This window comes from Desulfobacter vibrioformis DSM 8776 (assembly GCF_000745975.1).
Classification (GTDB): Bacteria; Desulfobacterota; Desulfobacteria; order Desulfobacterales; family Desulfobacteraceae; genus Desulfobacter; species Desulfobacter vibrioformis.
The window spans coordinates 57,672-115,342 of the sequence record NZ_JQKJ01000015.1 but is presented as its reverse complement, the minus strand read 5'-3'; the positions used below and the strand labels follow the sequence as shown (position 1 = coordinate 115,342).

Genomic DNA, 57,671 nt, shown 5'->3' with positions numbered 1-57,671 from the left:
GAACCAGCCCTTCTTTGTTGAGCAGATAAGCATACCCTGCCTCGCCAATTACTGTTTTTGATATAACGTCAGCAATATATTCCGTTGTAAAAATAATACCGCAAACGCCCAGGAACGCCTTATCCTCAAAAATAGGGGCACAAAACACAATAATGGTTTTATGATCACTATTTCCTTTGGCAAAAATCGGATCAGACACATTGGCCACACCATTTTGGGCTTTAATAAAATAATCCCGGCCCGATAAGTCCAGGCCCTGCTGATGGGGGAAACGTAGGTCAACTTTGGCGATTCCGTTTTTATCTGTCAGAAATATAGTGCTCTGATCCAGTTGGATGCTTTTATATATTGCATTGAGTTCACGCACGGCGCTTTCATAATCACCTGTTTTTGAAGCATAAATTATATCCGGGTTCAGGGCAATGGACTTGGCAAGACGAAGATTGGCATCAAGAAAATTATCAATAACACAAACAATATCACTTGACAGATGAAGGGATTTTTCTTTTGCCATATCTATCAGACTGCCTGACAGTTGAATATAGATAATGGTGCCGGTGATGATAAAAGGAATCATGACCGAAACAATACCGCCGATTATCAGTTTATTTTTAAGGCTCTTACGTCCGGTCATGCTATCTTATCTCACAAGTTTCAAATCATGATAAATCAGCAGTCATAATCTTAAAAATTTAAATTTAGCTGAAAATATCAGAGAGGTAAAATATCATGTCTTCATGCTATAGTCCAATATTCAATATCTCTTGTCCGGAACCGGATGAAAAAATATGGCATTGATAAAAAAAAAATATTAGAATGCTAACACAAATCTAACAAAAGGCTAACGTTTGACAACTACTGGATTTACATAAAGGCGGATTTTCTGATGCAGAAGGCCATTGATTCCATATTTTTTGATCGGCGGGATTACAAACTCATCGAAATTGTAAACTCGGTGTATAACGAACCCAAAACCCTGGGATACACAGGCAAACTGCTCTATCCTTTTTTTCATCCCCTGGGGATCAAGGAGCTTGCCGAATCCAGAGGGCTTCGCACAGCATATTCCATTGTCAATCTCATGGAATCCATTGAAAGCGGTAATATCACAAACCGCCTGCAGGCCTTATCCGGGCTAAAGGACGATCTTGTTGATACGGTTGGCGGCCCCATGCCCAAAAATACATCCCGGGTGCTGCTGCAGATTATGAAAGATCTGGTCCGGGCCAAGGGAAATTCGATTCAGCAGCTCAGGCTTGCCCATGATTTCAGGATGGCTGCATTTGGCAAGCCTAAAATTATCAGGCACCTGCTTGATCAGTATCATCTGCTTGAAATGCCCGAAGAGTGGAATCAGATCACCTTTGATGATCATGTTCATGATGCAAATACCTCGGGCAGAAAAAGCCCCACCCATCTGATCATGGATGCCTGGATCAAAGGCATTCGAAGGCTTAGAGTGATTTATTATCATTATATAGAGCCCAGATGTGCAATTGAGCTCATTGAAGCGGCAAGAATCATGGAGATTGATCTGAGAATCGGCATTGAGTTCTGGTCTCTGCACCGGGACAGGTACATCTCCTTTATCTGGGTGTCCAGGGGACTGCTTAATCTGGAATCGTTTTTATGGTTTTTGGCCTCTGATCCGGTTGTAAAGTTCATGCAGGAAGGAAGAGCCCTGGTCAATTTCCAGAATGACTATCTTCATCTTCTGCTGGACAGATTCAACCAGTCCTGGCGTATTGAACTGTGCCGGGATCTTGATATCACCATGATGCCTGTTGAGGCTGAAGAATTCCAGACATTTGTCGTTCCCGGGCAGCCAAGTTTCCAATACCTTGGTGAATTCATTTACTCAAAAATTATCCAAACCATTCAGGCACAGATCTCTGTGTTGAAGGAAAACGATAATGCCCAGGAAAATAAAGAAGAGATTGTCCGTCTGACAAAAATTTTAAATCATGTTACGGTCAAAGACCTTCTCAGTAAATATCTTGATGCAGACCATTTTTTCAACGGTCTTCGTGATTATGTTAAAGAAAAATCACAGACTGCACCCCAAAGGCTTTGTGTTTCTTTTTGTTCACTTCTGGATCAGATTGACAACCTGCTTGATGATTTTCGCATCACCCTGAACCTTGACAGGCTTCGGCCTGAAGATGTGCTTGAGCTTTTATATAACAGCAGTGGACGGATCTCCAGAATTGAAATGATCAATATGAAAAAATACAACCCGGCGGACAATGAGACCATGTCCCTTGTCAATGAACTTCAGAAAGCCGTGAACCAGGGCAGTATTCTGAAGTTGAAACGGGTCATTTCAAAAATTATTGCCGATGTGAAACAACATGTGACCGATCAGCAGGAAAACAGGCTCAAAGCGCTGTCTGAAATACTCTATGATATTGATGAGTTCAAACATATGTTTGATGCCCGGCCCATCAGGCTGAGAATCGGGTCAGATTCAACTGGAAAACGCGGCCAGGCCTATGGAATGGGATTTGCCGTTCTCGACACCCTGCCCTTCAGGGTCTCACGAAAAGTTAAAAATAAAACCTACGGAAGGATGATTTTACCTGTCAATGTTACGACCTCCCTGTGCACCACGATATCCCGGCCTGAATCCCAATCCGGTTTATTGGCCTGTATTCCGGGTATACGGACCTTGCTGGCCACCAGAAAAAGAGAATGGATAGCAGGCCATTTTTCATTGGACAATATATCAAACGGCAATATTGTGACGCTTGGCAAGACAAGTGTGGGAATGCATCACCCCTGCATCACAATTGATTCTTGTGAAAAAAACGAAACAAAAAGGTCCTGGAAATACCTTGATACAAAGTTGAAAAATTTTTTAAAAATTATTCTGGGATTTATTCCTGCCCAGCTTTGTTTCATGCTGACCAAAGACTGGTGGCTTCTGGCCTATTTTGGTGCGCTGATCTGGTTTGGCATAACCGGCATAAGAAATGTGATACAATCGGTGCTCGGCGGAGGCGGTATTAAAAGGGCATCGCTATTAAAATGGAATGATTATGTCAGCTGGGACAGGCTTGCGGATTCCCTTTTATTCACGGGTTTTTCAGTCCCCCTTCTGGATTACCTGGTTAAAACCCTTCTTTTGGACAACACCTTGGGCATTACCATGAATAACGGTCCTGTGATGCTTTATACCGTCATGGGCCTTGCCAACGGTATCTATCTTTCCACCCATAATTTCTTCAGGGGGCTGCCCAAAGGGGCGGTTACCGGCAATTTTTTCAGAAGCATCCTTTCCATCCCTGTCGCGGTTGTTCTCAGTGCAAGCATAGGCGCGGTCCTGGGTTTTTTCAATGTTCCCAATGTTAACGGGGTGCTTCAAAAATGGGCGGCCATCATTTCAAAAGGTGCGTCTGATATTGTAGCCGGATTCATTGAAGCTGCGGCTGACCGGTCTGTTTACACACGTCTTCGAAAACAAAATATCCGTAAAAAGATAACAGAGCTTTTTGATATTTATTCCAAACTGATTATGCTGTTTCCTGAAACAGAAGAACTGACTATCTTAGAAAATTCAAACATACTTTTAGATAACAAGAACTCGGAAGCCCGGGATCTGGCAACACTTATCATCATCAATGCCCTGGATTTATTTTATTTCTGGATGTACCTGCCCCGGGCCCAGTCCTCATTAATCCATGTGGTTTCAGAAATGACACCGGAAGAAAAGACAATATTTTTCCAGGCCCAGAACATGCTGCGTCATGAGCATCATATCAGCAGATTGTTTGTGGACGGGATTCTGGGTAGAAATTTTTCCCGGCCCCTTTCCTTTTATCTGACCTTATACCCCTCTTATCTTAACAACATTGAAAAGGTAAAGGCATCCATCCTGGACGAAAAATCCGACGAAAGGCCATATTCATAAATCAATATGTTTTTTTTGCCAAGGTCTGAATTATCCTTGAAAATAACAACTAAATTGTCATATAATCTTCTTTTCATAATAATGGCTTATTTATTTTAAGGATAAATCAATGGCAAAAATGTTTTACACCGGGAACAGGGAATCCAAGCTTCTTTCCAAGATTGAGTCTTCCAAGGAGCGGGAAAGAATTAAAACCATCAGCACTATCCGGGAGAACATTGATTCATTCAGTAGCAAAGTTTCCATGAAACTCATTGAGATCGGGCTTATTGAAACCGTGAGCAAATCCAGTGTGGAAAACCAGATTGCTCGTTGCTTAGATAACCTGTGCCGGGCCGAGGATTTTGATATTGACTATGCAGTGGCCCCATTCAGAGCCCTGGTTTCAAACCCTAATATTGCCAGTCTTTACCTGACCGCATTTGTGGTTGAAACATTGATCAATCACAAAGATGTCATTGATATCTACGGCAGCGATGATGATATCTATTTTTGTATTCAAAAAGAACTAACTGCCCTGATGGAGAGTTGCAGCGGGTACTGATTAACCTGCCAGCCAGCTTATTTAAAATTAATACAGACCGCTTTTTCGGAATCGTATCTGGAAAGCGGTCTGTTCTTTTTATTTTTTACTCTTATTTTTTAACCCAGGTACCGGCCTCGTTCTGGTAATAGTGACCGGTTATTCCGTTTGAAAAAAGACTGGCTGCCCTTCTTTTCTGAACAAGCAGGATGGATACGCTCTGCTGTTTTGCAATCTGGGTGTAAATGTCTTTCCGATCCTGATTTTCAGCTGCCACCACATCCTGTTTTTCTTTTTTTGCCGTGACAAATCCCAGATAACCTGTATTTGTTTCACCAACAATTCCTCTGTTTTTTAAATCGACAATCTGGGGCAGCCGCTGTTTCATGCGTTCTTTGATACCAGCGGAAAAGCCCGTGGCGCAAAAAACAAAAGACAATGCAATGGTCATAACAAGCAGTGGTTTAATGGATTTCATTATTCAGTTCCTCCTGTTAGGCTAAGGCGCGCAAATTTTGTAAATTAAACGAAATGACTTGTCCTTTGGCTCAATTTATTTCATTTGCAGTCCTAATTGTTTTCAAGTTTTTCCTGGGCCGCATCAATATCACCGAAAAAATCGTTCAGGGCCTTGTCAACCTTGACGTTTACATCAATTGTAATATGGATGGGTTTAATTTCAACCGGTTTGACTTCAATCTCGTGGCTGGTGCTGCAGCCGGCCAATGCCAGAAAAATAATACCGACGACCACAGCCCTACATCGTTTTAGCATGGCAACCTCATCGTTTAAGGATTCATAATGCGCTTTAGGTTATTACCAAATTGAACAACCTGGTTAAATGGCAGGGTTAAATTAACATCCAGTTTGATTCCCTGGAAATTTGATCCAGGGCTTTGTGCATTAACGCGGACAAAGGAATTCAGGTTTCGGTTATATTCAAAGGGTAAAGCAGATACAGGCTTTCCATCAAGCTGCATGTTTACGGCAAGTGTATCCCCATGGGTATTGAGTTTAAGCTTTATCCAATTGTATTCAAAATTTTTTAACGCCTCTCCTGCAAGATCAAGCTGGGAAAATTCCGGCGTATTTTTAGGAATTCCGGCAAGCATTCTGTCAAGATCCCTGATAAAAATCCGGCCGCCCTCCCCGGCTGTGGAAAAAAGAAAACCGTTATCAAAGCCAATTTCAGTATTTGCCATAACCACTGGAATACGCCCGCTTAAGGTGCCGCCCCCTTCGGCATCAAAGGCGCCAAGCTGATGAAAAAAGTCTTCCATCCCAAGCCGGTCACAGTATAAGGTTATATGCATGGCGTTATCGTCCGAAGGCAGCCTGAACGCTTCTGTTGAAACAATACCATTGCACCAGTTAAATTTCAAATTTTCAATGTTAATTGATTTTCCGTCTTCAAGGCTGAATCTTATTTTTCCATCGTTAAATTTGAAGCGGCCGGCATTAATCGTGTCAATATTTATATACTGCCCGGGAATGGTTTCAGGGACCATAAGGTCATTGAAATGTATGTCCGCAGATATTCCGGCGGCCGAAAAATCGGATTCAACAGAGTTTAGGGTGCCGTTGGCCAACTGAATATCGGCAGATGAATTAATTTTCTGATTTGCGTAGGAAAAATCTGCCCTGGCAGATATGTCAAATTTAAAATCCCCTCTCCCGGATATACCGGGAACAAACGGAATCAGTGTATTTGGGGTAATGGAAAACTGATTGGTGATCATTCGACCTTTTGCAAAAGGATTCATGGCAGAATCAAGACCTGTCTGGGCAAAAAAATCAATGGCCAGGCCCGGGAATCCGGTATGGGTTAGCTTTCCTTGGATATCCATGGCCAGATCTGATGTCTGGATAACTTTGGCAGAAACAGCCGGAAAGATATTATCATGCAGTATAATTTTTTTTGTACCTGCCCTGCCGAAAGCGTTCATATTTTTAAAAGGATAGGTCACGGGCAGTTCAAAATAAACACCTTTGGCCTGAATGCCTTTATCTTTCATGGTTATGTCTGTGTCAGACAAAAAGGGTTTTAATTGAAGGCAGATGTCGGACGATGTTTGTTTTTCAATTTTGCCTTTTATTCCGGCCCTTCTGACAAAGGCCGTGGCTTGTCCGGAAACAATTTTTGTTTTATTGCATACCGCATTCACATCCATATCCAGTATGATTCCCGAATTTGAAAATGTAAACACGGCATCTGATGAAGCATTCAAGGATGCGGTGTTCATTTTTATGTTGTGTTGTTGAAAGGCAATCTTGTCAATCAGGGCATCAAGCTTTATATGCTTTAAAGATTCGGAGTCTCCGAAGTTGCCGTCAAATTCAGTTTTTACCTGTAACCCAGAAATATTAATCAAATTCCTATGGTTGGCTTTATCATTTTTATAGGATTTAAGGGCTGTCCCGGAAAAAGCCAACTTTCCCGCCTGGTGTTCAAGATCTCCTGAAACAAACAAACGGAATTGGGGATCAAAAAATTGAATCTGATCTGGAAAATCGGCCGTTGACAAAGGCAATTCCATAAGTTCAGGTGTAATGTCCCAGGTCTTGGCGATTTCATTTTGAAGCGTCAAAGAAAATTGCGCCACCGTTCCTGACGCGATTTGGGATAAAATTTCAAATTTGAATGGACTCAGAGCGATTCCCGGACTGTTTATCTGTATCCGTCCGTCTGCCTTAAATGCCATTGCTGTTCTATCAAAGGAGAGTATACCTGAAATTTCAGGGAAATTAATGTTCAAACAAGGCTCAGGCCCAAGACCCAAATGATTCAATTCAAAATGAAAGTTTGAAAAATCTTTTGTTTCAATTGTGCAATCAACAGGTCCACAAAATTTGCCCCGGGCAAAGTCACCGCCCGGCACCATGGCTAAAAGCCTTTGTGGATAAAAATCGTCTGCTGAAATTTTCATTTGCACAGGACCTTTTGAAAGATCAGCCGTAACCCCAAGCGTGATCTTCTGATTCATGGGAAGAATGGACAGTTTCATATCCGCAAGGCGCGTATCACGGTCCAGCCGGACATCCCCTTCCACTGGGATGCAAAGCCGGTCTTTTCCGGTATCAATAAAAATGGTGCTGTTTTTTAAAACAATGTGTTCCGGCAGATATGCAAAATAGGAGTCAAAGGCACTGATATCAAATACAGGGCCTGAATGATCCACTTTCTTGTCCCGGGGAAATGAAAGTCCGCTGACCCGGATTCTTTTTTTTTCATCCAGATGAAGGGTGGCATTCAGCCCGGATATAACGATCTTTTCAACGCTGATCATATTTTTTGTATCCGTGCGGAAGGTAAACCGGAGGGTGCCCAGGCGCAGATCCTCACCAAAGGAAAGATTACTGATCTGAGTATAATTGACCCCTATATGGGATACCGTAAAATCAAAGGACGGGTTCCCCGGCAACGGACCAAAGGCAGACCGGACGATATGTTTTGAAATGCCAGGCAGAAAAAGAATAATGCACTGAACACACAGCACAAGTAACAAGCATATCCAAAATAAAATTTTTAAAACGGTTTTAAATGACATTTTTAATGTCTACGCGCAGCAAAAGATCACCTGGGGCCATACCTGGTAAGGATTTTCCCATCCCCTTAAGCCGCAGCATGGATCCATGCCGGGTACCTGCAGGTACCACCACCCGGTAAACGGATTTTCTAAACCCCCAGGGGATGGTGACAAGTTTTTTAGTCCCTGTCAGCGCTTCAAGGGACGTCAGTGCAATGGTGCCGTAAAGGTCAAATCCGCCTGACGGGCCTTCCCCGGGGGTGATGACCTGAAGCCTTGGGCTGCATTTTTTGCGGGTGTATCTGTCAATCCTTTCCCTGAATCCGGTCTTGGGCAGTTTAGTGTTCACGCCAATAAGGGCCATGCCCGAAAGAAAACCGCCAATGTGGGCCCACCAGGCAATGCCGGCACCGGCACCCTGCCCTGTGGCGTTAATAAATTGAATAAAGAACCACATCCCCAGAAAAATAAACGCAGGGATCCTGACGAACAAAGGGAAAATAAGCACAGGGATCAGGGTGAGGATTTTATTTCCCGGATGAAGAAGAAAATAGGCTCCCATTACCCCTGCAATGGCGCCGCTTGCACCAATGGTCGGTACAGCAGATGACGGATTGAGCAAAAAATGGAAAAACGCGGCAAGGAGCCCACAAACCAGATAAAAAACAGTGAACCGAAACGGTCCTAACTCCTGTTCAATGTTGTCACCGAAAATAAACAGAAACCACATATTTCCGATCAAATGCCAGAAACCGCCGTGCAGAAACATATAGGTAAACGGTGAGGACAGTTTATTCAGCCAGGAAAAATAAGCCGCCATCTGCGCCATGGTGTATTTTGCAGGGACAAAGCCGAATGTGTAGGCAACGGCCTGATCATCTGTTCCCATAATCATCTGCCAGACGAAAACCAGACTGGTGATAAAAATAATGGTATAGGTTGCCACTGCAGAGGCTGTTGTTTCCTGTTCGTCTCTTAATGGAATCATGAAGACACCACCCTGAGCTGAAATTTTTTGGACAATCTGGCTTTAAGTTTTTTTAAAAGTTCCATAACCGCATCTTCAGGCGTGTATTCTTTAAGGGTCCTTCCTTTGGAAAGAAATTTGAACATGGTTGAATTTTTTTTATCCAGTTTAAGAGATAACTGCACATATTCAAGAAGGGTAAAGTAGATGCCGGCCATCTGATGCGCTTGACTCCTGGCGATCAGGATCTTTCCCCTAAGCGTCAGGTTTTGTTCAAGGGCATCTATGGCCTGTTTTATACTGGTGCATGATTTTGGAAAATCAAAACCCGGATCAATCATCTGGTCCGCCTGCCATGAATCTTCTTCAGTCTCAAGGAAATTCAGATACAATGCGGCTGACAGAATGGTTTTAACATCGTAATAGATATCAGGGTCATGGCCGGCCCTTGGGCCGGCCACATTAAGGACACGGATGCCTTGGTCCAGGATAAAGGCGTGAAGGATCAATGCCGCCTCAAAAATATCCTGTTCCAGCAGATTTATTCTGCAGATCCATTTGCCTGTTTTCCGTGCAAGCGCATAGGTCAGGGATGAGCCGCCTGTTAAGGGCCCCCTGGCAATAATCACCGTGCCGTCGGAATCAAGTATGTTTTGCCGGGTCCGGGCAGGATAATCCCTGGTATCCATCTCCTTTAAATTGTAAAAATCGGGCAATGGTCCGGATTCCGTTCTCCGGCCTTTGGTAATCCATCCGCCATGGGGAATATTGAATTTTATGGCGAAATCCAAGGCAGCACGATCTGCGCCTGTTTGTCCGCCTGACACAATTTTATTCAAAAGACTCATGGCATCATTAATATAATTAAACCCAAACCACGTCAATCAGTCTTTATGCTTTACAATGGTGAAAATCGCATTGCAGAATACCGTCTGCAATATCCCTATTCAGAATTGGATTTGCCGGCATTTCCGATGTCCAGCAGCTCCCCCCAGTTTGTTCTATACCGCATCACCTCTTTTGTTTTTTCGGGAATGAACTCCCGGCCTTTGCGAATTTCCCAGCCACCGCCCAGCGCCTTGTATATTGCAATGAGATTGAGGGCAACGGATCCCTTGATATTACTGAGAGAATCCTCCTGCTCAGACTGAAATCTCAATGTGTCAAGAACCCGTTGATACCCCTCAATACCTTCACGATACTGTGTCTGGGAAATCTCCACGGATCGCTTGGCCGCTCTGACACTTTCGGCCATCAGTGTTTCCGCTTCCTGTGATTTGAAAAAACTGACCAGCGCATCTTCTGTCTCCCGGACAGCAGACAGAACCGTATGCTGATAGTTGACGATCTGCTGCTGGAGTCGCGCATCCTGAACCCGGACCCGATTCTTTATCCGACCATAATTCAGAATATCCCAGCTAAGGGTCGGCCCGACAAAAAACTGGATACTGTCTGCATGGAAAAGATCATCCAGGTGACTGCCTTTAAAGCCTCCGGCATTGGTATTCTCTCCGTTGGTTGAACTCAGTCCAATAGAACCGAACAAGGAAAAATGGGGATACAGATCTGCCTTTTCAATGCCGACCAAGGCGCTCTGGGCTGCCACCTGGAGTTCCGCATGCCTGATATCAGGACGTCTGCGAAGCAGATCCGCCGGTATACCCACTGCGACGGTTGCGGGTGCGGCAGGGATTGATGATGCCGTGTTTCCCAGCAGATCCAGCAGATCATCCGGTAGTGTGCCCAGCAGGATGCACAATGCGTTTTTGGATCTTCGTAAATTAGATTCCAGACGGGGAATCAAGGCCTGGGTATTTTTAAGAAGAGTTCTGGCCTGCATCACATCCAGCTCGGTCACCTCTCCGGCATTGAACCGGACGGTGGCGATGTTGAGGGACCGTTCCTGCGTGGTTACATTTTCCCGTGCAATGGCCATGCGTTGCTCAAAGGTGCGAATCTGAACATAGACCCGGGCCACCTCAGCCGTAAGGGTTACCAAAACATCATCATAACCGGCGACGGAGGCCTTGAGGGCGGCAACATCGGATTCCACGGCCCGACGGAATTTCCCCCAGAAATCCAGCTCCCAGGCGGCATCAAACCCCAGATTCACTTCTCCGTATGACAGGTCGATCCCCATGGTATTTGCACTGTTTTCACTTGCATTGGCGTAGGTATAACCGCCCGTGACCTGCTGTTTCTGGGGAAACCGGTTCCCCAGGGCAATATGCAGCCGGGCACGGGATTCCATGATTCGAATACCCGCCATTCTAAGTGACAGGTTCTGTTGATATGCTTTTTCAATGAGAAGATCCAGTACGGGATCATTAAAGTTTTTCCACCATTGACTGTTGTCATCGGCGGCTTTGCTTTGAAGTCTGCTGTCGTCTTTTTCAAGCCACTGGGTCAGTGGCGGCACGGAGGGCTTGATATAATCTGGGCCAACCGTGATACAACCGTAAAAAGTCATCACACAGGCAGCCAAACAGAAAAGAATTCCCCATTGTGGTATTATATTTACCCTTATTTTTTCAATAACGGAATTTGTGCGCATTATTATCATTCTTTTACCCCGAAAAAGATGGCATAGAGAACCGGCACCAGAACCAGGGCCAATACGGTGGCAAACCCCAGCCCGAATATAATGGTCACGGCCATGCTGACGAAAAAGGCATCCTGAAGCAGGGGAATCATCCCGAGAATAGTGGTGAGTGCCGTCATGGAAACGGGGATCAGGCGGTTGACACCCGAATCCACAATGGCCTGAAAAGGCGCCTTGCCGCTTGCCATCTCCAGATCAATCTGATCAATCAGGACAATGGCGTTTTTGACCAGCATGCCGGAAAGGCTCATGGTCCCCAGAATCGCCATGAATCCCATGGGCAGATCAAACAGCAGCAGTCCTGCCGTGACACCGATGATTGCCATGGGCACGGTGAGCCAGATGATCAGGGTCTTCTTGATGGAATTAAAAAGCAAAATCACCAGTAGAACCATCAGGCCGAAGAAAACCGGCATGGATTCATTAATGCCGTTCATTGCCGCCACAGAGTCTTCGGCCTCCCCGCCCCAGGCAATGGTATACCCTGGCATGTTTTTCAATGGAATCATATCCTGATTCAGCACCGGAATGGTTGAGACGTCCCACTTTTCCGGTTTGACGGATCTGCCCAGTTTCTGTTCTATATCCACACCCAATGCCTTTTCAATCCTGGGCTTCACCCGGGACAGAAGCTCGCTGGGCAGTCCTTCGAGAGGGTCCGCATGTATCCGTAACATCTTGGTCCGGTCCCGCCGCCAGATATGCGGATTTTCAAACTCGACCTTGAACCCGGTGATCAGCTGGCCCAGTGGAATCATTTGCCGGGCCACCGGGCTCCAGACCTGGATGCTGCCCAGGTTATCCATATCCCTTCGTTCGGATTCAGGAGTTCGGGCAATAATGGGGAGCAATTCATCTTTTTCGCGATAAATTCCCGCCTGCGTTCCTTCCACCGCCGCCTCAATGGCCTGGGCCAGATCCGGCCTGCCAATGCCGGCACGGCGGGCCTGGGCCTCCGCCATTTGCGGCCGCAGCACCTTGACCATGGTTCGCCATTCGTTCCGGACACCTTTGGACAGGGGATCCGCCAGTATGATATCCTCGGCTTTTCTTCCGAGTTTTCGCAGCACTTCCGGGTCCGGGCCCTTGATGCGAATCTGGATTTTACCGCCGGTGGACGGCCCCAGCGCAAAGGGCCGGGTATTGATCGTGGCCTGGGGGAACATCTTTTCCAGCGCGTCCTGATCCGCTCTCATCATGGCGGGAATTTTTCTGTAATCATCCACTTTAATGAGAATCTGGGCATAGCTGTCATAGAGGGCCTCGGGCGTATAGGTCAGCAAAAATCGTATTTGACCTCCGCCAATGAATGTGGTGACGTGTTCCACCTCTTCCCGTTTCATGAAATATGTTTCAGCCTGCACCATTTGCCCGGAAGTTTCATTGATGTGGGTCCCTTCCGGAAACCAGAAGTCAATGTAGTACTGGGGGCTGGTTGAATCGGGGAAAAAGCAGGTTTTTATATACCCGAATCCCACAGCGGCAAGTATGAACAGCGCCACGGCAATGCCCACGGTGATCCACCTGAACCGGATGCTGGTTGACAGCAACTTTCGATACACCCGGTAAAATTTACCGGCATAAGGGTCTGCACTGCCGTTGCCGTCCCCGCCGCCGGGGGCTGTTTTATAAAAGGTTTTGCATAACAGCGGGGTGCTGGTGATGGCTGTCATCCAGCTCAGTGTCAGGGAGATCAGAATAACGCTGAACAGGGTGCGGCAGTATTCACCGGTATTGTCCTGGGAAGTGCCGATGGCGGCAAAAGCACATATGGTAATAAACGTTGCAAAAAGAAGGGGCGTTCCCACCTGGCCCACCACCTCCCGGGCGGCCGTGAGTGCGTCAGTTCCCTGGTTCATTTTGACTCGCATGCCATCCGCCACAACAATGGCATTATCCACGAGCATTCCCAGGGCAATGACCAGCGCTCCCAGAGAGACCCTCTCAAGGGTAATGCCTCCCACCTTCATGAACAGGAAGGTTCCCATAATGGTGACACAAAGGATCATGCCGATGATCAGACCGCTCCTGATTCCCATGAAGATCAACAGAACAAGGATGACGATGCCCACGGCCTCGATTAAATTAATCTTAAAGCCGTTGATCGCCGTGTGGACGGCTTCGTTTTGAAGATAAATGACGTTTATTGTCATCCCCAGAGGGGCCATTGCGGCCAGCTCCCTGAACCGTTTTTCCAGTGCTTCGCTCATTGTGATGACGTTGCCGCCCTGAACCGTGGAGATGGCCAGGCCGATGGCCGGTTTGCGATCATAGCGCAAAAGGGGATCCGGCGGATCACTGTAACCGCGCTTGATATTTGCCACATCACGCAGGTACACCATCCTTTGGGCGTTTGGTCCGGTTCCCTTCACAAGGAGATCCCCGAATTCTTTTTCCGACTTGAATTCTCCGGTGGGGTTAACCGCAATGTACTCTTTGCCCAGGGTTAAATTCCCCGAAGCGGCCGGCAGGTTTTTGGCCGCAAGGGTATCGTAAATGTTCTGCTGGGAAATCCCCAGTTCTGCCATTTTCTCCCGCCGCATTTCCACATAGATCACTTCCGTCTGAACACCGTAGAGAACGATTTTTTTGACGTCCTGGGCATGAAGCAGCTCACGTTGCAGGAATTTGGCATATTCATAGATCTCTTTGTGGGTATACTCCTCTCCTGAAATGGCCAGGTATACGCCGAACACATCACCGAAATCGTCGTTTACAATGGATGGACCGGCCCCGGGGGGGAGCTGGCCCTGATAGTCGTTCACCTTGCGCCGCAATTCGTCCCACACCTGGGGCAGTGCTGTTTTGTCAAATTTGTCACGAATGGTGAGTTTTATCTGGGAATACCCCCTGGAAGAGCAGGATTCGACCCAGTCCACCTGTCCCAGTTCCTGGACCGCCTTTTCGATCACGTTGCTGACCTCCTCTTCCACTTCAGCGGCCGAGGCTCCGGGATACGGCGTGGTGACAAGGGCTTCCTTGATGGTGAATTCGGGGTCCTCCAGGCGGGAGAGCTGGGTAAAGGCAATTGCGCCAATAACAACCAGCAGAATCGTCACAAACCAGGTGATAACGCTCTTTTGGATGCTGAATTCTGCTATATTCATCGGTTATGGTTCTCCAGCGCTCTGAGCTCACGAACCAGCATGCCTTCCCGAAGCTGGACAATTCCGCTGACGGCAATTTTTTCACCGGGATTGAGCCCGTTCAGGATCTGGATGTCATGGGTTCCGGCAAAATTCCCTGTGGTGATTTTCCGTTTACTGACGCTCATGGTGCCGGGGTCCACCACCCAGACATGGGAGTTTCCGGTCTCATCGGCAAAAACAGCTATGGCCGGGATAACGCATTGATGTCCATCTGTTTCCCCCAGTGACGCACGCCCCACCACCCTGGCCGTCATTCCCGGCAGAATGTTGATTTCTCCGGGTGCCGGCAGGGTCATCACAACACGGTAGGTCTGGGTATAGGGGTCGGCTTCCTTGGCCACTTCTTTGAGTGTCAGGTCGTATTGTTTTCCCGGGGCTGCGGCAAACTCGGCAAATGCCGTTGCCGAGTCTGCCCTGGCGGTTGCCACAATGGTTTCCGGCAGATCAACGAGAATTTCAAGATGGGTAACATCCTGAAGTTTCAAAATGGGTTGTTTGGCCTGAACCTCCTGGAAATTATTTACATAGCGTTTGGCTATCATGCCGGAAAAAGGGGCACGCAGATAGGTGTAACGCAACTGGTTTTCTGCCTCGTCCACGCCCGCTCTAACTGTATTAAGTTCCGCCTTTGCACTTTCAATGGCCTCGCGTTTTCTGTCAACCATATTCTGGCTTGTTGCACCGGGATCTTCATTCTTTATTCTCAAAATACGATCGTATTCACTCCTGGCGCGATCGTTTGCCGCCTTTGCCTTGGCCAGCTGTCCCTTTGCCTGCCGCAGGCGGGTCTGAAAATCCGTGGGATCAATGCATGCCAGCAGCTCTCCCTTTTTCACTTCCTGTCCCTCCTTGACAGGTAATTCGATCAGCAGCCCCGGTACCTGAAAGGCCATGTCCACCCGCTGTGAAGCCCGCACTTTTCCGGGAAATCTGAATATGGGCAGATCGGTACCTGATGGAATCGTCATCATTTTAACCGGTCTGACGACTCTTCTGGGATTTTCGTCGAAGACGTCACCGTTTTTGCATGCGGCCAATATGAAAACAAATGCTGTGATAAGGAAAAGTGCCATAAAATGCCTCACAGAAAACATTTCATGAACGTAATGATTTTTTGTTCTTTTTTCTGGATACATACATATTCCTTGACGACAACTATTTCAAACCGGTCATCAGGAAAACCATGACAAAGAGGGCAACGGTTTCAATAATGCCAAGCACCATCATATAATTACCAAACCCTTTTTCCGTTTCAGCCAATGCATCTGAAGCCATGGCGCCGGCCCTGCCCTGTAACCAGGCCGAAAGGCCCATTGCAATCCCACCGGCCAGCCCCACAAAGAGCTTTACAACGCCGGACACAGTGGCAGGCGCCGCTATTAAAGCATTCATTAAAATCATACCGTAAATTGTCTGGGACAGGGGCGCTCCCACAAAGGTCACCAGAATAAACGGCGCTGTTTTATTCTGCAGATAACATTTTTTCCATGCACCAAGTGCTCCCATACCCGCGGCCATCGTGCCAAATGCCGAGCCAACGGCAGCAGCAAAAAGAACAAGAACAAAACCGGTGTCACCAAGACTGTTCAGAAATTCCATGTATATTTTCCTTTTAATTTTTATGGTTCCGGTTCCCGGAAAGGGTCATAGGGTACCCCTGACCATTCAATATTCAAATGTTTTGAAAATTCCAGTACATTCAACCGGATGCCATGCACCAGGATGGCCATGGCACCCAGAAGAAGATTCACCGAATGGCCGCCCAGAAGTACGAGAACCGCCGAAAACATCGCCGGCAGCGTGTCAAAACCGATATTGAAAGCCATGTTGTTAAAAGCCACAGCCACCTCTTTTGTGGACATACCCACGGCAAAGAGCCGCACATAGGAGACAAGATCGGAAAGGTTGCCTATCCAGGTAATGATATCCAGGGGCAGCCGGACAACACTCCTTGCCAGCCCTTTGAAAAAACCATCCTCTTTCTGCTGCCCGAAACAGATGATAAGGCAGAGCGCTGCAATAAGACAATAATACCCCAATGGAGAAAAAGGCTGATTGAGCACAAGAACACGGACAATGAAATAAATTGCCCATATTAAAAAGAACCAGCCTGTTTCCGCCAGAAATCTGATATGGGGAAAGGTATTGAGAATGCGCCGGCAATGGGCAAAGGAGAGCTGGACCGCGCCAATGAGAAAGCACAGATGTATGATGAAAGGCTGGCTTGTGTCGGAGAACGTGTCCATGGAAGGAATAATCATGGCTTTAAATAAAGGGAAATTTCTTAAGGCTTCCACTCCGAACCAGCTGCCGGTCAACGCGCCCCAGACCATGGTGGATAAAGAGAGCAGATACAAAAGGGGAATGAGATCCTTGTGAGGCGCAGCAGATCGTTTTGCATGGAAAAACGTGGCAGCCAGTATCATGACCCCATACCCTGCGTCACCTATGATCATCGCGAAAAACAGGGTGAAAAAAAACAGGAAAGGCCCATTGGCATCATATTCCCGGTATCCGGGCAGGACCCCTATGAATGCCATGACCGGCCTGAAAAGATGGGTCAGTTTTGAATACCGGACCAGGGATGGAACTGTTTCTTCCGGTCCTGGATTTTCAATCACAATACCCCATTTTTCGATGTCTGCACGTTCTTTCAGCTTCCCGGTAAAGCAGGTGGGACAATACCCTTGCAGATATATAATGTCTCCTCTTCTGACCATGGCATTCCGCGCATTCTCATAGGCTAAAAGCGCTTTACATTCGTTCAGGGAACGGGCCATATATGGGGCCGCACCATAAAGTTCCAAAATTCTTTTTTGGATGGTTTCAAGTGCTTCTCTTTTTTGTTCAAGCATCCGCGCTAAATGGGAAAGGCTCTGCTCTGGCATACTGATTTCATGGAAAGGAATGGGGCAGAGCGGCTCATGACAGGTCACAACCGCAAAGTATGCCATTGCACCCCGGGTATGGATAACCACACGTGCAATATCAGCGGGAAGCTGCCCCAGCTCTTTTTTACGGGCCTTAAAAAGACGGATGAAAATTGAGTGATCTTTCAACTGCTCAATGTCATGGGGATCAAACTGTCCCCATATCTTTTGGTCCTCATACGCCTTTTCCAGCTCCTGAATCTGTGCTTCCAGGGAGAATGCCTCTTTGGTTTTACTGCATAACTCCCGGGCCAGGACGATTCCGTCTTCATCTCCTTTACAGGGTTTGGCTTTCACTGCCTGGGGGATGAGACCAAGGGCCTCCTGAATCAGCAACATATTATTCCCCAGCCTGTTTTCTACAGTCACGTCCTTTTTTATAGTCACATCAGGGGCGCCGGCATTTTCTGGTAGCCGGATGTGAAAAATCCCTGTTTCTCTCAGGGCATTCAGGATTTCATCTTCCCACGAAGCACCGGCCAGCAGAGTTACTTTTTTCATCGGTTCGATCATTTGCGTTCCTGTGCCTGAATTTTCTTTCTTGCGATGCGCGCCCAGCCCACGGCGGTTGCCATCTGCTCTGCCATGTGGATGGATATTTTTTTTATGGCGTTTTCAGCTTCCGGAATTTTCACCTTTTCAAAAAGATTTACGCGCTGGGAGGTGATTTGAAGTTCCACTGAAAGCAGACGAAACTGGGCCTCAAGGATGATACGCCGGGCAGTCAGGATCACAAGCGCCTGCAATATTTCCAGTGCCTTGTCCACCCACAGGGGATATTCAAAAAGATCATATTCTTCAATATGTATGTGTGCCGCCACAAACACGGGAATATCCACACCTGTGACATTGACCTTTTTTGTCTCAATCCCGTCAATAACCAATAATTGAGAAAGATCTATCCCTTGGGCAAGATAACCGGCCCAAGGGTTTATACTCTCTTTTATCCTGGCGATTTCCCCATTTATCTCTTTGATATCCCTTAATATCCTTCCCATCTCAAGCTGCAGAAGCTGTTTTTTTATCTGCAAGGTGGGCAGATATCTCTGAAATCGTTTCAGGCTGTCCTTTTGCTTTTTCAGCTCAGGTTTTGTCAGTTTAACTTTTTTCATTTTTTAACCCCAGGCCAGAACCGGGTAACCAGTTCGTTTTTAAGGCCTGTTTCATTGGGCGCAAAACAATCGGCCAGAATCTGCCACCCCCTGTCAAGGGCCTCAAACAGATGAATATTCACAGAGAGATCCATTAATTGAGCTTCAAAGGCAGTGCCGTATTTTAAAAGCTTTTCATCCCATGATGACATGCGAAATCCCATGGAACGTTTTTCCAGTGTCTCCTGGTAATCTGCATAGAGCTGCACCATATTGTCCATCAGGGCTCTATGGTCTTCCCGGGTATTTTTGTTGACAAGCTGTTTTAACCGGCTCAAAGAGCCAAAGGGTTCTATGCGGCCGTTGTTCAGGTAATATTGCCCTTCGGTGATGTACCCGGTATTATCGGGCACAGGATGGGTGACATCATTTCCAGGCATGGTGGTTACCGAAAGGATGGTCACGGAACCGGCATCTTTGAAATCCACTGCCTTTTCGTACCGGCATGCCAGCTGGCTGTAAAGATCTCCGGGATATCCCCTGTTGGAGGGCACCTGCTCCATGATAATGGCGATCTCCTTGAGGGAGTCACAGAAGTTTTTCATATCCGTCAACAGGACCAGAACTCTTTTGCCCCCAAGAGCGAACCGTTCTGACACCGCAAGGCACAGGTCCGGCACCGTGAGACATTCAACCGTGGGATCTGCTGCTGTATGCACATAAAGAACAGACCTGTTCAGCGCTCCCTGTTCGGCAAGGGTGTGTCTGAAAAACAGATAGTCGTCAAATCGCAGTCCCATGCCGCCAAGGACAATGATGTCAACCTCCGCCTGCATGGCGATCCTTACCAGCAGTTCGTTGTAGGGCTCTCCCGAGGTGGTGAAAATTGAAATCTTCTGGGACTCCACCAGGGAATTAAAGAGATCAATCATGGGGATCCCGGTATGTATCATCCTGGAGGGCACAATCCGCTTTGACGGATTTACCGTGGGGCCGCCGATGTCCACCGGATTTTCCCTGAGATCAGGACCGTTGTCCCTTGGTTTCCCGATGCCGTTAAAAACCCTCCCAAGAAGATTCTCAGAAAAAGAGGTTCTCATGGGCGCACCTGTGAAACGGACCTCATCATTGGTGGAGATGCCGCTGCTGCCGGCAAATACCTGAAGATATATCCGGTCTCCATCAATCCGTATCACTTCAGCAAGGGATGACTGCTCCCTTGAAGAGATGACTGCCAGCTCTCCGTATGTGATATTCCGGGCATTCAGGACAATGACATTGCCTGATATCTGAATGATTTTATTGTATACTTTCAGCATCTTCCTCCCTATGCACAGGGATTCCGTCATTTAAGTTCTTAAAATTTTTGGCCCGTACAAATGTGGAATCCAGGTGATTTTCCATAAAGGGTTTGTCATGGAGCATGAATCCGTCCGCTCTGTTTTCCCGGCAGTATTCATTCAGGTAATTTGTAATTTGGGAGGCATGGGTTTTCATCTCATCACTTTCCCATTGAGAGGCATTGTACTCTATGAAAAGGGAGCGAAGTCTGCTGAAGACCGATCTGGCTTCGTCCTTATTCTTAAATGTCACCCGGGTGTTTATGATGTGTTCCATCATGCCAAAGCAGTTCAATTGCCGTTCCCGTGATGTTGCACCGTCAATGGGGTCAAAGGCATTCTGCTGCAGATAGACGCTGTCAAAGAATTCCCCCTTTAAGTAAAGTACAAAGTCATCCATGGGAGTGCCTTCTTCTCCCACCACTTTCATCATTTGTGAGACTTCATATGCCCGGTTCAACAGTCTGATCATCTTTGTGCCGGCATCCTTTTCGATCACACCGGTATATTTGCTCCAGCTTTCCAGGGGATCTATGGCCGGATATCTGCGGGCATCCGACCTCTCCCTGGACAGGGCGTGAAAGGCCCCCACAGCCTTCAATGTCGCCTGGGTCACAGGTTCATCAAAATTGCCGCCAGCAGGGCTTACCGTGCCGCCGATGGTGATGGAACCGATACTGCCGTCCTTCATGCGCACCCTGCCTGCACGTTCATAAAAATTTGCCACAATTGATTCAAGATAGGCTGGAAAAGCCTCTTCTCCCGGTATCTCTTCAAGCCGGCCGGATCTTTCCCGCATGGCCTGGGCCCACCGGGATGTGGAATCTGCAAGCAGGATCACATCATATCCCATCTGCCTGTAATACTCTGCCATGGTTACAGCCGTGTAAATTGAGGATTCACGGGCGGCCACCGGCATGGAGCTGGTATTGCCCACAATTATCGTTCTTTCCAGGAGGGATCTCCCTGTCCTGGGATCAATAAGTTTCGGAAACTCATTGATGGTTTCCACGATTTCACCGGCCCGTTCACCACAAGCGGCTATGATCACAATATCGGCTTGGGCGTTCCGGCTTGTTATCTGCTGCAGAACGGTTTTTCCCGCCCCAAAAGGACCCGGCGTACAATAGGTCCCTCCTTTGGCAACCGGAAAAAGGGTGTCTATGATACGAATCTGGGTGATTAAAGGTTCACGCGGTTCCAGGCGCTCTTCATAGATCTCCACAGCCTTTTTGACGGGCCATTGAAACCTCATGGTAATGGGGTGGGAATCTCCTTTCTGATCCTTTAAAACCGCTATGGTATCTTTGATATGATAGGCCATGGGGGCAGAGACAGTTGTAATTTCATATCGCCCCTTCAGATAAAACGGCACCATGATTTTATGGGTGATGATGCCCTCGGGAACGGTTCCAAGCGTATCTCCGGCCTGTACTGTTGCCCCTTTTTTTACAACAGGCGTAAATGGCCACAACCGGTCCTCGTCAAGGGGGGGCAAATATTCCCCCCTTTCAAGAAATTCACCGTATTTGTCGGCAAGCTTTTCCAGGGGATTTTGCATGCCGTCAAAAAACTGCCCCAAAAGGCCGGGCCCAAGTTCTGCCGACAAAAGGCTTCCCGTAAATTCCACAAGATCCCCCTGACGCAGTCCCCGGGTCTCTTCAAAGACCTGAAGATCGGCCCTGTTTCCTTTTATTCTGATGATTTCCGCCTTGAGCCGGATGTGGCTTTCACCTATCCGCGCATAGCCGATCTCGTTCTGCAGGACATTGTCCTCAAACTCGACGGTGATCAGATTCTTGTTTATGCCGTATATGTTGCCGGTACGTTTCATGGTCACCCAGAAGTTACAGGTTAATGTGGCCGGGTAAACAGGCAAGGATCGCTTCCTGTTTCTCCCATCCTTTTTGGGGATCAAGACCTAATATCTTTTCATTTATTTTCAGCTTCAACGCGTAACTGATCAGTTTTTCAAGATCAAAATAATGATTTGATTCCATTTCGCTCAGATAGTTCCATCTTGCCTGGTCCAGGCGCATTTCCGCACCATCCGGTGAATCCATTGAAAAGATATCCCGGGCAAATTTCACAGCAGTTTGCCCATCCTCCCCTTTACGCAAGTATCTGCCGGCATCCCAGCCCAGTTTCCGGGCCCTGAGCCGGACAAGTTCATTACGTATCTGCCGCTCCCGGTTATACCATTTTTTTAGAAAAGGCAGCGGCGCATCATCACTGGGACAAAGTTGTGCAGATTGAAGAATGGTAAAATCTGAGGAAGTAAGTTCAAACCGGCACTGTGAAAAAAAATCCTTTATGGTTAACGGCAGCGGGGAAGCAAAAAAGAGAGATGGCAAAGAGGCAAGGGTATAATAATAGGCACGCCTCATTTGTGATCTCCGGGCTTCTTTTTTTTCATTCCGACATCCGCAAGCAGGGTTTCAAGCCCGGGGGTAATATACGCTGAGATGAGAGCGGCAATGCCTTCATCGGTGAGATCATAATAGATATGTTCATCCTTTACCCCGATTTTAAATCCTGCCCCAATATCCGGCTTTGCCTTTACGTCAATGCCTGTTTTCATCTTATCCTTGAATGCGGTAAGTAAAAATGAAAATATGGCATCCCTGTCTTCATTGCTGACCCATATCTCAAATTCCCCGGCATCCTCTTTTCCTTTATTCAACCCGTCAACAATTGCCAGAAACAGCGTCTCAAACGTGGTGGTTTCGGACAGGATTACTTTACATTCCTGTTGCAGGAGGGCGTAAAACGTATCCATTATTGATCTCTTCACACCGATCATGACGTCACGCGCCGCCTGCTCAAGGTTTTTCCGGAACGTGCTTTCTGTCCGGGCTATTTCATCCTTTGCCGTCTCCATCATCCCTTCTGCCTCCTGTTCGGCTTGTTTCAGGATAAGAGAAGCGCGCTCTTCCGCCTTGCTGATGATTCCTTCGGCCAAGGCTTCGGCTCTCTTGATGCCCTCCGCCTGAAGCCTTTTTATGAGGGAATCAAGGTTAACCTCTGTCTGTTCTTTCATCTTTTAAATTATTCCCGTCTGAATCTATAATCTGTCTGATTATCCATATTTTGACTAAAATAATACAAATTTTATGCCATGGTAATACGCCTTCTGATTTAAGTGTGTTGATACAATGGCTCAAGTAATATTCCCAGGCTTGATCATCACTTTTACCATCTGGCTGGGCGAACTGGGCCAGGTTGTTATTTTTACAACAAGTTGATTTTAGCAGGTCAATACTGTTAAATATGGCAAATGGCCTTTCAAAACTGTTTTATTTAGAAGTTTATCTGTTATACTCGGGCAGCGGGTCGTGCAACTCGATGATCAAGCCGGGGGAGTATAAGATGAGCATTAACGAAAATGATTTTTTCAAACAGGGTACTTTGCACCTGTTCAGCAGCCTTGATATTGAGACGGCATTGCAGCGGTTTCTGGCATATCTTCAAACCATTATGCCTGCTGACGGCATCCTGCTCGGCGTGTATGATCCCGAAATAAACAAGGCCAGACTGCACGCAGTATTGTTTCCAGAGGATATGAAAAAGCCCTCCAGAACAATCGACTTTCCCTTCCAGATGTGGAGTTTTTTCAAGGGAAAAATGCAGGAGGCCCCTGGAGTACGCATGGTTAATGATATTGATTGCGAGCCTCCCGAGGTCAAAGCCGCCTGCTCTTTAATCTGGAGCCAAGATGTTTCTCACATCTACATGGATCTTGAACTTGAAAATAAACGCCTTGGATCTTTTATTCTGTTTGCAAGAGATAAACGCAGGTATATGGACGTTCATGTCCGTCTTGTCAATTTATTCCATGCCCCCTTGATCTCCGCCATCAGTAATGTCTTGAAGCATCAGGAGATACAGCTTCTGCAGCACATGCTGAAAGATGACAACGAATACCTGAATCGGAAAATGATAGAAATAACCGGAGATACGATTATCGGTGCTGATTTCGGCCTGTCCAATGTGATGCGGTTGATCAGGCAGGTTGCACCCATGAACAGTCCGGTTCTTTTACTGGGAGAGACAGGTGTCGGCAAGGAGGTCATGGCCAATGCCATCCATCGCGGATCCAGAAGAAAGGATTGCCCGCTGATTAAAGTGAACTGCGGCGCCATTCCCGAGGGTCTGATTGACAGCGAACTTTTCGGCCACGAAAAAGGTTCCTTTACCGGGGCTATTTCCCAAAAAAGAGGGCTCTTTGAAAGGGCACACACCGGCACGATATTCCTGGATGAGGTAGGGGAACTTCCATTGGCAGCCCAGGTAAGGCTTTTGAGGGTGTTGCAGGAAAAGGAGATCGAGCGGGTCGGGGGAACAACTCCCCTGTCGGTGGATGTGCGTGTCATCAGTGCCACGCACAAAAACCTTGAACATATGGCGCTGATCGGTGGGTTTCGTAAAGATCTCTGGTACCGCCTTAACGTGTTCCCAATAATGATTCCGCCGTTACGACAAAGGTCTGAGGATATTCCTGCCCTGGTAACCCATCTTATTGACAAAAAATCAAAGGAACTGAAAATAAGACCCTCTCTGAAATTGTCTGAAAACTACATGAGGCAGCTCCAACAATATGCATGGCCCGGTAATGTGAGAGAGTTGGAAAACGTACTTGAACGTGTGTTGATAACAGGGAATCTCCACGATGTTCTGCCTCCCCTGACCATGCGAAAACCTGCATGGGATTGGAAAAGAGACCAGGACAGGGTGCCGGCCGATAATGTGGATGATATTGAAGCACTGGATCATTGGACACGAAAATACATCCAATCTATTTTAAAAAAAACTGAGGGAAGAATTGAAGGCAAGGGTGGCGCAGCTGACAGGCTTGACTTGCATCCCTCTACCCTAAGAGCACGAATGAAAAAACTGAATATTGCTTTTGGAAGGGTTGTAAAGTACAGCTGATTCCCTGGGTGTTATCATTCAAATACAAAATAGATTGTATAAATCTGCTACAAACAGGTTTCTACGGCGCACTCAAATGCGCCTGCCCCAAATTCCATGCTGAATTCATCAAGAAGCGCCCGTATCCGGATAATATCGTTTTCCGCCTTTTTTATCATGGCAAGATGCTGGTTTTTTTCCTCCTGTTTAAGGCAGAAAAGCGCATCCATATCCTTGTTCAAGGTTTCGTACATGGTAAAACGCTGGGAAATTTTGTCTTTAAAATCCCGTGTTACCGCGTCTATTAAAGGGAAAAAGTAATCATATTTCAAACTGCGATGATAAGCGCTTATCTGCCGCTGCATTATGGTCAGCGTTCTTTTTTTGATTTTGACAGCCGCCCTGTCAAGCCCGGGAGTAAAGGAAAATCGAACATGTTTGTCCATCATGGCAGATACAAACAAAACCAATGAATGAAGACTGAAATCGGTCACGGCATTGGTCTGCATCATCCGGGTATATTCAGGCGAAAGAATCTGGTTCGGCAGGTGCAGTCCTAGGATTTTTTTGATACTTTCAAGGTCAGCTGCCCTGGAATATTCTTCCTCTTCTTTGATCATTGCAAGGGAAAAGCGGTCGTCTTCCCGTTCCTCTGAAAAGCCCATGGCGACATAGTCAATGCGGTAGGAATCCAGAAGCGATTTAAAATAGGACGCGATGCGTTCCTGCTGGATGCGCACCAGTTGTTTGAGTTCCGGGGCTATCTGTTCAAGGAGAAAAAGGTCAAGGTCCCGCTTGAAGTCCTGGAACATCATATACAGAATCTGTTTAAAACCGGCTTCCTTCACAACTTCCTTGTAAGGTTGTGAATCAATTTGGGCCTGCCGGATAAAATTTGTCACAAGTTCATTGATATTTTCGCTGTTTTTGAGAAATGCATTTTTTAAGTTGGAGTCAATTTCCCTGCGAAGCGCTGACACTGCGCCCATAACAGAGTTGTCAACAATAACCCTTAAACGCCTGGCGCTGCCTTCAAAATCGGCAATACGCTTTCTGGCCTTTTCCTGATCTAAAATTCCGGCGGAAAAGACATCAAAGAGGATCTGTATTTTTTCGGCAAGAAGATGGGTTACAATTTTAAGCCGTTCGATGTGATTGGCGTAAAACAGATTGAACCGGGACGCTTCAAACATCAAATTAAATCCTGCAAGAAACCGGGTATACTCGCTGGTGCAAAAAGCGGTCATTTCCCGGTCCTCCTGCCAAAGCCCAAGGCGTTTTCTGTTTTTGGATGAAACTTTCTTGCCAAGGGCATCAAAAAGCGTATACAGCGCTGAAAAAGAAAAGAGCCTGACTTCCGGCACCAGAAATTTTAGTTCCTGAATGGTTTTATCCCGAATCATTTTCAGGTTGTCCAAGCTCTCATGTTCACTTAAATCACAGTTGAAAATGAAAAGAATATTTTCCATCAGCCCAAAGCGTTTTATCCGTTTTAAAAATGCCATGTCAGACTGGCGAAGCCCTGTGCGCGACGAGATGCAGTAAACAATCAGGTTGGCAGCCTCAAGATAGAAAAATATCTTTTCAAGGACTGCAGGGTCCGTGGAATCAGCACCCTGGCAATCGGCAATTTCAACGTTGGGATCAATGGTTTTTCCATATACCTCCAGACACACGTCTTTGACATAAAAAGCCTTTGCCGGGTCCGCTGTAAACTGTTTGTGAACGTCAAAAGATTTGGTGTCAAAACTGATAGTCTGTTCATCGGAGCCGATAACGTCCAGACAATGTCTATAGCCGTCAAGGGCATTGCGGATGACCAGTGCTTCAGGGCGCAGTCCCCGGGAAGTAACCGGAAATGAAGATACAATGGTATCAAAAATACGGCGCAGCTGCTGCCGGTCCTGGGTACGTCTGATATCAAACGGCGGGGAGTCGTCCTTTCCGGGAAACATTTCCAGACAGCTTTCAATTTCCCTGTTGATGGTATCCCATGATTTAAAATGAATAATTGCCTTATTTTTTTTGCCCTTTCTGATACGGGTGGTCATGGATGTAACCACCCCTGCCCCGCGCTGGACCAGTTCTTTACCCGAAATCGCGTTAATAAAAGTGCTTTTGCCTGACTTGATCACCCCGACCACGGCCACGCGCAAAATCCCTTCATTGATGTGGGAAGGAATTTTGCTGCAAAGTTGTCTGCTCTCGGCAAGGCTTTTATCAGAATTATTTGAAACGGCTGCCAGACTGTCGATCACAGAGAGGGTATCAGAAACTAAATTTGCTATGGATTCTTGGGGGTGTGAAGTCATTGGCCGGCAAATCAGATCAGCATCATGGCTTTTTCATATTTCAGGTCCGGCTTGGTGTCAAACATGATTTCCCTGGATAGATCACAGGTGAGCCAGGCTGAATCGGCAAGTTCATTGTCTAACTGCATGGGGCCCCACCCGGCGCAACCCAGAAGGATCATAAAGGTGTCAGGCCCCTGCCCCAGGGCAATGGCCTCCAGGATGTCCCGGGAATTGCTCAACGCCAGCCAGTCGGAAATTTTAAGGGTTTCATTCCACTGAAACGGGCCGCAGTGAAGAACAAATACCCCTGAAGGCTGGACAGGGCCGCCAAGGAAAATATCTATTTTATCGATACTCTGATTGCAGGGAATGCCCAAATCCTCAAAAAGCTCCCGGCCGGTGAGTAAGGGGTGAACTTTATTAATAATAAAGCCAAGAGCACCGGATTCATTGTGTTCACAAAGACAGGAAACGGTTTGTGAGAAATTGGGATCTGGCAGGCCGGGTATGGCCATGATGAATCTTCCTTTCATATTTTCCGTAATCTGGTCGTTCATCAATTCTTCTCCATGCTGCCGACCGGCATGTTATATCCTTGATTGTTATCAGTCTTAATATTACAAACAGGGCGTCAGTTTCAAATATTTTTATTTGATTTGCAATAATTTATTTATCGGTATCCGGTCTTTTTCCACGTCCGTATACATCATCAAACCTGACAATATCATCCTCACCCAGGTATGGACCGGACTGTACTTCTATCAGTTCCAGAAGAATCTTACCCGGATTTTCAAGCCGGTGCATGGTGCCAAGGGGTATGTAAACAGACTGGTCTTCATTTAACAGGATCTCTTCAGTGCCTTTGGTGACAATGGCTGTCCCGGATACAACGGTCCAGTGCTCAGCCCGGTGATAGTGTTTCTGCAAAGACAGCTTTGCACCGGGTTTTACGGTGATGCGCTTTACCTGGTACCTGTCCGCCATATCTATGGTTTCATAATCCCCCCAGGGGCGGTAAACTTTGGCATGGGAAACAGCTTCCACTCTGTTTTTCGCTTTTAATTGGGCAACTATTTTTTTTACATCCTGAACCTGATCCCGGGGGGCCACCAGCAAAGCATCCTTGGTATCCACAATCACAAATTTTTCAAGGCCTACGGCTGCCACAAGACGGTTGTCAGAATGGATATACGTATCTGTGACATTGTGTATCAGCACATCTCCGCTGGTCACATTATTGAGTTCATCCTTGTCACCGGTTTGCCACAACGCGTCAAAGGAGCCAAGGTCATTCCATCCGGCATCAAGGGCAATCACAACACCTTTGTCTGTTTTTTCCATAACTGCGTAGTCAATGGAATCCTCTGAAATAGCTTCAAATGCCGCTTTGTCCACCCTGAAAAAATCCAGGTCCATGTTTCCATTTTTAATGGCTGTGCGGCATTTTTTAAGCATGTCCGGGGCAAATGCCCCAAGTTCGGAAATAACGGCAGAGGCCTTGAACATGAACATGCCTGAATTCCAGCAGAAATCGCCTGATTCAAGATAGGAAACCGCTGTACCATAGTCAGGTTTTTCCACAAACCGCTCAATCATGAAGGCCGGAGCCGGATTGTCGAGTCTGGTTCCTTTTTTGATGTACCCGTATCCTGTTTCCGGTGATGAGGGCACTATGCCGAAGGTAACCAGTTTTCCCTGCCGGGCCAGTTGCGCACCCGATTGAATGATGTCATGAAACGATTCAATATTTTTAATTTCATGATCTGCAGGCAATACCAGCATCACCGGGTCGTCCTGTTGCTGTGCCTTAAGATTGTCATCAATGACCAAGGCTGCCAGGGCAATGGCCGGGGCAGTATTTCTGGCAGCCGGTTCAAGAATGATCTTAAAATCATTAATATCAATTCGGCGGATCTGCTCTGCGGTCATGAATCTATGGTTTTCATTGCATATAATTACCGGGTCGCCAAGATCGTTAAGGCCTGACAACCGCAAAAGGGTATTCTGCAGCATGGTATGGGTGTTGCACAGATTAATGAGCTGTTTGGGGTACAAAGACCTGGACATGGGCCACAGCCGGGTTCCGGAACCGCCGGCCAGGATAACGGGATAAATCATTGTTTCTCCATTATTTTTGTGCAAGATAAAAGGTTAGGGTTAATGTCTTTTCAACGGGATAAGATTCAATTTGCTTAAGATTAAAACCGGTTCTGCCCAGCCACCCTGAGATCTGCTGCCGGGTAAACCCCAGCCAGACGCCACCGATAATATCTTTGATCTGTTCCTGGTCGTGTTTTAAAAAATCCGCCAGAAGAAACAAGCCTCCGGGGCTAAGGATCCGGTACACCTCCCGGATCGCTTTTTCAGGTTCGGATACATGGTACAATACCATGCTCATCAGCGCCGCATCTGCCTCCTGTTCACGCATGGGAAGATGTTCCAGTTCTCCGATGCGAAGCTCTAAATTCGGCCTTTCGGGCAGTCGAAGCCTTGCCTGTTCAAGCATTTCGTGGGAGGCATCCACACCGATCAGGGTCTTTTCACCCCTGCCAAGGAGACCGGCAAGCATCTCACCAGTACCGCAGCCAAGATCAGCAATAATTGACGCCTCCTGGAGATGGCGTTCAAACACAGGGTTGGGATTAAAATCACCAAGAACTGTTTTTTTTAAGCGGTCCCACCGCGGGGCAGCAGTTCTGAAAAAGCGTCTGGATCTATTTTTTCTTAATACAATACATTGCTGTGTACGAGCAAGATCTTCCTGCAATACCGGGTCGTTTTCAAGCTGTTTTAAGGCAAGGACAACAAGTTCCCGGTTGTCTCCGTTTTTGTCCGTGGCATAATAAATAAAACTGCCGTCTTTGCGCGAGACCAGAAGTCCTGCGTCAAGCAGAATTTTTAAATGCCGGGACACCCCGGACTGCACCATGCTCACCACGGAGACAATTTCATTTACATTGAGTTCAAAATGCTCAAGGATAAACAAAAGCCGCAGCCGGGTGGGATCAGATAAGGCTTTAAACTGTTTAATTATGTCCATAAAAACGCTGGGTAACCCATTTCGGATAAATTATATCATTGTTAAAATATGCATTGTTTTACCATATTAGTCCCAAATCTCAAGCAGTGATAAAAAATCAAGACAATAAAATTTGGAATAAAAATAGAAAAGCGGACAGAAATGATAAATAAACAGCGTGGGATTTGATCACGATGAAACAAAAATAATGGGCAGCAATCGACACGTGCTGCCCAAAAACAATAGATGAAATGACGTTTATCTTACGGTGATGACCGGGCAATCGGCTTCTAATATCACCGTTTGAGCCGTGGAACCAAACAATAGTTTCCCCACCTTTGAACGACTTTTAACGCCAATGATAATTTCGTCCACTTCTTTTTCATTTGCAAATGCAACAACATCCTCCCCTGCCTCCATGCCACGGATCAGAAGATGTTTTTCACAGGCTATTCCCTGGTTTTCGAAAAAGACTTGGGCCTGGTCCAGGTTATTTTCTGCTTCCAGAATTTTTTCCTGCTCCCTTTCAGTTCCCTCTAACATTGAAGTGACAATCAGTACGGTGGCATTAAATGCCTTTGCATGTTCAGCCCCAAGCTTGAGCAGTTCCTGGCCGATATTGACGCCTTTATATCCAATGAGAATTTTCATATGGTCCTCTCTTTTTTTGTCACTTATTTTTTGTCAACCCGATATCATAAACAAACAACAATACTTGAAAAAAGCAATGATAATAAATAATGGATCAAACCGTGTTTAACAAGGTTAAAATGCCAATTCTTGCAGATAAAGGTGCCGATAATCAGCAGGATGACACCCAAACCTGTTATTTCCGGTTTCTTGTCATTCACTTTTAAGGAATGACAATTTAATGCAATTTATTGTATATGCAGGCTGTGTTTCAGTCCGTCTTTTACCCGGGTATATTTTATGATAGGCACGATAATAAAGCTTGCATTGGATTCCAAACTATGACACAGACCTCCACCTTAAAAAAAATCGGATTTGCCTCGTTTATCATGATGGCATCGGTATTTGCCAGCAGGATCATCGGTCTTGTGCGCGAAACCGCCATTGCCTGGATGGGCGGTGCAAGTGCAGGCGTTGACGCTTACCAGGTGGCATTTGTGATTCCTGAAATTTTAAACCATGTGGTGGCGTCAGGTTTTTTATCCATTACCTTTATCCCCATCTTTACCCGGTATCTTGTTGAAAATAACGAACAGGAAGGATACCGGGTTTTTTCCGTTATTCTGAACTGCTTTGGCGCCGGTCTTCTTATTTTCATCTGTCTTTCCATGGTTTTTGCCCCACAACTGATTTGCGTCCTTGCCCCGGGACTTAAAAACGGCCCGGCCTTTGACCTTGCCGTACGCATGACCCGGATCATTATCCCGGCCCAGTTTTTCTTTTTTGCCGGGGGACTGTTCAATGCTGTTCAGTATTCAAAGGAGCGGTTTGTTTTCCCGGCCCTTGCACCATTGATTTACAATACCGGCATTATTGTGGGCGGGATACTCCTGTATCCGGTTCTGGGTATGGAAGGATTTGCCTGGGGGGTGCTTGCCGGCGCTTTCTTCGGCAGTTTTCTGCTTCAGTTGTTCGGGGCGAAAAGGGTGGGACTTATCTATATGCCCAATTTTAATTTCAGGCATCCTGATGTGATCAAATACGTATTGTTAACTTTACCCCTGATGCTTGGACTGACCATGACCTTTTCCACGGAAATCCTGATGAAATTCTTTGGCTCGTTTTTAAGTGAGGGAAGCATTTCAGCCATGAATTACGCCCTGCGCATCATGTTTATACTGGTGGGGCTTTTCGGCAATGCGGTTGGCGTGGCCTCCTATCCGTTCATGGCAAAAATTGCTGCACAAAAAGATTTTTCCGCCCTGAACACCCTTATCAACCAGACCCTTAAATATATCTTTATTGTGATGCCCTTCTCAGTTGTTTTTATGATTCTCAACAAAGAGGTTGTGGCCATTTTATTCCAGCGCGGAGCCTTTGACGCCCATGATGCGGCCCTGACATCAGGGGTGCTGCCCTATTTCATGGCAGGGGCATTTGCCTTTTCCGCCCAGACCATTGTTTCCCGGGGGTTCTTTGCCGTTCAAAACACACTATTCCCTGCCATTTTTTCCACTGTGTGCGTGGCGTTAAGCCTGCCCTTGCTCTATGTTGCAATGACAGCCATGGGGATCAAGGGCGTGGCGTTGGGGCTGTCTTTGTCCGTGATCATTACCACAGGCGCATTATTTGAAGTATGGAGCAGAAAAACCCAAAATACCGGACGATCAAAAGTATATGCTTTCTTTGGTGTAATGTTCGTGGTCAGTATCGTGGTATGGCTGATTTTAAAAACGATATATATTGGAATTATTCATCTGATACCGACCCCTGGTTTTTTTGCCCATATATTCATATGTATGATTGTCGGCACATTATTTCTGATCATTCTGGCAGGCATTGGAAAACTCTTTAAAATCAGGGAAGTCAACACGCTTTATGCCAAGGTGATGGCAAAAACCGGCCTGGTTAAAAGCCGTCCCACCACCTAGTAAAGCTTACCTACGGCATCCTCTACTGCCCGGACAATCCTGCCGCTTTGCAAAAGCTTTCTAACAGCGGCAATATCTGCTGACAGAAACCGGTCCTTTGTCATGCAGGGCACCTTGCTGCGGATAGTTTCATAAGCAGCCATAGTGCCTTTGCCGGCCTTCAGGTTGGTAAACAGGTCAATGGCCTGGGCACCGCATAAAAGCTCAATGGCAATAACCTGCGTGGTGTTTTCCACGATGTCCCGGCATTTGCGTGCGGCAATGGCGCCCATGGAGACATGATCCTCCTTGTTGGCCGATGTTGGAATGGAGTCCACACAAGCCGGGTGTGCAAGGACCTTGTTTTCAGAGACCAGGGAGGCTGCGACATACTGGGCAATCATGAATCCGGAATTCAGTCCTGTGTCCTTGATCAGAAAGGCGGGCAGCCCCGAGAGCTGGGGATTGACCAGGCGTTCAACCCGGCGCTCGGAGATATTGGCAAGTTCTGCAATGGCAATGCCTAAAAAATCACAGGCCAGGGCCAGGGGCTGACCATGGAAGTTGCCCCCGGAAAGAAACTCTTCGGATTCGGGAAAAATCAGCGGATTTTCCGTGGACGCGTTCATCTCCACCCGGATCACCCGTTCCACATAACCAAAAGCGTCCCAGGATGCACCGTGGACCTGGGGTGAACAGCGCAGGGTATACGCATCCTGAACCCTTGAACAGTCCTCGTGGGAGGAGACAATTTCCGAATCCTGGGTGATCTTCATCATGTTGGAGGCCGCCTTCATCTGTCCTAAATGGGGACGGGCATTATGGATTCTGGGATCAAAGGCCGTTCGCGTACCCATTAAGGTTTCAAGGCTCATGGAGGCGGCAATATCAGCATGTTTGCAAAGATTTAACGCATCATGAAGCGCAAGACAGCCCAGGGCAATCATGAACTGGGTGCCGTTGATCAAAGCAAGTCCTTCCCCTGCACCAAGCTCCACAGGCGCAATATTTTTTGCGGCCAGGGCCTGGGCCCCGGGCATGCGCACCCCGTCCACAAACGCTTGCCCTTCGCCGATGAGTACCAGGGAAAGATGGGCCATGGGCACAAGGTCGCCGCTGGCCCCCACCGACCCTTTCTCAGGGACAACCGGAATGATACCGGTATTGAGGACATGGGCAAGGGTTTTAATGGTTTCAAGGCGCAGCCCGGAATTACCCCGGCAGAAATCATTGATCCGCAAGGCCATCATGGCTCTGACCACATCATCATCCATGCAGTTTCCCACACCTGCGGCATGGGATAAAAGAATATTACGCTGCAAGGTCTTTGTGTCCTCAAATGAGATGGTAACATCGGACAATGCCCCGAATCCCGTGGTCACACCATAGATGCGCGTACCCTTTTTCACCCATTGTTCCACCAGGCTGCGGGCCTTTTTAATCCGGGCTTCGGAGTTTACGGAAACAGCAGCGGTTCGGCCTTTACGGGCAATATCAACCAGTTGATCAAGGGTGAAATTCTGCCCATTCAGCAAAACAGGAGTCTTCATCATGTTTTATTTCCTTATTTTCGGTTGCTGCGAATGCACGGAATTGTCCGGAAGTTACCGAATCAGAATAGGTATCAAGTAATGCCCAAAGGCATACGGCTAATCAAAGTTTTGAACGTCATATTAGCCTCATTCATTGAGAATCTGTTAAAAATGGCCGTAGGATTTTCTTGTTTTTTTTTTTGACAAAAACTGAGGAGTAAGACACTAAACGTGCTGGACTCACGACATCCTTTGTTCAAATTCAACATTCAAATAAATCTCAGATAAAGGCAGTTTGCAATCAGAAGATTCAATTTTTAAAATCTGGTCTGCCCCCTCGAATGACTGATACCTCCATATATCGTTTTGGCGTGTGTACTTTTCAACCCAATATTCATGTTGAGAAACAAGGAGATATTCTTGAAGCGTGGTGATTTTTCGATAATAAAAAAACTTTTTCGTCCTGTCAAAAAGTTCTGTTGAATCTGAGAGAATTTCCATTATGACAACCGGGTTTGTCAGGGTGTCAAACTCGTTATCTTCAAACTCTGCATCACCACAAGTAATAACAATATCCGGGTACACATAGCTGTTTTCAATTTTTACACGCATGTCATTGGAGAACGCTTCGCAACGGAAATTATCTGCTTTGAATTTAATCCCTAATTCCCTCGCAAGATTCATATTGATACGGTTGTGGTGCCTGCTTGCCCCAACCATAGCGAAGATTTCACCATCATAAAATTCATGTTTGATATCCAGCGAAGCTCTTTCAAGGATAAGATATTCCCCTGGTGTCATTATGGTTTTTTCCTGCGGTTGTATGTTCATGTTTCCTTCTCCTTACAGGGCTGCTTTTATCCCTGTTGTTCGTGGGCATTTAGGCTATTCTATCTTTTAGATTCAAGATTCACAACCTTCCCGTGGCAGCCCGGCAGCCGTTTTGATTTTGGGGGTTGATCATAAGATGGGCCACGCATGAGAAAACCAGATTCATGACACTATATTTAAAAGGCTGAGAAGATTTTCTTTCTTCTGAGCCCTTTAAATTTGGGCTCTCCTGAAGAGGGGGTCTGAAAAAAGATACCAGATCACTGGTCCAACATATCTATATCATTTCTGAAATTTCTTTTCCGTAGTCCTGGGCAGTTTCAACGCCGTCTTCGACCCAGGAAGCCTTGATCATCAAAGGGCCGGATGCCATTTTCATTTTAAAAATATAGTTCATTGTATCAAATATTCTTTTATTGGCCTCTCCGCTCCACCCATAGGCACCAAAGGCCCCCCCCGGCTTATCCTTCAACTGTGCGCGCTCAGCCATGAACAAAACCTGTTTCATGGAAGGCAGCATTTCCCCGTGATAGGTGGGGGAACCGAATACATAGGCATCATACCCGACTAAATCTTCTTCGGTGTCTATCTGTTGAGCGGTTTTAACTTCTACCTTATGCCCTGACTGGCGAACGCCCTCTGCGATTAATTCAGCTATTCCCTTTGTTTCATCTACTCTGGATGCATAAACAATCAGTATGGTTCCCATTTTTTATCCCTATTTTTTCTATGATTTGAATTTAAATTGTTCCACTTTTTGTCCCGTTAACGGCATTGACTATATTTATTACATGGGGCGTACAATTAAAAACCATAACAAAATAATATAAATCCATGGCAGAGCCAAGAAAAATCAATCGATATTTTTAATAATTGACAAGTAATTCATTATTTTTTTAATTTGGGGCTTGATAAAAATTAAAAAGTCTGGAAATCTACGATTTTTTGTATGGACTTTTTTTAGAAGCTGTATCGGTAGATCAGAAATAAGGTGTACAGGAATTTATGGGTTTATTTAAATTAAAGGGATTTCCGGGAACCGGCAGTTTTCCCCATGGGATTCACCCACCGGATAATAAAGCGTTGTCCGCCAACATGACTGTTGAAGTGATGGCAACACCCAGAACAGTTACCCTGCCGCTGCTCCAGCATCTTGGAGTTCCCTGCAAACAAATTGTCACGTCCGGAGAAACGGTCAGTTACGGGCAGATGGTTGGTAAGGGAGAGGCCTTTGTTTCCGCCTCAATTCACTCTCCAATTGCCGGAAAAGTTAAAAAAAATGCAATGGTGACTCTGCCCAACGGCAGGCGTCTTGAAGCCATCACCATCCAGGCGGAAGGCGAGCAGACGCCTTCGGAAAAAATCTGGGAAGAGATGAAGTTTACACAATGGCCCAGGCACGGCTTTTCCAATTATGAGCCCATGGACATTGTGAAAAAGATTCAGGCATCCGGCATAGTGGGCCTGGGCGGAGCAGCGTTCCCCACCCATGTTAAGGTGATGCCCAACGATACCCGGGCGATTGATACCTTAATTGTGAATGGCTGTGAGTGCGAGCCATATCTGAGCTGTGACTACAGGCTTATGATTGAGGCGCCTGGGGCCATCGTAACCGGCGCGCTTCTGACAGCCAGGGCTGTCTCAGCCAGGGAAATTGTCATCTGTGTTGAAGACAATAAGCCCGAGGCAATCAGACGGCTTCAACATGCGGCCAAGCAGACAGTGGTGCGGGTTGCCGTGCTGAAAACCAAATACCCCCAGGGAAGTGAAAAACAGCTTGTAAAAGCAGTGATAGGCCTTGAGATTCCTTTGGGTGGCCTGCCGGCGGATGCAGGTGTTGCCGTGAGTAACGTGCAAACCGTGGCGACAGTGGCCCGCAGCATCATCAAGGGGGCACCGTTGACACACAGGGTTATCAGTGTTTCCGGCCGTGGCATCTGCAACCCGAAAAATATTTTTGTGCCCATCGGGGTATCTTTGGCCGAGGTCGTTGACTTCTGCGGCGGCCTGAGGCCGGATGCGGTCCGGATCATTTCCGGCGGCCCCATGATGGGATTTGCATTCTCAGATCTGTCTGCCCCCGTAACCAAGGGCACATCAGGGCTAACAGTGCTTACCCGTGACGAGGTCGACAAGGGCGCTGAAGAGACCCATTGCGTGCGCTGCGGGCGCTGTGTGGATGCCTGCCCCATGAACCTTGTACCCACAAGGCTGGCTCTGGCAGCCCGGTACAAGAATCCCGAGCTTGCCAGCCAGTACCATATCCGTGCCTGTGTTGAATGCGGATGCTGCAGCTATGTATGTCCGGCAAAGCTGAACCTGGTCCAGCTGATTCGTGAAGGCAAGGTCCAGGTAAATGCCTGGGAACGCCGCTGATTTCATGCCTGAAATCGCCTTTTGACAACAGAATTAATTGACAACAGATTAAGTGATACAAGGAACAAAACGTGTCAAACACAAATAGACAGATAGATTCAGCCATGTCGCCTGAAGACAGGCCCGGACGAAAGCCGCCTTTCATCCACGTGGCCCCGTCCCCGCATATTTCAGACAGCCGGGCCGGCACACGCAGGATGATGGTCGATGTGATCCTTGGGTTGTCACCTGCCATTGCCGTATCTCTTTATTTATTCCGGTTCTATGCCCTTAAACAGCTTATTGTCTGTGTGGCGGCCTGCCTTGCGGCAGAATATCTCTTTGCCCGCATGAGGGGAAAATATTTTACGTTAAAAGATTGTTCCGCCATGGTCACCGGTATCATTTTAGGCCTTTCCATGCCGGGGTCAGCCCCCTGGTTTGTGGGGGCGCTGGCCTCGGTGGTCGGCATCGGGATCGGAAAAATCATATTCGGCGGCGTTGGCATGAACATATTCAACCCTGCCATGGTGGGAAGGGCGTTTGTCATGATTGCCTTTGCCCAGCTCATGGGGGCGGGTGCCTATGAAAATGTAACAGGACTGGTGGATGCCGTATCCGGGGCAACACCCTTGAGTGCATTGAAATTCAATGGCGTTCAAACGGGTATTGCGCCATTGTTTATGGGGGTTACCAACGGGTCTGTCGGGGAGGTCAGTGCCATTGCCTGTATTTTAGGGGGGCTCTATCTGATTTACAGAAAAACAGCTTCCTGGCAGATCCCTGCAAGCATTTTGATAACCGTTGCCCTGATCGCGGCAATTACGGACATCGCAGGGGGATATCAGGGACTGTTCCTGCTGCACCATTTATTTGCAGGCGCACTGATGTTCGGTGCCTTTTTCATTGCCACGGATCCCGTGACATCTCCGTTAACGGCTAAAGGGAAAATGATTTTCGGCGTGGGAACCGGCTGCCTGATCATGGTGATCCGCCTGTTTTCCGGTTATCCGGAAGGGGTGATGTTTGCCGTGCTGATAATGAATGCCATGACCCCGCTGATCAACCGCTGGACCATTCCCCAGCCCATGGGACAAAGGGAGGTCTGATATTATGTCATTGAAAAACAGTAATTTGGTCCAGGCCTGGCTGGTACTTCTTCTTGCCACCCTGTTCGGCACGGCCCTTGCCGGGATCCAGGCAAAGCTCGGGCCTGTGATTGAGGCGAACAAGGTCAAAGAGACCATGGCAAAAATACCCGTACTGGTACTCGGAGAGGATCTATCTGCTGAGCTTGCCGCTGATAATCAGTCCCTGACCATCAAGTCACGGGTGATTGACGTCAAGAAAAACGGAATCACCAAATTTTACACCGTGTATGATGTCTGGCTGCCGGAGGGGAAAATGGTCGGGCATGTGGTCAAAGCTGATGGTCAGGGATATGCGGATAAAATTGAGCTGCTGGTGGGACTTGATGCCCAGGGCAAGCACATTACAGGACTTTTTGTTCTGGACCAGAAAGAGACGCCCGGCCTGGGTGCCAAGATTATGGAAGATGCCTGGCGGGGTCAGTTTAAGGAAAAATCCACGGAGAAAACCCTTTCCGTTGTTAAAGGGGGCGGGGCCAAAGAAGATGAAATCGACGCCATTTCCGGCGCCACGATCTCTTCAAGAAGTGTGACCGGCATCGTGAATACGACGGTTGCCAATGTAGCATCCCAGCTTCAGGTCACTGACAACCCTGCCAGCAATAGCAAAACCCCGGCGGTTCAAACCGAGGACCCCGGTAAAAATAAGGAGCATTCCTGATGGCTGATCAACCTACAGCTACGGAGAGATTTGTACAGGGAATTCTGCCCGAGAACCCGGTGTACCGGCAGCTTCTTGGGCTGTGTGCCACCCTGGCTGTTACCAACGGCATGAAACCGGCCCTGACCATGGCCGTTTGCGTGGCCTTTGTTCTGGTCTGCGCCAATGTCGTGATCAGCCTGATCCGAAACCTGTTAAAACCCCATCTGCGTATCGTGGTCTTTACCCTGACCATTGCTACCTTTGTGACGGTGGCGGACAGGGTTCTGGCCGCATACATGTTCCAGATGAGTAAAACCCTTGGCCCCTATATCCCTTTGATCATTGTGAACTGCCTGATCATCTGCCGGTGTGAGGTGTGTGCGTCCAAGCAGAATGTGGTTATTGCAGCGGCGGATGCCCTGGGCCAGTCCATCGGGTTCGGCCTGGCCCTGGCCAGTATTGCCGCTATCCGTGAGATTTTAGGCACTGGCATGCTCATGGGATTCAGGGTCCTGCCATCCTTTTGGCCGGACTGGGTCATCATGGTACTGCCCCCGGGTGCATTCATCACCCTGGGTCTGCTGCTGGGGCTGGTGAACTATATCGACTTTAAGCGGGAACAAACCCGCAATTAAATTTAGATGAAAATTTACAAAAATTGAGGCGGGTCTAATGGACTATTTTGTGGATATCCTGCTGATTGCCCTGTCAGCATCGATAATTAATAACTTTATATTTTATTACTTTGTGGGCATCTGCCCGTTTGTTGGGGTGTCCAAAAAGGTGGACATGGCCTTTGGCATGGGATGCGCCGTGACCTTTGTCATGAGTATTGCCGCCTTTCTCTCCTGGGGGATCACTGTTTTCGTGCTGATCCCAGGTGCCCCGGTATCGGCCTTTATTGCCGGCTTTTTTACCACACCTGAAGCGGCGGCACAAATTGATCTGACCGTACTCAGTTACATTGTGTATATTTTTGCCATTGCCTCTTCGGTTCAGTTTGTGGAGATGTATGTTAAAAAATTTTTTCCACCGCTTTACCGGTCCTTTGGGGTATTTCTGCCTTTGATTACGACCAATTGCGCCATCCTGTTTGCCTGCCTGACCATCATGAGCCATGTGGCGGGCGTTGATAATCCCAAAGAGGTGTGGGATCTGGGGAAAGCCATGACCCTGGCCCTTTTTGGTGGACTTGGATTCACCATTGCCATCGTGATTATGGCGGGTATCCGGGAGGAACTGGAACTTTGCGATATTCCCAAGCCCTTTGAAGGGGCGGCCATTACCCTGGTCATCGGCGGGATTATAGCCATTGCCTTCATGGGATTTACCGGTGTGGATTCCGGTGTCAAAAAGGCATTAAAGCCTGTGCCCCATGTTTCCCAGGTTCAGGAGCAACCCCAACGTGTTGCCCTGCTCAATACGAAAGACTGCAAGGGAGTGATAATGCCATGATGATTTCCCTTGGTATTGCCGGTGCAAGCATGCTGGTCATGGCCATCATTTTTTCCTATGTCCTGGGATGGGCCAATAAAAAATTTATGGTTGAGGTGGAACCCAAGATAGAGGCGGTCAGGGATGCACTTCCCGGTGCAAACTGCGGCGGGTGCGGTTATATTGGGTGCAGCGACTATGCAGTGGCCATCGTCGCGGACAATGTTCCTGTCAACAAATGCACGGTGGGCGGCGAGGCCTGTGCCAAAGCCATCGCCGATATCATGGGTGTCGAGGTGGGCGACGTGGTGCCTTTGCATGCCATCGTCAATTGCAACGCGCCATTGTCCAGTCGTTTAGGGCGGACCCAATACATGGGGGAACAGCGGTGCGCTTCTGCCCAGCAGGTGGCGGGGGTCCAGGCCTGCACCTTTGGGTGCCTTGGGTATGGCGACTGTGTTCTGGCCTGCAACTACGACGCCATCCATATCCTAGACGGCCTTGCCCGGGTGGACTATAAAAAATGTATTGGCTGCGGCGCCTGCACCAAGGTCTGCCCCAGGGGTATTATTTCCATTGAAGGATTCAGGGAAGATATCATACCTGTGGTGGCCTGTTCCAATAAAGACAAGGCAAAGGATGCCAAAGCCGCGTGTGAAAATGCATGCGTAGGGTGCAAAGCCTGTGCAAAAGCGTCGGATCTCTTCACCATTTCGGACAATCTGTCTAAATGCAGTTATGACAACTATTCAGCCCAGAAACATGAAGAGGCCGTGAAAGCCATGGAAAAATGCCCCACCGGATGCATCCATTTCATGGGAGCCCCGGTGGAATAAAAGAATAAAAGCTGATCGGTCCGGCGAATGGCTGCCCTTAAATAGGTTGGGTCTTATGTCCAAGCCATTGCCGGACCGGCGTGTCAAGACCTGGTGCCAGCCGCTCATAAACCATCCGGTGATACGCATTGATCCAGTTGAGTTCCTCTGTGTTGAGCATGGTTTTATCCACAAGATTGCGCTCAAAATGGCAGAAGGTCATGTTCTCAAACTTTAAAAAGCTGCCGAACTGCGTGTCCCTGTCCTTGATTACCAGAACCATATTTTCAAGCCGGATCCCGTATTGGCCTTCCCGGTAAAGGCCCGGCTCGTTGGTCAAAAGCATGCCGGGCCCAAGCGCGATATCCACGGGAAAGGCGCTTAAGCGTGCCGGGCCTTCGTGTACACAAAGGAAAAAACCCACCCCGTGGCCTGTACCGTGGCCGAAGTCAAGTCCCTGCTGCCATAAGTGCCGGCGGGCCATGGCATCTATCTGGTACCCCCGGGCAGTGGCGGGGAAGCGCGCCGTTGCAACGGCAATATGGGCTTTGAGCACCAGGGTATAATCCCGGATTTCCTGGCTTGTCGGCGCGCCCAGATGCAGGGTGCGTGTAATGTCCGTGGTTCCGGTCAGGTAATTGCCCCCGGAATCGGTCAGAAACATGGCATCAGGACTTAAGGGCAGATCTGTCTCCGGTTGCGCACTGTAATGGCAGATGGCAGAGTGTTCCTTGAACGCCATAATTGAATCAAACGAAGGATGAATAAAAGCGGCTTGTTCTTTGCGGAATTTCAAAAGCTGTTCCGCGGCGCAAATCTCCGTCTTGGGTGCATCACTGGTACAAAGCCAGTGCAGAAAATTGACCACGGCCCGGCCGTCTTTGACCGCAGTATCACGGATATGGGAGATTTCAACCTCATTTTTCACGCATTTGAACAAGACCGAAGGGTTTGGCGCCTCAATAATATTCGAGCGCTTGTCTATGACCTGGTAAACAAAATCCGAGACCCGTTCAGGATCAAGCAGTACCCTGGTCTCTTTGTCCAGGTTCTGAATCGCATCGTAAAAAGCATTGTAATCAAACAAGTCAATGCCGTCCGCGTCAAGGGTTGTCCCAAGTGCCGTACTGACCTTGGCCTGATCAATGAATAAACTGATTTTATCCATGAAGACCAGGGCAAAGGAAAGATTTACCGGATTGGTGTGAATATCTTCGCCCCTCAGATTAAAGGTCCAGGCAATATCATCCAAGGCGGCAAGCACATGGCAGTCAGCATTGTACTCTGCCATTTTTTTTCGTATGCGGGAAAATTTTTCTTTCCTGGTCTGCCCGGCGTAGACTGCATCCAGTTCAAAAGCCGGGGTCCGGGGCATGGGGGGTCTGTCCAGCCACAGATCGGAAATCAGGTCCATGGTGGTGTCCACAACAATACCCTGTTGTGAAAATTTCTTTTTCAGACTGCCGGCCTGGGCCGCAGATACAATTTTTCCATCCAGGGCAATGCAGTCATTGGCGGACAAGGTATCAGCCAGCCACCTGTCAAAAGTCGGAATACCTGTATCTCCCTGTCTGAAAAGTTGAAACCCATTCAATTGGGTTGCGGCCTGGATCCAGTAACGAAAATCCGTCCACATCCCGGCCTCCTTTTGGGTGACCACGGCTGTGCCCGCAGAACCGGAAAATCCGGTCAGCCATTTCAGGGTCTGCCAGTGCCCGGCCAGATATTCGCTTTGATGGGGATCTGCATTGGGAATGAGCACGGCACTGACCCCGGCTGCATCCATTTTCCGGCGCAGGGCGCAAAGTTTGTTTTGTGTGTTCACTTGTTCTGTATTCAATTCTGTATTCAATGGTGGTTTTATATTCCTGGTGGATTTTTTTATAACTCACATGGGCTGCAACCCCACAACGAATAATGAAACCAAAGACACCGACAATGCGGGGCTAAAATGGACGTACCAAGCGCTTGGCCCTCTTGTTTCCTGTATCTTGTCTCTAGTTTCTTGTAAATATTGATACAGTAAACAATACCGTTGGCGCTGTCAATCAGGCGGTAGCGGTAAAAGATTCCGACAAAAGTAAGTCAGCACCGCTGAAAAGGAACTTTTCAGCGGTGCTGGAATATTAGAAAGATAAATCTGAGAAGAGATTAAAGGAAATCAAGCTTTTCCTTTAATCTCCGTTTCGGACTGAATAACGGAATCTAACTGATGGGTGGAATGTACGCTGAAGTCAGAACCGGAGCCGATCTCGCCAGTCCTTGTAAGTTATAGCGCTTCATCGTCAATGATCCTTAGAAAATCAAAGATATCACTTTGTGCCTGGATTTCAGTTGCTTCAATCATTTGCCTTCCTCCCTGCGTCAATCTTAAATGGGTTTTATTTAGAGGAAATTGATTATTTCTTTGTATTTTTTCCCTCTTTCACACATGCGTGACATCATATCAACGGCAGATAGGGCAAATCAATCGGGGAATCCCTGATTTTTTTTGACTTTTTTACGAAATAAATCCAATATTTTGCGATACGGGATTTTTTCCAAAACTCGCAAACGAAGAATGAAATTCAAGACACCAACAATGCGGGGCTAAAATAGGCGCTCCAGGCGTTTCGCCCTCTTGTTTCCTGCATCTTGTCTATAGTTTCTTATAAATCTGTTTCGCTCTCGGTTAGATTATTCCACTTTTATGATTTTAACAGTATGACCCACCCAGTTCGGCGGCAGATAAATCCGCCCACTGTTTCCGGACGCCTTGACTTGTTTTTCGATCATCTCTTCACCGTAAACCTCAAATTTTACCCTGGGCCGCACCGGCTGGTCTTCCACTTTTTTATCGTTCATGCATCACCTTTTTTTATTGTCAATTCAAACTAAGAGCAGCAGATGAAATAAATTGAGCAAAAATTACGGTCCTAAGGATTAATTGGCAGATAAATACCCGTTCCTTCAGGCAGATCGCTGAAATCCGAAATCCTGTCGCCCTGGACCGGACCCCGGCCCGGAATATGGTAAATGGTTCCGGGGGCTTTATACTTTGCTCCTGCTATCTTGTAAGCGGTCTTATCTTTTGTCACGTCAAATGAGCCTTTATACCCCACCACCAGACGGGTGCCTATCGGCAGATCATCCCAGTCCGAAATCGCACATCCCGTCAGAATCCGGTCAGAGGGAAGAAAATAAATCGTGGAAGGCGCATGGTAAGCCGCGCCGGCATGGGACCAGGCTGTCATCCGCCCGGAAATGGTTTTTATGATGCTTTCCGCCTGTTCAGGGATCTGTTCCGTCTCCTGGTTGAGTATCACCTTTGTTCCCACGGGCAAATGATCCCAGCCTAAACGCGCGGCAACCCTGTCTCCGGCCAGGGTTTTACCGCCGGGCAGAACGTAGACTGTGTTGGGGGCATCATAATCTTCACCGGCAATGGCCCAGGCAGAATTGAGTTTTGAAATGACATCGGACGCCAGTACCTGGGGCGCCTTTTTTCCGGTATAAACAGCAATATTGGGATCAGAATAAAAAACCTGAACCAGTATGGGATCCGGTGTAAGACGACCCGCCATGACATCAGGATCATAAGGCCAGGTCGACCCGAGCCCTGCCCGGATCCTGTCAAAATTTTTTGCACACCGTTTACGTCCCCTGTGATTTTTGGGGAACCATGGATTGGGTCTGCCGTAGGCAATCTGACTGTGAGTCAGAATATCTTTGTCCCGCAGGCCATAGGCCCGCTTAAGGATAAAAAGCAACTGTCTGGCAGACCTGTACTGACTGTCGGTCAGGGGGGCATAATGGTATCCCACAAATTCAATACCCACAGAGATATCGCTGACATTGGACACCCCGTTCCACATGGACAGGCCAGCATGGTCAGCCCGATATTGTTTATCCAGAATCCGGTAAACCATTCCGTTCCTGGCAACCACATAATTGGCGTGCCCGCCAGGCGTACTACTTCCGTTTTTAAACTGCTTTCCCCTTGAAACCACCCTTAAGGTGCTTTCAAGGCCCAGCTCGGAGGTATGCACGATGATCAGTTTCGTACTGGCGCGCACTCTTTTTTGAAATCGTGGATTGATCCGGGAGCTATAATCGATAATACGGCTTTGGAAACGGACAAGGTCTGACCGGGAATAAATTTGTGCGGTCCAGCCCGGAACCGGGGTCAACAGCATGACAACCAGAACCAGAATAATCGGCATCAGGGAAAAAACCTTTGAAAAAAAAAGTCGACACAAAATTCAATACTCATGGACAAAAAGTATATCAGCACCGGTCCGATATTGCAAAGATTTGGCAGCCTGATCCAATTTGGAAAGGAATTCAACGCCTGTGAAAAAGCGTCAAAAAAAGAAGAAAGAAGCCCTTGTTGAGTATTCATAATGATCCTGATATCATCATTTGAGTGAAACATGATCCCATTTTAAACCGCTTTTTGTAAAGGTGATAAAGATGATGACAAAAAAATATATACTGGGTTGGGGTTGCCCGGTTTTGTTGATTGGATTGTTATTATGCGCAAGAGGGACGGCTTTTACCCAGGAAGCCCCAAGTCTTTCAAAGGGACAAAAGGTTTATGTCCCGGCATATTCACATATTTACACGGGCAACAGACAGATCCCTTCATTTTTAACCGTGACTTTAAGCATCCGCAATACAGACATGGCCCGCGCCATTGAAGTTGTGTCCGTGGATTACTACGACACCAAAGGCACACTTTTAAAAAATTACCTGCCCTCACCTGTTTCTCTCAAACCCCTTGAATCCATACGCTATGTTGTGGACTATGACGATAAGGCCGGGGGAGCCGGGGCTAATTTCATTGTTGAATGGCGATCTGAAAAGACTGTGAATCCCCCGATCATGGAAACCATCATGATCGGCTCAAGATCTTCTTTCACGTCCCGGGGTCAGCCCCTTATTCCTTTGAAATGATTTCCAGATCATGGTCAATGCCATAAACTTAGGCATTGAGATTTTATTTTATACCACGAAGAACACGAAGATAGTAGAGAACTAAACTTCGTGTTCTTCGTGAACTTCGTGGTTTTAATCTGAAAAGTTTCTTAACTTTATGACATTGGGTGGTAAACGCGAATTTCGTGGTTATATTTTAGCTATGGCAAAAAACTTATCTTGCCACGAAAGGAGTTATCGCCATGAAAATACGTTTTTTAGAAGCCCAAATCGAGGACTGGGTTGAAAAATGGGGCAAACTCGGAAGGGCCAACGGCGTCAAACGGTATCACTGTGTCCAAGGAAAAAATATAAAGTGTACCCCCCTGGTGCGTTCAAGCCTGGCATTGGACAAGGAGTTCAGGGGAAGCCTGGCCTACTTTCATTAACAGCTAACTGATAAGACGGACGAGCAGGGTAGATCCTGGTTTCTTTCTGACAAGATCTACCCCATTTATTTTTTAACTTCGAATCAAGCATCGCCCGGCCGCACCTGATGATTTAAGTCTAAGTCAAAAATTAACGGATCATGGCAAACCATCTCTTTGGAAAATGTTACGCCTGTACCATGGTCATCATTTGAAACGGTTCAGTGCCAAATTTAGAATTGCTGGTAATGGTTTTGCGCTTATTGACTTTTATAAATAATTTATTTTATAAGTACTATCTTTTTGCGCATACTTTTGCACAAAAGCCCGGGATAAGGAAAGGAATGGCACCACAAGCGAACAATAAAGTTTACACCGTAGGCACGCTGACAAGGCAGATAAAAAATCTGCTTGAGGAACAGTATCCTTTTTTATGGATCACCGGTGAAATCTCAAATTTTTCAACGCCTGATTCAGGCCACGCCTATTTTTCATTAAAAGATGAAGCAGCCGTTATTTCCTGCGTGATTTTCAAAAGACAGAAACGCCATTTAAAATTCACCCCTGAAAACGGGATGAAAGTTAAAGGCATGGCGCGCCTGTCCCTTTACGAGCCCCGGGGGTCTTATCAACTCATTTTTGAGCATATGGAACCTGAAGGAACAGGCGCACTTCAGCGGGACTTTGAACAGCTTAAAGCCAAATTGGCTGCCATGGGGTGGTTTGATACTGCGCATAAAAAAGAAATTCCTTTTTTGCCGTCAGGCATCCATGTGATCACCTCGGGCACGGGTGCTGCGGTTCGTGATATTATTCAGGTGGCCAAACAACGCTGTCCAAGCGTTCCCCTTGAAATCATTCCCGTCAAGGTCCAAGGCGACACCGCAGAATTTGAAATTGCCCATGCCATTGAACTTGCCAACACGGTCAAAACCTGTGACCTCATTATTATTGCCAGAGGCGGCGGGTCCTTAGAAGATTTATGGGCATTTAACACCCAAACCGTGGCCAAGGCTGTTTACGAATCTGAAATACCCGTCATTTCAGGCGTGGGTCATGAAATCGATTTCACCATTGCCGACTTTGTCGCCGATTTTCGGGCCCCGACCCCATCGGCTGCTGCCCAGATGGCCTTGCCTGACCAGGCTGCCCTTGTTCATCAAATCTTTGGATTGCAAAATGAGCTGAACAATAAGATTGAGCAGCGTATTACTCGACTACTTGAATATATAAATGATTTAAACAGACGCCTTAAAAGTCCGGCCAGGGTTGTGGATGATTTCAGGTTCCGCATCGAAGATCTGCAATCCAGGGTTTTTTCTTTGGTCAAAAATCATATAAACTACCAGCGCCAGAGAACGCAATGGCTTGAAAGAGCGCTTTCAGGTACCCTGCCCTTGTCCCGCATTCAGGCATTCAAAAAGACTGTTAAGGATTTCCAGGCAAGTCTGGATTATCTTTTTTATGCTTACCTGAAACAATGCAAAGATCAAGTAAACAAACAAAGTGCCCAGCTTGAGACCTTAAATCCGTCAGCGGTGTTAAACCGCGGTTACAGCATCACCCGCAGTCTGTCCAATGGTCATATTGGCGGTCATGTTGTGATGGATGCGGATACGCTTGGTGCAGATGATCGAATTGAAATTATTTTATCTAAAGGACGCCTGGATGCCCGGGTGGAAAAAACATATGGCAAAGAAAACCTTTGAATCAGCACTACAACAGCTTGAAAACATTGTCAGAGAAATGGAATCCGGTGATTTGACATTGGAGCAGGCAGTCAAAAAATATGAAGATGGGATTGCCAATACCCGCTTCTGCCTTGAAATTTTAGATAAAACCGAGCAAAAAATTACCCGGTTGGCCATGGATGCCGACGGAAAGCCCCAAGTATCAGATTTTGAGGAAGACCAATGAGCCCCTTTGATCTTTCCGGATATTTGTCCCGGAACCGAAAACTGGTTGATACCGCGCTGATAAGCGTTTTTGATGAATTTGACAGACAACGCGAGCTTGTCCGGGCCATGACCCACTCTTTGATGGCCGGCGGCAAACGGGTCCGCCCTGCCCTTGCGCTGGCAACGGCCAGTGCGTTGGGTGCCGATCCGCTCATCGCCCTGCCCGCTGCCTGTGCCATTGAAATGATTCATACCTATTCCCTGATCCATGATGATCTGCCGGCCATGGATGATGATGATCTGCGCAGAGGCGTTCCCACCTGCCACAAACAATTTTGTGAAGCCACGGCCATTCTGGCCGGGGACGGACTTTTAACCCATGCCTTTCATATCCTTGCCGCGCCTGGGTCCTGTTTCACGGTTTTCCCCGATGCCGGGATCCGGTTGATTCTGGTGGAAAAAATATCTGCAGCAGCCGGGGTTAACGGCATGGTGGAAGGCCAGATGCTTGATATGCAGGCTGAAAAGAATCCGGACGCCTTGCCTTTGGACAGTCAGGATGCCCTGGCCCATTTAAAGAAAATTCACCGGCATAAAACCGGGGCCATGATAGAGGTCAGTGTGGCGTCAGGGGCCATCAGCGCCGGTGCGGATAAAGATGCCTTAACTGCTTTGGGCACATATGCGCAAAATATCGGGCTTGCCTTCCAGGTCATGGACGACATCCTGAATGTGGAAGGCGACCCCGAAGTCATGGGCAAGGCTGCAGGTTCCGATGCCCTGCACGATAAAATGACCTTTCCTGCCATTCTTGGCCTTGGAGGCTCAAAGGATTTTTCAAGACAGCTTGTAGCTGATGCCCTGGAGGCTTTGGACAGTTACAGGGAAAAGGACTTTAAGAAAAACAGCGAACCTTTGCGCGCCATTGCCGGTTACATTATCAACCGGAACCGATGACAGGACATGAACAAGAGGTAGGCATTGAAATATCTTGACCAAATAAACGGCCCTGATGATCTAAAACAGATTCCAAGGGATGAACTCGGTGCTGTTGCCCGGGAGATCCGGGGCAGAATCATTGATGTGGTATCAAAAAACGGCGGACATCTGGCATCAAGCTTAGGTGTGGTAGAACTGACCATTGCCCTGCATTACGTATTTGATATACCCAAAGATACCCTGATCTGGGATGTGGGCCACCAGTCCTATGCGCATAAGCTTTTAACCGGGCGCCACCGCGACTTTGACACCCTTCGCAAATACAAGGGCATTTCAGGGTTTGTTAAAATCAAGGAAAGTCCCTATGATGCGTTTACTGTGGGACACGCCTCCACCTCAATTTCTGCCGGTCTTGGCATGTGCTATGCCAAGGCCCTCAAGCAGGACAATTCCAATGTGGTCTCAATCATCGGTGACGGTTCCATGACCGCAGGGCTTGCCTATGAAGGGTTGAACCATGCAGGCGATCTCCAGCAAAAATACATCGTTATCTTAAATGATAACGACATGTCCATCTCCGCCAATGTGGGGGCTTTGTCTTCCTACCTGTCCCGGACCCTTTCACATAAAAAACTGCAAAACATGCGTAACCAGTTCGGCCAGTTTCTAAAATCCGTGCCTAAAATCGGGGATGACATGTATGGATGGGCCAAAAGATGGGAGGAGTCGTTTAAGACTTTCGTGACCCCGGGTATGCTGTTTGAGGCCTTTAATTTTGATTATTTCGGTCCCATTGACGGCCATAATCTGGATCATCTCATTGATATTCTGTCTAATATTAAAGATCCTGATTCCCCGGTGCTGCTGCATGTAACCACGAAAAAGGGCAAAGGGTATGCGCCTGCTGAAAAAAATCCGGTCTATTTTCACGGCGTAGGCGCCTTTGCCGTGGATACCGGGAAATCCCCGGCTTCAACGTCAAGCGCCCCACCCTCTTACACAACGGTGTTCGGCAATTGTATGGTTGCCCTTGCAAAACAAAACAAGTGCATTGTGGCGGTGAGTGCAGCCATGCCCGAAGGCACGGGACTAAGCCATTTTGCCGAACAGTTTGCCGACAGGTTTGTTGACGTGGGCATTGCCGAACAGCATGCGGTCACCTTTGCCGCAGGCCTTGCCGCCAAAGGGGCAAAACCCGTGGTGGCCATCTATTCCACCTTTTTGCAGCGCGCCTATGACCAGATTCTTCATGATGTCTGTATTGACAGCCATCCTGTGATTTTTGCCCTGGATCGTGGCGGCATTGTGGGCGAAGACGGACCCACCCACCACGGGATGTTTGATTTTTCCTATCTTCGATCCATGCCCAATATGGTTGTAATGGCGCCCATGGATGAAAATGAACTGGTGCGGATGATGCAGACTGCTGTGGCCCACCAGGGCCCCATTGCCCTGCGTTATCCCAGGGGTCCAGGCCAGGGGGTCAACATTGATTACAATGCCAAAGCCGTTGACATTGGAAAAGCAAAGGTGCTTCGCACGGGCGGCGATCTTTTGATCATCGGTATTGGCCGCTGTGTGAATGATGCCATGGATGCGGCGCTCCAGCTATCAGCCAAAGGCATTGAAAGTACCGTGGTCAATGCCCGGTTTGTAAAGCCCTTGGATGGGGATCTGATTCTTGATCTTGCCGGGAAGATCAAAAGGGTTGTGACCATTGAAGAACATGTGCTGGCCGGTGGTTTTGGATCAGCCATCCTTGAACTGATCTGTGACGGCGGGATTTCAGGATGCCGCGTAAACCGGGTGGGTATTAATGATGTATTTATTGAACACGGCAGCCAGGCTGAACTTCGGAAAGATTACGGCATTGATGCCCGGGCCGTCGTGGCGGCAGGATTGAAGTTGTGCTGTGAAAAATAGAACCGCAAGAAAACGACTGGACCAGGCCCTGGTTGACCAGGGTCTGATACGCTCAAGGGACCGGGCCAAGGCCATGATCATGGCCGGAAAAGTTCTGGTGAACGGCATCAGGGCAGATAAACCCGGCACCCAGGTGAACCAGGATGCGCGTCTTGAGGTCAAAGCCCCGGATCATCCCTATGTCAGCCGGGGCGGGCTTAAACTTGAAAAAGCACTTCACAGTTTCCCCGTATCTGTTCAGGATGCGGTTTGCCTTGATATCGGTGCCTCCACAGGCGGATTCACCGACTGCCTGCTCAAATCCGGTGCCCAAAAAGTGTATGCCGTTGATGTGGGCTATGGGCAGCTTGACTGGTCCCTTCGACAGGATGACCGGGTAGTGGTCATAGAGCGTACCAATATCCGCCACCTTGACTATGACACCATCGGCCAACCCATGGATACGGTGGTGGCGGACACCTCTTTTATCTCTTTGAAAACCGTTATCCCGTCAGCGGAAAAATTCATGCGGCACGGCACGGATATCCTGGCCCTGATCAAACCGCAGTTCGAGGCAGGAAAAGAAAATGTATGCAAAGGCGGCATCGTAAAGGATCCTCAAATCAGAAACCAGGTAAAGCAGGATATGATTCTTTTCTTCCAGGACAGGGGATATAAGGTGAACGGAACCGTTACCTCGCCGGTTTTAGGCGCCAAGGGCAATGAGGAATACGTAATTTCGCTAGTGTATCAAAAAAAATAAAATAAAACTGTTATTTTCATCTCATTTTGATTATTAGTTTATTGTTATTTTATTAATAATATTCTAAAGGAGCCGTAATGAGCGAAGACATCAAATCCATGAGAAATGTGGCTTTTGCGGGCCATGGAGGTGCAGGCAAGACAACTCTTGCTGAGGCTATGCTGTTTAAAGCCGGGGTGACAAATCGCCTTGGCAGGGTTGAAGATGGAAATACAGTAATGGATTTCCAGCCCGAAGAAGTCAAAAAGCAGCAAAGTATTAATACGTCATTTATTAAGTATACGCATCAAAAGCATGTCGTTACATTAATGGACACCCCCGGGGACCAAAATTTCTTCTCTGCTGCCAAAACATGTTTTCCTGTAGCCGACAGCATGGCTTTTGTCATTGACGGTGTTGGCGGGCCTTCCGCCATGACCGAGGAAGCAGCAGCTTCCGCCCTGGAATATAACCTGCCCGGTTTTGTTATTATCAACAAGTTAGACCGTGAACGGTCTGATTTTACCACTGCGGTTGCCGCATGTGATACGTCCTTGAAAAAGAAGATCATTCCCGTATGCTATCCCATTGGAAAAGAAGAGGGATTTAACGGTCTTGTCAATATCGTTTCCGGTGCAGCCTTTACGTATGACGCCGATGGCAAGGCCACAAGAATTGATATCCCGGCAGATATGGCAGATGAAATTGCCGCTGCCAAGGAAGAATTCGTTGAAAATATCGCAGAGCTTGATGATGATCTGCTTGAAAAATATCTGGAAGGCGAAGAGCTGACCGAAGATGAGATCAAAAGCGCGTTTAGGAAAGGCGTTCTTGAGGCCCAATTCTATCCGGCCATCTGCATATCCGCCACAAAACTGATCGGCATTGATGTGGTCTTTGATTTTATCAATGATTATATGCCCTCCCCCCTTGACCGCGGCCCATGGATTGCCAAGGACGCTGATGGCAACGATGTGGAAGTGGCGCCTGATCCCGATGCTGAATTCACAGGTTTTGTATTCGCCACCATTGTGGACCCCTATGCGGGCCGGCTTTCCCTTTTCCGGGTGATTTCCGGAACACTTGGCAAGGAAGGCAATCTCCTCAATGTCACCAAGGACACCAAGGAGCGGTTTTCACAGCTTCTTGAAATTGCCGGCAAAGAGCAGAAACAGATTGAGGGTGCGCTGCCGGGGGCCATTGTGGCCGTGGCAAAATTGAAAAGCACGCTTACAGGGGATACCTTGACCGGTGGCAAAAACATTCAGATTCCGGCACCCGCACCTTTGCCCCCGTGCATCTCCTTTGCCATTTCACCCAAGGCCAAAAACGACGAAGATAAAATTCATGAAGCGGTGCGCAAAATCCTTGAAGAGGATACCGGCCTTACCCTGCGTCGTGAGGAAGAAACCCGCCAGACTATTCTTTCCGGTCGCGGTCTGGTTCACATTGAAATCACCGCAGAGAAAATCCAGCGCAAATTCAACGTGGGCATGGACATTGCCACACCCAAGGTGGCCTATCGTGAAACATTCAAGAAAAAAGTCCGGGTCCAGGGCAAGCATAAAAAACAGTCCGGGGGCCATGGCCAGTACGGTGACTGCTGGATCGAACTTGAGCCCCTTCCCAAGGGATCAGGCTATGAGTTTGTGGACAAAATCGTGGGCGGCGTCATTCCCAAAAACTATATTCCTGCGGTTGAGGCAGGTATCCGGGGTGCCATGCAGAAAGGTATTCTGGCAGGATTCCCCTGTGTGGATTTCCGCACCACCCTGGATTTTGGCTCTTACCATGCAGTTGACTCTTCGGAAATGGCATTTAAAACAGCCGGTTCCCTGGCGTTTAAGAATGCGGCAGCCCAAGCCAATGCGGTTTTGCTTGAACCGATTATGAAAGTCTCTGTGAAAGCTCCTGATGATGCCACCGGCGATATCATGGGTGATCTGAATTCCAGACGCGGCAGGGTACTTGGCATGGATTCCGAAGGTGACAAACAGATTATCAACGCACTTGTACCCATGTCTGAAATGCTTCGGTATGCACCGGACTTAAGCTCCATGACCGGTGGCCGCGGTGCCTTTACCATGGAGTTTGAGCAGTATGATGAAGTGCCGCCGGATCTGGCCAAAAAGATCATTGAGCAGGTAAATGCCGAAAAAGATTGAGTATTTTACCACGAAGAACACGAAGTTCACGAAGATAGAAGATATTAAAGTACTAAACTTCGTGTTCTTCGTGAACTTCGTGGTTTTAATCTGAACGTATCTTAACTTTATGACATTGGGTGCCACCTAATAACGTTATGTCTGTTTTTGTAACGTTACTTGTTCATACAGATTATTCTTTTCCCCAATTAATATATATTTTTTTATTTCATGATTTCAAATGGATATCCCTATGTCCTGTTTTAATTTAAAAAATATCATACCCCGGCACAGACTATGATATAGAACATCAATTTAATGATTTGAATACTGCATTACGCATGTAAAATGACATACCCAGTCAAAGGAGTTTAAATGGAGAAAAAAAAAGTACTGATCATCGGCGGCGTGGCCTGTGGTCCTAAAGCTGCGTCCCGGATTAAACGACTTGACCCAGATACCCAAGTAACCATTCTGGAAAAAGGGGAACTGATCTCCTATGCAGGATGCGGCCTGCCCTACTATATCTCCGGGCAGGTACAAAATGATAGTGAACTGATGGCCACACCCACAGGCGTGGTCAGGGATCCCAACTTTTTTAAGATGGTTAAGGATATTGAAGTAAAAAACCATACCCTGGCAGAATCCATTGACCGTGAAAATAAAATTGTGAAAGCCGTTGATCTTTCAACAGGCAAGTCCATTGAATATGAGTACGATACCCTTGTCCTTTCCGTGGGAAGTCAATCTAAAAAACCGCCGTTTCCCGGCATTGATCTGACTGGTGTGCATTTTCTTCAGACCGTTGAGGATGCACGAGGCATCAGAAATGAAAACGGCCCCCTGGAAGGAAAGAATGCCGTGATTGTTGGTGCCGGGCTCATCGGCCTTGAGGTCACAGAATCTTTGAGGGCCAGGGGAATGAACATTACCATGATCGAGATGCTAGATCAGGCCATGGGTAATCTTTTTGACCATGAAATGGTGTTTCATCTGCACAATGAACTTAAACGTAACGGCGTTGTGCTCAAAACCCTGGAAACGGTCCGGGAAATCAAAGGCAATGACCTTTCGGCCGTAACATCCGTTGTCACGGACAAGGGGGAATATCCCGCAGATCTGGTGCTGGTCGCCGTGGGTGTGAATCCCAATACCCAGCTTGCAAAACAAGCCGGCCTTGAGATCGGTGAAACCGGTGCCATCCGGGTGGATGCCTCCATGCGGACCTCAGATCCCAATATATATGCAGGTGGGGACTGTGTTGAAAACGTTTCCCTAGTCACAGGAAAACCCGTTTTTGCACCCATGGGCTCCACGGCCAACAAACACGGCAGAATCATTGGCGATAATATCTGTGGCATCACTTCCGAATTCAAGGGCATTTGCGGTACGGTCATCTGCCGGGTTTTCAATATCAATGTGACCAGAACAGGCCTGACTGAAAAACAGGCCAGGGAAATGGGATACGACTGCATCACCGTTTTAAGCCCCTTTCCTGACAAACCCCACTTCCTTGATGAGGCCAAACTGATCATCATTAAACTGGTGGTGGATAAGGCCACCCACGCGCTTTTAGGCGCCCAGATCGTGGGACCCGGCGATGTGGCCAAACGCATGGAAATCGCCGTGTCAAATATTTCGTCCGGATCAAAGGTGACGGACATCGCCCAGTATGACCTGGCCTATGCCCCGCCCTTTTCCCCTGCCATGGACAATATCATCACGGCTGCCAATATTGCTGAAAACAAACTTTACAACCGGGGAAATTCCCTGTCTCCTGTGGAAGTCAAAGCCAAAATAGATAACGGCGATGATTTTATTTTCCTTGATGCGCGTTCCCCCCAGGAGTATGAGCAGATGCGCATTGAAGACCCCAGGGTCAAAGTGATCCCCTTGGGTAAACTGAGAAGCAGCCTTTCCGAACTGCCAAAGGACAAGGAGATTATCGCGTTTTGCAAGATCTCCTTGCGCGGCTATGAAGCCGAGCGTATTCTGGCAGGTGCTGGATATAAAAACGTAAAATTCATGGACGGCGGTGTGGTATGCTGGCCTTATAAAAAATTTGTTCTTTCCTGAAATGATTAAAATCGACTGCTGTCGGACCGCGAAGGTGTCTGGCAGCGGTTTTCATATACCCGCCATGGGCTGACCGGGTCTATCAACACCTAAAAAGTTAATGACATTGAAGCGCTGCTGAAAGAATGCGGCCAAGTTTTTTTACGTCAACAGGTTTAGGCAAAATGGCGTCAATAAGGTTATTATCCGGTGTCGGCAGGACATTGGAATAACCTGTGTGGAGCACAACCGGAATATCAAGCCTTAAGCTCTTGATGGAAGATGCCAGCTGAATCCCGGTGATATCCGGCATGGTTTGATCTGTAATCACCACATCAAATTTCTGGGGGGAGTGTTCAAATAATTTAATTGCCTGGGTACTGCTGTCAACTGCTGTAACTTCATATCCCAGGTAAATCAGCATCGCCTCTATGATTTCGCTCACTTCAGGTTCGTCATCCACAAGAAGGATATGACCGGTCCCTCGGATTCCTTTTGTGAAATCCAGGGATTTTTCCTGGTTTTGCTCTTTTTTCTTCTCAAGTTCAGGCAAGAATATACTGAACTTTGCTCCACAACCAGGACTGGAATTGACGCGGATGATGCCGCCAATTTGCTGCACAATGCTGTGGACCATAGCAAGCCCTAGTCCCGTACCGATATCCGGGGGTTTGGTAGTATAATACGGTTTAAAGATATGTTTTTTCACCTTTTCTGCCATACCAGGTCCGGTGTCTGAAACGATGATCGCCACATGGGGAATTGGACTCAACCCGATCCCGTCTCCAGCCTTTAGATGGCTGACCCGGACCGTCAGGGTACCTCCCTTTTCAGCCATAGCCTGGTATGCATTTGTACATAGGTTCATGATCATCTGATAGATCTGGCTGGGATCTGCCAGGACACGTCCACACTTCGGATCTGTATGAATTTGAACTCGAATGGTCGCCGGAATGATACCAGTCAGCAGTTTGACAATTTCCTTGGCAATGGGCTGAATCCGAATGGGGCGTGCGGCCTCTTCTTGACGACGGCTAAAAGATAAAATCTGGGCAATAATATCCCTGGATCTCTCTGCAGCCTTGAGAATGCCTGAAATATATCTT

General features: G+C 47.6%; 47 protein-coding genes (2 of these 47 cut by a window edge). 19 read left to right on the top strand and 28 right to left on the bottom strand.

Annotated elements, in window-relative coordinates; translation table 11 throughout:
• Positions 1-634, bottom strand: the start of a protein-coding gene (locus tag Q366_RS20320) for an ATP-binding protein (protein WP_051957997.1). Its footprint begins 1,811 nt before the window's first position; the window shows 634 of its 2,445 coding nt (coding positions 1-634); the start codon lies at positions 632-634; the stop codon falls past the left edge of the window.
• Between the two features lie 252 nt (positions 635-886).
• Here Q366_RS20320 and Q366_RS11155 point away from each other — a divergent pair, with 252 nt between their 5' ends.
• Entirely contained in the window at positions 887-3,910 is a 3,024-nt protein-coding gene (locus Q366_RS11155; protein ID WP_035238884.1) for a hypothetical protein, read from the top strand.
• A 109-nt stretch (positions 3,911-4,019) separates the two neighbouring features.
• Entirely contained in the window at positions 4,020-4,454 is a 435-nt protein-coding gene (locus Q366_RS11150; RefSeq protein ID WP_035238882.1) for a hypothetical protein, read from the top strand.
• Positions 4,455-4,545: 91 nt separating this feature from the next.
• On the opposite strand, the gene Q366_RS11145 is transcribed toward Q366_RS11150, so the two are convergent.
• The 15 genes from Q366_RS11145 to Q366_RS20315 form a co-directional block, all read right to left on the bottom strand.
• Positions 4,546-4,911: a YdbL family probable chaperone protein gene (locus tag Q366_RS11145; protein WP_035238880.1), complete on the bottom strand. Its 366-nt coding sequence runs from the start codon at positions 4,909-4,911 to the stop codon at positions 4,546-4,548.
• Positions 4,912-5,003: 92 nt separating this feature from the next.
• On the bottom strand, positions 5,004-5,207 hold the full coding sequence (locus Q366_RS11140) for a YnbE family lipoprotein (RefSeq protein ID WP_035238879.1): 204 nt from the start codon (positions 5,205-5,207) through the stop codon (positions 5,004-5,006).
• Positions 5,208-5,221: 14 nt separating this feature from the next.
• Entirely contained in the window at positions 5,222-7,930 is a 2,709-nt protein-coding gene (locus Q366_RS11135; RefSeq protein WP_245619937.1) for an intermembrane phospholipid transport protein YdbH family protein, read from the bottom strand.
• A gap of 40 nt (positions 7,931-7,970) precedes the next feature.
• Positions 7,971-8,948 (bottom strand): rhomboid family intramembrane serine protease, encoded by a 978-nt coding sequence (locus Q366_RS11130; protein WP_035238877.1) that lies wholly within the window; start codon positions 8,946-8,948, stop codon positions 7,971-7,973.
• The gene (locus tag Q366_RS11125; RefSeq protein ID WP_035238930.1) at positions 8,945-9,775 is read right to left on the bottom strand and encodes a putative molybdenum carrier protein; all 831 of its coding nucleotides are present in this window, start codon (positions 9,773-9,775) and stop codon (positions 8,945-8,947) included. Before Q366_RS11125 ends, Q366_RS11130 begins: the two co-directional genes overlap by 4 nt.
• Before the next feature lie 95 nt (positions 9,776-9,870).
• Entirely contained in the window at positions 9,871-11,397 is a 1,527-nt protein-coding gene (locus Q366_RS11120; RefSeq protein WP_084691798.1) for an efflux transporter outer membrane subunit, read from the bottom strand.
• Positions 11,398-11,486: 89 nt separating this feature from the next.
• Positions 11,487-14,636 carry an efflux RND transporter permease subunit gene (locus Q366_RS21975; protein ID WP_035238876.1) on the bottom strand — a complete coding sequence of 1,050 codons (3,150 nt, stop codon included), beginning with the start codon at positions 14,634-14,636 and terminating at the stop codon, positions 11,487-11,489.
• Positions 14,633-15,751, bottom strand: coding sequence for an efflux RND transporter periplasmic adaptor subunit (locus tag Q366_RS11110; RefSeq protein ID WP_169742956.1), 1,119 nt, complete (start codon positions 15,749-15,751; stop codon positions 14,633-14,635). The genes Q366_RS21975 and Q366_RS11110 overlap by 4 nt, the downstream gene beginning before the upstream one ends.
• A gap of 82 nt (positions 15,752-15,833) precedes the next feature.
• Positions 15,834-16,277 carry an ATP synthase subunit K gene (locus Q366_RS11105; protein ID WP_035238874.1) on the bottom strand — a complete coding sequence of 148 codons (444 nt, stop codon included), beginning with the start codon at positions 16,275-16,277 and terminating at the stop codon, positions 15,834-15,836.
• Between the two features lie 20 nt (positions 16,278-16,297).
• The gene (locus Q366_RS11100) at positions 16,298-18,121 is read right to left on the bottom strand and encodes a V-type ATP synthase subunit I (protein ID WP_035238873.1); all 1,824 of its coding nucleotides are present in this window, start codon (positions 18,119-18,121) and stop codon (positions 16,298-16,300) included.
• The gene (locus Q366_RS11095; protein ID WP_035238872.1) at positions 18,118-18,720 is read right to left on the bottom strand and encodes a V-type ATP synthase subunit D; all 603 of its coding nucleotides are present in this window, start codon (positions 18,718-18,720) and stop codon (positions 18,118-18,120) included. Before Q366_RS11095 ends, Q366_RS11100 begins: the two co-directional genes overlap by 4 nt.
• On the bottom strand, positions 18,717-20,018 hold the full coding sequence (locus Q366_RS11090) for a V-type ATP synthase subunit B (protein WP_035238871.1): 1,302 nt from the start codon (positions 20,016-20,018) through the stop codon (positions 18,717-18,719). Before Q366_RS11090 ends, Q366_RS11095 begins: the two co-directional genes overlap by 4 nt.
• Positions 19,999-21,918, bottom strand: coding sequence for a V-type ATP synthase subunit A (locus tag Q366_RS11085; RefSeq protein ID WP_245619936.1), 1,920 nt, complete (start codon positions 21,916-21,918; stop codon positions 19,999-20,001). The genes Q366_RS11090 and Q366_RS11085 overlap by 20 nt, the downstream gene beginning before the upstream one ends.
• Complete coding sequence (locus Q366_RS11080) at positions 21,887-22,426, bottom strand: DUF2764 family protein (protein WP_035238870.1); 540 nt, start codon at positions 22,424-22,426, stop codon at positions 21,887-21,889. Before Q366_RS11080 ends, Q366_RS11085 begins: the two co-directional genes overlap by 32 nt.
• Positions 22,423-23,079, bottom strand: a complete 657-nt coding sequence (locus tag Q366_RS20315) for a hypothetical protein (protein WP_051957996.1) — start codon at positions 23,077-23,079, stop codon at positions 22,423-22,425. Before Q366_RS20315 ends, Q366_RS11080 begins: the two co-directional genes overlap by 4 nt.
• A gap of 329 nt (positions 23,080-23,408) precedes the next feature.
• Between Q366_RS20315 and Q366_RS11070 the strand changes: the two genes are divergently transcribed.
• Positions 23,409-24,971, top strand: coding sequence for a sigma 54-interacting transcriptional regulator (locus Q366_RS11070; RefSeq protein WP_035238869.1), 1,563 nt, complete (start codon positions 23,409-23,411; stop codon positions 24,969-24,971).
• A 47-nt stretch (positions 24,972-25,018) separates the two neighbouring features.
• Here the strand turns inward: Q366_RS11070 and Q366_RS11065 are convergent, their stop codons facing one another.
• From Q366_RS11065 to Q366_RS11045, 5 genes are all read right to left on the bottom strand, one after another.
• Positions 25,019-27,262 carry a dynamin family protein gene (locus tag Q366_RS11065; protein WP_035238868.1) on the bottom strand — a complete coding sequence of 748 codons (2,244 nt, stop codon included), beginning with the start codon at positions 27,260-27,262 and terminating at the stop codon, positions 25,019-25,021.
• Positions 27,263-27,273: 11 nt separating this feature from the next.
• On the bottom strand, positions 27,274-27,801 hold the full coding sequence (locus Q366_RS11060) for a YqgE/AlgH family protein (protein ID WP_035238867.1): 528 nt from the start codon (positions 27,799-27,801) through the stop codon (positions 27,274-27,276).
• A 109-nt stretch (positions 27,802-27,910) separates the two neighbouring features.
• Positions 27,911-29,362 carry a mannose-1-phosphate guanylyltransferase/mannose-6-phosphate isomerase gene (locus Q366_RS11055; RefSeq protein WP_035238866.1) on the bottom strand — a complete coding sequence of 484 codons (1,452 nt, stop codon included), beginning with the start codon at positions 29,360-29,362 and terminating at the stop codon, positions 27,911-27,913.
• 10 nt (positions 29,363-29,372) lie between these two features.
• A complete protein-coding gene (locus Q366_RS11050) occupies positions 29,373-30,284 on the bottom strand; it encodes an ArsR/SmtB family transcription factor (RefSeq protein ID WP_035238865.1) in 912 nt (303 codons plus the stop codon).
• Between the two features lie 237 nt (positions 30,285-30,521).
• Entirely contained in the window at positions 30,522-30,914 is a 393-nt protein-coding gene (locus Q366_RS11045; RefSeq protein ID WP_035238864.1) for a universal stress protein, read from the bottom strand.
• A 320-nt stretch (positions 30,915-31,234) separates the two neighbouring features.
• Between Q366_RS11045 and murJ the strand changes: the two genes are divergently transcribed.
• Complete coding sequence (gene murJ / locus Q366_RS11040) at positions 31,235-32,824, top strand: murein biosynthesis integral membrane protein MurJ (RefSeq protein ID WP_035238925.1); 1,590 nt, start codon at positions 31,235-31,237, stop codon at positions 32,822-32,824.
• On the opposite strand, the gene hutH is transcribed toward murJ, so the two are convergent.
• From hutH to Q366_RS11025, 3 genes are all read right to left on the bottom strand, one after another.
• Positions 32,821-34,356, bottom strand: coding sequence for a histidine ammonia-lyase (gene hutH / locus Q366_RS11035; RefSeq protein WP_035238863.1), 1,536 nt, complete (start codon positions 34,354-34,356; stop codon positions 32,821-32,823). The two genes, murJ and hutH, sit on opposite strands and share 4 nt — an antisense overlap.
• Positions 34,357-34,575: 219 nt before the next feature.
• On the bottom strand, positions 34,576-35,166 hold the full coding sequence (locus tag Q366_RS11030; protein WP_035238862.1) for a Uma2 family endonuclease: 591 nt from the start codon (positions 35,164-35,166) through the stop codon (positions 34,576-34,578).
• Between the two features lie 277 nt (positions 35,167-35,443).
• Positions 35,444-35,875 carry a flavodoxin domain-containing protein gene (locus Q366_RS11025; RefSeq protein ID WP_035238861.1) on the bottom strand — a complete coding sequence of 144 codons (432 nt, stop codon included), beginning with the start codon at positions 35,873-35,875 and terminating at the stop codon, positions 35,444-35,446.
• A 296-nt stretch (positions 35,876-36,171) separates the two neighbouring features.
• Here Q366_RS11025 and rsxC point away from each other — a divergent pair, with 296 nt between their 5' ends.
• From rsxC to Q366_RS10995, 6 genes are all read left to right on the top strand, one after another.
• Entirely contained in the window at positions 36,172-37,542 is a 1,371-nt protein-coding gene (gene rsxC / locus Q366_RS11020; RefSeq protein WP_035238860.1) for an electron transport complex subunit RsxC, read from the top strand.
• Between the two features lie 71 nt (positions 37,543-37,613).
• A complete protein-coding gene (locus Q366_RS11015) occupies positions 37,614-38,630 on the top strand; it encodes an RnfABCDGE type electron transport complex subunit D (protein WP_035238859.1) in 1,017 nt (338 codons plus the stop codon).
• Between the two features lie 4 nt (positions 38,631-38,634).
• Positions 38,635-39,330 (top strand): RnfABCDGE type electron transport complex subunit G, encoded by a 696-nt coding sequence (locus Q366_RS11010; protein ID WP_035238858.1) that lies wholly within the window; start codon positions 38,635-38,637, stop codon positions 39,328-39,330.
• Entirely contained in the window at positions 39,330-39,947 is a 618-nt protein-coding gene (gene rsxE / locus Q366_RS11005) for an electron transport complex subunit RsxE (protein ID WP_035238857.1), read from the top strand. The genes Q366_RS11010 and rsxE overlap by 1 nt, the downstream gene beginning before the upstream one ends.
• Positions 39,948-39,984: 37 nt before the next feature.
• Positions 39,985-40,767, top strand: coding sequence for an electron transport complex protein RnfA (locus tag Q366_RS11000; RefSeq protein WP_051957995.1), 783 nt, complete (start codon positions 39,985-39,987; stop codon positions 40,765-40,767).
• Entirely contained in the window at positions 40,764-41,582 is an 819-nt protein-coding gene (locus Q366_RS10995) for an RnfABCDGE type electron transport complex subunit B (protein WP_051957994.1), read from the top strand. Before Q366_RS11000 ends, Q366_RS10995 begins: the two co-directional genes overlap by 4 nt.
• Before the next feature lie 37 nt (positions 41,583-41,619).
• On the opposite strand, the gene Q366_RS10990 is transcribed toward Q366_RS10995, so the two are convergent.
• The 3 genes from Q366_RS10990 to Q366_RS10985 form a co-directional block, all read right to left on the bottom strand.
• On the bottom strand, positions 41,620-43,413 hold the full coding sequence (locus Q366_RS10990) for an aminopeptidase P family protein (protein ID WP_245619935.1): 1,794 nt from the start codon (positions 43,411-43,413) through the stop codon (positions 41,620-41,622).
• 824 nt (positions 43,414-44,237) lie between these two features.
• A complete protein-coding gene (locus Q366_RS21300) occupies positions 44,238-44,405 on the bottom strand; it encodes a DUF2080 family transposase-associated protein (protein WP_156968157.1) in 168 nt (55 codons plus the stop codon).
• Between the two features lie 71 nt (positions 44,406-44,476).
• Complete coding sequence (locus Q366_RS10985; protein WP_035238856.1) at positions 44,477-45,763, bottom strand: N-acetylmuramoyl-L-alanine amidase; 1,287 nt, start codon at positions 45,761-45,763, stop codon at positions 44,477-44,479.
• 250 nt (positions 45,764-46,013) lie between these two features.
• Between Q366_RS10985 and Q366_RS10975 the strand changes: the two genes are divergently transcribed.
• From Q366_RS10975 to Q366_RS10935, 9 genes are all read left to right on the top strand, one after another.
• Positions 46,014-46,496 carry a DUF3124 domain-containing protein gene (locus Q366_RS10975; protein ID WP_035238854.1) on the top strand — a complete coding sequence of 161 codons (483 nt, stop codon included), beginning with the start codon at positions 46,014-46,016 and terminating at the stop codon, positions 46,494-46,496.
• A gap of 224 nt (positions 46,497-46,720) precedes the next feature.
• Positions 46,721-46,906: a hypothetical protein gene (locus Q366_RS10970; RefSeq protein WP_035238853.1), complete on the top strand. Its 186-nt coding sequence runs from the start codon at positions 46,721-46,723 to the stop codon at positions 46,904-46,906.
• Between the two features lie 323 nt (positions 46,907-47,229).
• Entirely contained in the window at positions 47,230-48,594 is a 1,365-nt protein-coding gene (gene xseA / locus Q366_RS10965) for an exodeoxyribonuclease VII large subunit (RefSeq protein ID WP_035238852.1), read from the top strand.
• A complete protein-coding gene (xseB, locus tag Q366_RS10960; RefSeq protein ID WP_035238919.1) occupies positions 48,575-48,802 on the top strand; it encodes an exodeoxyribonuclease VII small subunit in 228 nt (75 codons plus the stop codon). Before xseA ends, xseB begins: the two co-directional genes overlap by 20 nt.
• A complete protein-coding gene (locus Q366_RS10955) occupies positions 48,799-49,740 on the top strand; it encodes a polyprenyl synthetase family protein (RefSeq protein WP_035238851.1) in 942 nt (313 codons plus the stop codon). The genes xseB and Q366_RS10955 overlap by 4 nt, the downstream gene beginning before the upstream one ends.
• Before the next feature lie 24 nt (positions 49,741-49,764).
• A complete protein-coding gene (gene dxs, locus Q366_RS10950) occupies positions 49,765-51,645 on the top strand; it encodes a 1-deoxy-D-xylulose-5-phosphate synthase (RefSeq protein ID WP_035238850.1) in 1,881 nt (626 codons plus the stop codon).
• A complete protein-coding gene (locus Q366_RS10945) occupies positions 51,635-52,387 on the top strand; it encodes a TlyA family RNA methyltransferase (RefSeq protein ID WP_035238849.1) in 753 nt (250 codons plus the stop codon). Before dxs ends, Q366_RS10945 begins: the two co-directional genes overlap by 11 nt.
• Positions 52,388-52,464: 77 nt before the next feature.
• Positions 52,465-54,531: an elongation factor G gene (fusA, locus tag Q366_RS10940; protein WP_035238847.1), complete on the top strand. Its 2,067-nt coding sequence runs from the start codon at positions 52,465-52,467 to the stop codon at positions 54,529-54,531.
• Positions 54,532-54,885: 354 nt separating this feature from the next.
• A complete protein-coding gene (locus Q366_RS10935) occupies positions 54,886-56,586 on the top strand; it encodes an FAD-dependent oxidoreductase (RefSeq protein ID WP_035238844.1) in 1,701 nt (566 codons plus the stop codon).
• Between the two features lie 97 nt (positions 56,587-56,683).
• Here Q366_RS10935 and Q366_RS10930 read toward each other — a convergent pair whose 3' ends face one another.
• Positions 56,684-57,671, bottom strand: the 3' portion of a protein-coding gene (locus Q366_RS10930; RefSeq protein ID WP_051957993.1) for an ATP-binding protein. Its footprint extends 581 nt past the window's final position; only the last 988 of its 1,569 coding nucleotides appear in the window; its start codon lies off the right edge, out of view; its stop codon occupies positions 56,684-56,686.

Coding starts and splice junctions, on each gene's coding strand:
- Q366_RS11100 (WP_035238873.1), bottom strand. CDS start 18,121: ATGATCGAACCGATGAAAAAAGTAACTCTGCTGGCCGGTGCTTCGTGG.
- Q366_RS11010 (WP_035238858.1), top strand. CDS start 38,635: ATGTCATTGAAAAACAGTAATTTGGTCCAGGCCTGGCTGGTACTTCTT.
- Q366_RS11120 (WP_084691798.1), bottom strand. CDS start 11,397: ATGACTTTTTACGGTTGTATCACGGTTGGCCCAGATTATATCAAGCCC.
- Q366_RS11065 (WP_035238868.1), bottom strand. CDS start 27,262: ATGACTTCACACCCCCAAGAATCCATAGCAAATTTAGTTTCTGATACC.
- Q366_RS11125 (WP_035238930.1), bottom strand. CDS start 9,775: ATGAGTCTTTTGAATAAAATTGTGTCAGGCGGACAAACAGGCGCAGAT.
- Q366_RS11105 (WP_035238874.1), bottom strand. CDS start 16,277: ATGGAATTTCTGAACAGTCTTGGTGACACCGGTTTTGTTCTTGTTCTT.
- Q366_RS11140 (WP_035238879.1), bottom strand. CDS start 5,207: ATGCTAAAACGATGTAGGGCTGTGGTCGTCGGTATTATTTTTCTGGCA.
- xseA (WP_035238852.1), top strand. CDS start 47,230: ATGGCACCACAAGCGAACAATAAAGTTTACACCGTAGGCACGCTGACA.
- Q366_RS11095 (WP_035238872.1), bottom strand. CDS start 18,720: ATGAAAAAAGTTAAACTGACAAAACCTGAGCTGAAAAAGCAAAAGGAC.
- Q366_RS10935 (WP_035238844.1), top strand. CDS start 54,886: ATGGAGAAAAAAAAAGTACTGATCATCGGCGGCGTGGCCTGTGGTCCT.
- Q366_RS11155 (WP_035238884.1), top strand. CDS start 887: ATGCAGAAGGCCATTGATTCCATATTTTTTGATCGGCGGGATTACAAA.
- Q366_RS20315 (WP_051957996.1), bottom strand. CDS start 23,079: ATGAAAGAACAGACAGAGGTTAACCTTGATTCCCTCATAAAAAGGCTT.
- Q366_RS11070 (WP_035238869.1), top strand. CDS start 23,409: ATGAGCATTAACGAAAATGATTTTTTCAAACAGGGTACTTTGCACCTG.
- Q366_RS11145 (WP_035238880.1), bottom strand. CDS start 4,911: ATGAAATCCATTAAACCACTGCTTGTTATGACCATTGCATTGTCTTTT.
- xseB (WP_035238919.1), top strand. CDS start 48,575: ATGGCAAAGAAAACCTTTGAATCAGCACTACAACAGCTTGAAAACATT.
- Q366_RS11025 (WP_035238861.1), bottom strand. CDS start 35,875: ATGGGAACCATACTGATTGTTTATGCATCCAGAGTAGATGAAACAAAG.
- Q366_RS10975 (WP_035238854.1), top strand. CDS start 46,014: ATGATGACAAAAAAATATATACTGGGTTGGGGTTGCCCGGTTTTGTTG.
- Q366_RS11000 (WP_051957995.1), top strand. CDS start 39,985: ATGGACTATTTTGTGGATATCCTGCTGATTGCCCTGTCAGCATCGATA.
- Q366_RS21975 (WP_035238876.1), bottom strand. CDS start 14,636: ATGAATATAGCAGAATTCAGCATCCAAAAGAGCGTTATCACCTGGTTT.
- rsxC (WP_035238860.1), top strand. CDS start 36,172: ATGGGTTTATTTAAATTAAAGGGATTTCCGGGAACCGGCAGTTTTCCC.
- Q366_RS11060 (WP_035238867.1), bottom strand. CDS start 27,801: ATGAACGACCAGATTACGGAAAATATGAAAGGAAGATTCATCATGGCC.
- Q366_RS11045 (WP_035238864.1), bottom strand. CDS start 30,914: ATGAAAATTCTCATTGGATATAAAGGCGTCAATATCGGCCAGGAACTG.
- Q366_RS11150 (WP_035238882.1), top strand. CDS start 4,020: ATGGCAAAAATGTTTTACACCGGGAACAGGGAATCCAAGCTTCTTTCC.
- Q366_RS10955 (WP_035238851.1), top strand. CDS start 48,799: ATGAGCCCCTTTGATCTTTCCGGATATTTGTCCCGGAACCGAAAACTG.
- Q366_RS10970 (WP_035238853.1), top strand. CDS start 46,721: ATGAAAATACGTTTTTTAGAAGCCCAAATCGAGGACTGGGTTGAAAAA.
- Q366_RS11110 (WP_169742956.1), bottom strand. CDS start 15,751: ATGGCACTTTTCCTTATCACAGCATTTGTTTTCATATTGGCCGCATGC.
- Q366_RS10985 (WP_035238856.1), bottom strand. CDS start 45,763: ATGCCGATTATTCTGGTTCTGGTTGTCATGCTGTTGACCCCGGTTCCG.
- Q366_RS11130 (WP_035238877.1), bottom strand. CDS start 8,948: ATGATTCCATTAAGAGACGAACAGGAAACAACAGCCTCTGCAGTGGCA.
- Q366_RS11090 (WP_035238871.1), bottom strand. CDS start 20,018: ATGCTGAAAGTATACAATAAAATCATTCAGATATCAGGCAATGTCATT.
- rsxE (WP_035238857.1), top strand. CDS start 39,330: ATGGCTGATCAACCTACAGCTACGGAGAGATTTGTACAGGGAATTCTG.
- Q366_RS21300 (WP_156968157.1), bottom strand. CDS start 44,405: ATGAACGATAAAAAAGTGGAAGACCAGCCGGTGCGGCCCAGGGTAAAA.
- murJ (WP_035238925.1), top strand. CDS start 31,235: ATGACACAGACCTCCACCTTAAAAAAAATCGGATTTGCCTCGTTTATC.
- Q366_RS11030 (WP_035238862.1), bottom strand. CDS start 35,166: ATGAACATACAACCGCAGGAAAAAACCATAATGACACCAGGGGAATAT.
- Q366_RS11055 (WP_035238866.1), bottom strand. CDS start 29,362: ATGATTTATCCCGTTATCCTGGCCGGCGGTTCCGGAACCCGGCTGTGG.
- Q366_RS10995 (WP_051957994.1), top strand. CDS start 40,764: ATGATGATTTCCCTTGGTATTGCCGGTGCAAGCATGCTGGTCATGGCC.
- Q366_RS11080 (WP_035238870.1), bottom strand. CDS start 22,426: ATGAGGCGTGCCTATTATTATACCCTTGCCTCTTTGCCATCTCTCTTT.
- hutH (WP_035238863.1), bottom strand. CDS start 34,356: ATGATGAAGACTCCTGTTTTGCTGAATGGGCAGAATTTCACCCTTGAT.
- fusA (WP_035238847.1), top strand. CDS start 52,465: ATGAGCGAAGACATCAAATCCATGAGAAATGTGGCTTTTGCGGGCCAT.
- Q366_RS11050 (WP_035238865.1), bottom strand. CDS start 30,284: ATGGACATAATTAAACAGTTTAAAGCCTTATCTGATCCCACCCGGCTG.